Origin of the sequence: Geobacter sp., from assembly GCA_009684525.1 — a bacterium.
Lineage (GTDB): Bacteria > Desulfobacterota > Desulfuromonadia > Geobacterales > DSM-12255 > Geoanaerobacter.
This window is the reverse complement of the sequence record WKKR01000002.1, coordinates 288,040-345,710: the sequence shown is the minus strand read 5'-3', so window position 1 is coordinate 345,710 and position 57,671 is coordinate 288,040. Positions and strand designations below refer to the sequence as shown.

At 54.0% G+C, this 57,671-nt stretch carries 48 protein-coding genes (1 of these 48 running past the window's edge); 27 read left to right on the top strand and 21 right to left on the bottom strand.

Annotated elements, in window-relative coordinates; all coding sequences use genetic code 11:
* Window positions 1-210, top strand: the 3' portion of a protein-coding gene (tatA, locus tag GJT30_07850; protein ID MSM39518.1) for a twin-arginine translocase TatA/TatE family subunit. Its footprint begins 90 nt before the window's first position; the window shows 210 of its 300 coding nt (coding positions 91-300); its start codon lies beyond the left edge, outside the window; the stop codon is at window positions 208-210.
* Between the two features lie 173 nt (window positions 211-383).
* On the opposite strand, the gene GJT30_07845 is transcribed toward tatA, so the two are convergent.
* Window positions 384-1,610 carry a hypothetical protein gene (locus GJT30_07845; GenBank protein ID MSM39517.1) on the bottom strand — a complete coding sequence of 409 codons (1,227 nt, stop codon included), beginning with the start codon at window positions 1,608-1,610 and terminating at the stop codon, window positions 384-386.
* Between the two features lie 280 nt (window positions 1,611-1,890).
* Here GJT30_07845 and GJT30_07840 point away from each other — a divergent pair, with 280 nt between their 5' ends.
* The 6 genes from GJT30_07840 (at window position 1,891) to GJT30_07815 (ending at window position 9,407) form a co-directional block, all read left to right on the top strand.
* The gene (locus GJT30_07840) at window positions 1,891-2,964 is read left to right on the top strand and encodes a DGQHR domain-containing protein (GenBank protein MSM39516.1); all 1,074 of its coding nucleotides are present in this window, start codon (window positions 1,891-1,893) and stop codon (window positions 2,962-2,964) included.
* Between the two features lie 14 nt (window positions 2,965-2,978).
* Window positions 2,979-4,196, top strand: coding sequence for a hypothetical protein (locus GJT30_07835; GenBank protein MSM39515.1), 1,218 nt, complete (start codon window positions 2,979-2,981; stop codon window positions 4,194-4,196).
* 21 nt (window positions 4,197-4,217) lie between these two features.
* Entirely contained in the window at window positions 4,218-5,792 is a 1,575-nt protein-coding gene (locus GJT30_07830) for a hypothetical protein (GenBank protein ID MSM39514.1), read from the top strand.
* Window positions 5,768-7,333, top strand: a complete 1,566-nt coding sequence (locus GJT30_07825; GenBank protein MSM39513.1) for a hypothetical protein — start codon at window positions 5,768-5,770, stop codon at window positions 7,331-7,333. Before GJT30_07830 ends, GJT30_07825 begins: the two co-directional genes overlap by 25 nt.
* A gap of 6 nt (window positions 7,334-7,339) precedes the next feature.
* Complete coding sequence (locus tag GJT30_07820) at window positions 7,340-8,008, top strand: hypothetical protein (GenBank protein MSM39512.1); 669 nt, start codon at window positions 7,340-7,342, stop codon at window positions 8,006-8,008.
* 325 nt (window positions 8,009-8,333) lie between these two features.
* A complete protein-coding gene (locus GJT30_07815) occupies window positions 8,334-9,407 on the top strand; it encodes a hypothetical protein (protein MSM39511.1) in 1,074 nt (357 codons plus the stop codon).
* A gap of 129 nt (window positions 9,408-9,536) precedes the next feature.
* On the opposite strand, the gene GJT30_07810 is transcribed toward GJT30_07815, so the two are convergent.
* Window positions 9,537-10,268, bottom strand: coding sequence for a hypothetical protein (locus GJT30_07810; protein ID MSM39510.1), 732 nt, complete (start codon window positions 10,266-10,268; stop codon window positions 9,537-9,539).
* 238 nt (window positions 10,269-10,506) lie between these two features.
* Between GJT30_07810 and GJT30_07805 the strand changes: the two genes are divergently transcribed.
* Window positions 10,507-11,676, top strand: coding sequence for a hypothetical protein (locus GJT30_07805; protein MSM39509.1), 1,170 nt, complete (start codon window positions 10,507-10,509; stop codon window positions 11,674-11,676).
* Window positions 11,677-11,855: 179 nt separating this feature from the next.
* Here the strand turns inward: GJT30_07805 and GJT30_07800 are convergent, their stop codons facing one another.
* The 9 genes from GJT30_07800 to GJT30_07760 form a co-directional block, all read right to left on the bottom strand.
* Complete coding sequence (locus GJT30_07800) at window positions 11,856-12,173, bottom strand: hypothetical protein (protein ID MSM39508.1); 318 nt, start codon at window positions 12,171-12,173, stop codon at window positions 11,856-11,858.
* Between the two features lie 186 nt (window positions 12,174-12,359).
* Window positions 12,360-13,931 (bottom strand): hypothetical protein, encoded by a 1,572-nt coding sequence (locus GJT30_07795; protein ID MSM39507.1) that lies wholly within the window; start codon window positions 13,929-13,931, stop codon window positions 12,360-12,362.
* A gap of 583 nt (window positions 13,932-14,514) precedes the next feature.
* Window positions 14,515-15,342, bottom strand: a complete 828-nt coding sequence (gene ybgF / locus GJT30_07790) for a tol-pal system protein YbgF (GenBank protein ID MSM39506.1) — start codon at window positions 15,340-15,342, stop codon at window positions 14,515-14,517.
* Window positions 15,343-15,425: 83 nt separating this feature from the next.
* Window positions 15,426-16,010 carry a peptidoglycan-associated lipoprotein Pal gene (pal, locus tag GJT30_07785; GenBank protein MSM39505.1) on the bottom strand — a complete coding sequence of 195 codons (585 nt, stop codon included), beginning with the start codon at window positions 16,008-16,010 and terminating at the stop codon, window positions 15,426-15,428.
* Between the two features lie 136 nt (window positions 16,011-16,146).
* Window positions 16,147-17,439, bottom strand: a complete 1,293-nt coding sequence (gene tolB, locus GJT30_07780) for a Tol-Pal system beta propeller repeat protein TolB (protein ID MSM39504.1) — start codon at window positions 17,437-17,439, stop codon at window positions 16,147-16,149.
* Between the two features lie 75 nt (window positions 17,440-17,514).
* A complete protein-coding gene (locus GJT30_07775) occupies window positions 17,515-18,282 on the bottom strand; it encodes a TonB family protein (protein MSM39503.1) in 768 nt (255 codons plus the stop codon).
* Window positions 18,279-18,695 carry a protein TolR gene (gene tolR / locus GJT30_07770; protein MSM39502.1) on the bottom strand — a complete coding sequence of 139 codons (417 nt, stop codon included), beginning with the start codon at window positions 18,693-18,695 and terminating at the stop codon, window positions 18,279-18,281. Before tolR ends, GJT30_07775 begins: the two co-directional genes overlap by 4 nt.
* A 9-nt stretch (window positions 18,696-18,704) precedes the next feature.
* Window positions 18,705-19,379, bottom strand: coding sequence for a protein TolQ (gene tolQ, locus GJT30_07765; protein MSM39501.1), 675 nt, complete (start codon window positions 19,377-19,379; stop codon window positions 18,705-18,707).
* Window positions 19,380-19,526: 147 nt separating this feature from the next.
* The gene (locus tag GJT30_07760; protein MSM39500.1) at window positions 19,527-20,306 is read right to left on the bottom strand and encodes a carbon-nitrogen family hydrolase; all 780 of its coding nucleotides are present in this window, start codon (window positions 20,304-20,306) and stop codon (window positions 19,527-19,529) included.
* 164 nt (window positions 20,307-20,470) lie between these two features.
* Here GJT30_07760 and hemW point away from each other — a divergent pair, with 164 nt between their 5' ends.
* From hemW to GJT30_07685, 15 genes are all read left to right on the top strand, one after another.
* Entirely contained in the window at window positions 20,471-21,616 is a 1,146-nt protein-coding gene (hemW, locus tag GJT30_07755; GenBank protein ID MSM39499.1) for a radical SAM family heme chaperone HemW, read from the top strand.
* 117 nt (window positions 21,617-21,733) lie between these two features.
* Window positions 21,734-22,765, top strand: coding sequence for a heat-inducible transcription repressor HrcA (hrcA, locus tag GJT30_07750; GenBank protein ID MSM39498.1), 1,032 nt, complete (start codon window positions 21,734-21,736; stop codon window positions 22,763-22,765).
* Window positions 22,762-23,382 carry a nucleotide exchange factor GrpE gene (grpE, locus tag GJT30_07745; GenBank protein ID MSM39497.1) on the top strand — a complete coding sequence of 207 codons (621 nt, stop codon included), beginning with the start codon at window positions 22,762-22,764 and terminating at the stop codon, window positions 23,380-23,382. Before hrcA ends, grpE begins: the two co-directional genes overlap by 4 nt.
* A 115-nt stretch (window positions 23,383-23,497) precedes the next feature.
* Window positions 23,498-25,411 carry a molecular chaperone DnaK gene (gene dnaK / locus GJT30_07740; GenBank protein ID MSM39496.1) on the top strand — a complete coding sequence of 638 codons (1,914 nt, stop codon included), beginning with the start codon at window positions 23,498-23,500 and terminating at the stop codon, window positions 25,409-25,411.
* A 100-nt stretch (window positions 25,412-25,511) separates the two neighbouring features.
* Window positions 25,512-26,636: a molecular chaperone DnaJ gene (gene dnaJ, locus GJT30_07735; protein ID MSM39495.1), complete on the top strand. Its 1,125-nt coding sequence runs from the start codon at window positions 25,512-25,514 to the stop codon at window positions 26,634-26,636.
* A 59-nt stretch (window positions 26,637-26,695) separates the two neighbouring features.
* A complete protein-coding gene (locus GJT30_07730) occupies window positions 26,696-27,211 on the top strand; it encodes a phospholipase (protein ID MSM39494.1) in 516 nt (171 codons plus the stop codon).
* Between the two features lie 96 nt (window positions 27,212-27,307).
* The gene (locus GJT30_07725; GenBank protein ID MSM39493.1) at window positions 27,308-27,592 is read left to right on the top strand and encodes a DUF507 family protein; all 285 of its coding nucleotides are present in this window, start codon (window positions 27,308-27,310) and stop codon (window positions 27,590-27,592) included.
* 70 nt (window positions 27,593-27,662) lie between these two features.
* Complete coding sequence (locus tag GJT30_07720) at window positions 27,663-27,935, top strand: DUF507 family protein (GenBank protein MSM39492.1); 273 nt, start codon at window positions 27,663-27,665, stop codon at window positions 27,933-27,935.
* Entirely contained in the window at window positions 27,929-28,495 is a 567-nt protein-coding gene (locus GJT30_07715; GenBank protein ID MSM39491.1) for a hypothetical protein, read from the top strand. The genes GJT30_07720 and GJT30_07715 overlap by 7 nt, the downstream gene beginning before the upstream one ends.
* 133 nt (window positions 28,496-28,628) lie before the next feature.
* Window positions 28,629-28,916 (top strand): co-chaperone GroES, encoded by a 288-nt coding sequence (locus GJT30_07710; GenBank protein MSM39490.1) that lies wholly within the window; start codon window positions 28,629-28,631, stop codon window positions 28,914-28,916.
* A 176-nt stretch (window positions 28,917-29,092) separates the two neighbouring features.
* Window positions 29,093-30,736, top strand: a complete 1,644-nt coding sequence (groL, locus tag GJT30_07705; GenBank protein ID MSM39489.1) for a chaperonin GroEL — start codon at window positions 29,093-29,095, stop codon at window positions 30,734-30,736.
* Between the two features lie 188 nt (window positions 30,737-30,924).
* On the top strand, window positions 30,925-32,982 hold the full coding sequence (locus GJT30_07700; protein MSM39488.1) for a serine protein kinase PrkA: 2,058 nt from the start codon (window positions 30,925-30,927) through the stop codon (window positions 32,980-32,982).
* Window positions 32,983-33,023: 41 nt separating this feature from the next.
* The gene (locus tag GJT30_07695; GenBank protein ID MSM39487.1) at window positions 33,024-34,382 is read left to right on the top strand and encodes a DUF444 family protein; all 1,359 of its coding nucleotides are present in this window, start codon (window positions 33,024-33,026) and stop codon (window positions 34,380-34,382) included.
* 103 nt (window positions 34,383-34,485) lie between these two features.
* Entirely contained in the window at window positions 34,486-36,108 is a 1,623-nt protein-coding gene (locus GJT30_07690; protein MSM39486.1) for a SpoVR family protein, read from the top strand.
* Between the two features lie 13 nt (window positions 36,109-36,121).
* A complete protein-coding gene (locus GJT30_07685) occupies window positions 36,122-38,404 on the top strand; it encodes a serine protein kinase PrkA (GenBank protein ID MSM39485.1) in 2,283 nt (760 codons plus the stop codon).
* 15 nt (window positions 38,405-38,419) lie between these two features.
* Here the strand turns inward: GJT30_07685 and GJT30_07680 are convergent, their stop codons facing one another.
* Both GJT30_07680 and GJT30_07675 read right to left on the bottom strand, forming a co-directional pair.
* Window positions 38,420-40,240, bottom strand: coding sequence for a potassium transporter Kup (locus GJT30_07680; protein MSM39484.1), 1,821 nt, complete (start codon window positions 40,238-40,240; stop codon window positions 38,420-38,422).
* 35 nt (window positions 40,241-40,275) lie between these two features.
* Window positions 40,276-42,048: a potassium transporter Kup gene (locus GJT30_07675; protein MSM39483.1), complete on the bottom strand. Its 1,773-nt coding sequence runs from the start codon at window positions 42,046-42,048 to the stop codon at window positions 40,276-40,278.
* 194 nt (window positions 42,049-42,242) lie between these two features.
* Between GJT30_07675 and ileS the strand changes: the two genes are divergently transcribed.
* Together ileS and lspA are read left to right on the top strand one after the other, a co-directional pair.
* Window positions 42,243-45,017, top strand: coding sequence for an isoleucine--tRNA ligase (gene ileS / locus GJT30_07670; GenBank protein ID MSM39482.1), 2,775 nt, complete (start codon window positions 42,243-42,245; stop codon window positions 45,015-45,017).
* A gap of 1 nt (window position 45,018) precedes the next feature.
* Window positions 45,019-45,525 (top strand): signal peptidase II, encoded by a 507-nt coding sequence (gene lspA, locus GJT30_07665; GenBank protein MSM39481.1) that lies wholly within the window; start codon window positions 45,019-45,021, stop codon window positions 45,523-45,525.
* A gap of 37 nt (window positions 45,526-45,562) precedes the next feature.
* Here lspA and GJT30_07660 read toward each other — a convergent pair whose 3' ends face one another.
* The 7 genes from GJT30_07660 to GJT30_07630 form a co-directional block, all read right to left on the bottom strand.
* Complete coding sequence (locus GJT30_07660) at window positions 45,563-45,817, bottom strand: sulfurtransferase TusA family protein (GenBank protein MSM39480.1); 255 nt, start codon at window positions 45,815-45,817, stop codon at window positions 45,563-45,565.
* A 3-nt stretch (window positions 45,818-45,820) separates the two neighbouring features.
* Complete coding sequence (locus GJT30_07655; GenBank protein MSM39479.1) at window positions 45,821-46,960, bottom strand: YeeE/YedE family protein; 1,140 nt, start codon at window positions 46,958-46,960, stop codon at window positions 45,821-45,823.
* Window positions 46,947-48,935, bottom strand: coding sequence for an EAL domain-containing protein (locus GJT30_07650; protein MSM39478.1), 1,989 nt, complete (start codon window positions 48,933-48,935; stop codon window positions 46,947-46,949). Before GJT30_07650 ends, GJT30_07655 begins: the two co-directional genes overlap by 14 nt.
* A 119-nt stretch (window positions 48,936-49,054) precedes the next feature.
* Entirely contained in the window at window positions 49,055-50,062 is a 1,008-nt protein-coding gene (locus GJT30_07645; GenBank protein MSM39477.1) for a glycosyltransferase, read from the bottom strand.
* Entirely contained in the window at window positions 50,059-50,457 is a 399-nt protein-coding gene (gene ybgC, locus GJT30_07640) for a tol-pal system-associated acyl-CoA thioesterase (protein MSM39476.1), read from the bottom strand. Before ybgC ends, GJT30_07645 begins: the two co-directional genes overlap by 4 nt.
* A gap of 107 nt (window positions 50,458-50,564) precedes the next feature.
* Window positions 50,565-50,849 carry a DNA-binding protein HU gene (locus GJT30_07635; protein MSM39475.1) on the bottom strand — a complete coding sequence of 95 codons (285 nt, stop codon included), beginning with the start codon at window positions 50,847-50,849 and terminating at the stop codon, window positions 50,565-50,567.
* Window positions 50,850-51,098: 249 nt separating this feature from the next.
* Window positions 51,099-53,525 carry a PBP1A family penicillin-binding protein gene (locus tag GJT30_07630; GenBank protein ID MSM39474.1) on the bottom strand — a complete coding sequence of 809 codons (2,427 nt, stop codon included), beginning with the start codon at window positions 53,523-53,525 and terminating at the stop codon, window positions 51,099-51,101.
* 289 nt (window positions 53,526-53,814) lie between these two features.
* Here GJT30_07630 and GJT30_07625 point away from each other — a divergent pair, with 289 nt between their 5' ends.
* Window positions 53,815-54,828, top strand: a complete 1,014-nt coding sequence (locus tag GJT30_07625) for a DUF3187 family protein (protein MSM39473.1) — start codon at window positions 53,815-53,817, stop codon at window positions 54,826-54,828.
* 224 nt (window positions 54,829-55,052) lie between these two features.
* Here the strand turns inward: GJT30_07625 and GJT30_07620 are convergent, their stop codons facing one another.
* Entirely contained in the window at window positions 55,053-55,925 is an 873-nt protein-coding gene (locus GJT30_07620) for a cytochrome C (GenBank protein MSM39472.1), read from the bottom strand.
* A 259-nt stretch (window positions 55,926-56,184) separates the two neighbouring features.
* Between GJT30_07620 and GJT30_07615 the strand changes: the two genes are divergently transcribed.
* The gene (locus tag GJT30_07615; GenBank protein ID MSM39471.1) at window positions 56,185-57,645 is read left to right on the top strand and encodes a cytochrome C; all 1,461 of its coding nucleotides are present in this window, start codon (window positions 56,185-56,187) and stop codon (window positions 57,643-57,645) included.
* Window positions 57,646-57,671 lie beyond the last annotated feature (26 nt).

Here is a 57,671-nt window from a genome sequence, read left to right as displayed (position 1 = left end):
TCCCTGGGGAAAGGCCTGGCCGAATTCAAACGGGCCTCCGAGGACCTCCGCAACAGCATCCACGAAGAAGAGGTAAAGGCCACCGACGAAAAAGAGAAACTGGCCAGCGAGGTAGCCGCCCAAGAAGCCGCTGCCAAACAGGCAGAAGCGGCCTATGCAAAAAACGACGGAGAGCAGAAGCAGGCAGAACCGGAGAAAGCCAAGGTCTGATCAGGAGACAAATGCATTGCACGACAAAAGGCGGGGATATCCCCAAGCCGTTCAACAAAACTGTTGCAATAATTAGGAGTTAAAAACGAAGGGCTGTAATCTTGATAGGTTGCAGCCCTTTTCCTTTGTCTGTTCTATAGGACATTTCTCCGAGATGAAGTTGAATGGCGGTTTCAGTCGCTAGGAATTCGATAAATCGTGTTGATGTAATCCTCCATACCTGCTGCCACACTCCCCACCTTAATCCCCTTATCGCTCCTACCATCCTCAATCGAAAGCAGCCTTGCCCGGATTACATTGATTGAGTACCAGTTCTCAAATTTTGATAGCACTTCCATTAAGGGGACAACCGCTTGTTCGTATTTCCTGATGGAAGGATGCTCGAACCACCGGCAAAATTCGCCAATAGAACCATCAATGGTCCAGTTTGGAAGCGACAATAGAGGTTCATCGTTCTGGTATGCAACCTCCATATCCATCGACCAGAATTCAAATGCCTTATTCGCAGCAAATTTGCTGGTCAAATCGAAAAGGTCACAGAAGTTATTTTTAAGGGCATACGCCTTGAGCATGTCGATATGGGTAGTGCGCCACTTATCGATAATTGCATTTTGTTCTGCAGATAGTTCATGCTGCCTGAGCTTGAAAATTGCTTTATCCTGAGCAAGCAATCGCCGCTTATATCCCCAGCTTCTTTCCCGCACTAACTTCCGAATTTCTTCAAAGAATTTACTGACCAGTCCAATTAAGTGGCGACTGCCGAATATGGTTTGTGCAAGTGGCAGGCTGTCCCATACTGCCTGTCGAACATTATAGTTCATATCCATCAGTACAAACTTGATGTCGTGCCGGTTGGGTAATTGCTTCAGATAGTTCCCAACCACATCAGGGCTGTTGGATTCCAATAAATTGATAACAGTCTGTTGCCGCAGGTTACAGACAAGGTACCGAGTCTTATTGAGGATTGTGACTGGTTCAAGGGCGATAAAATCTGGGGTCTTGAACTGGGCAGCAGCTTCCATTTTAGCCAAGTGCTTTTTGAAAATACTCCGTACCAGGCACTCCGACACCCCCGTTTCGCGGGCGACACCAACAAAGGGTTTCAGGAACATCTGCTCTTCGATATACGCCGTCAGTCGCGTGGTGAGGTTACGCCCTTCCTCAACCCCGGCCAGTGGTAGCATAAAGGTCTTGCCACACCCTTTGCAGAGAAACCTCCGCCGGTTGACATAAACGAATGTCGGCCTGCCATTTTCAGGTACATCTGTAATTAATTGTTTCTTCTTTGCGCCATTAGACACAATGCGGTGTTCAGAACAATGGGGGCATTTAAGAGAACTGAGGTTCTCAGGGGTCGGCGGCAGGAATCGGTTTTCACCATCAAGATGGGGAGTTGGCATAATGACAATAAGGCATCAGATTGAAGTTTACTGGTCACGCTGGCTGTGATACACAACCAAGTGGAGCAGTGATGCGGATATTAGCCCGCATGCTACACAGCAATCAATAGATATTGTCATTACAAATAATTCAAAGAAATTAAATAGCTTAATGATATTCCAAAATTAGCTACGCCAAAGCCAGTGCAAACTATTCTAAATTGGTATATACTGCGCCGATTGCGTCCAGCAACATTAAAATGCAATCATTCCAGTCATATACCAAGGAGGGTACTTCTGCATGGGCATCCTGGCCGACGAATTCACCGGCAAGCTGGTTAAAAACAAGGAAGTCGCAAAAGACTTAAAGATAAGAGCAACGGCATTTGTTGCCAAAACAGTTGATAAGCGGGTTCTCAGTGACTACGAAGGCACTGATTGGGTCCAATATAAAGAAAACAAGAAAACCGTAGCCCTGAAGAAACCAAAACCACATGATGTGCTATTTGAAGACAGAGTGTGGACGCTTCTTGCCAAGTTAGGCTTTACCACATTGAGTAAACGCGACTTACGGCTTCCCTATACAGATGATGAAACGATTCCTGGAAAACAAATAGACGTATTTGCTGCTGACGATGAAACCATAATTATCGTTGAATGCAAGAGTGCTGAAGAGATGAAAACCAAGCACTTTTCAAAAGAGCTGAACGAATACGATAAGGTCATTTCAGGTGGGAACAAAGTTCTTAAAAAGGAATTTTCCAAAGAACACAAAATCAAATACATATTTGCAACCAACAATATAAATCTGAGCGAAAATGACAGGAAACGACTTGCTGAACTAAAGATGACTCATTTCAATCAGGATGAGATTCACTACTATGAACAACTCCAGGCAAGATTAGGCAAGTCAGCTAAATATCAATTTCTGGCAAAATTATTTAAAGGTCAGAACATTCCCTCATTGGAAAACAAGATTCCAGCAGTGCGTGGGCAAATGGGAGGATTTTACTATTACTCTTTCACGATAGAGCCGGAAAAACTTCTGAAAATTTCTTACATATTGCACAGCATAAACGTAAATGACGATGATGACGGCTACCAGCGCCTTGTCAGCAAGAAGAGATTAACCGAAATAGAGCATTTTATTGATAAAGGTGGCTATTTCCCAAACTCGATAATTCTTAATATCAATACTAATAAGGAAGAACCGCTGTACTTCGACCGTGTTTCATGCACCCATGACAGCAAAATCAGTGAACCGGTAATACTGCATTTACCAAAGCAGTATCACTCTGCTTTCGTTATTGACGGACAACATCGTTTGTATGGATATTCAAACACCAAATACAAGAAACTAACTCGATTCCGGTAGTTGCATTTGAAAATTTGCTTTCTAAAGACCAGGTTGACCTATTTATCAAGATAAACAGTAAACAGCAGCCGGTTTCCCAGAACTTACTTACAACTATAGGCGCTGATTTACTGTGGAACTCAGATAAATATGATGCGGCAATCGAAGCCCTCATGTCGAAACTGCTCACCCGGCTAGGGCAAAAAGAGGATAGCCCTCTTTTCCGCAGGATAGCAATTGGTGAAACAAAGAGAACTGCGTTAGCCTGTATCACTTTACGGACAACTATCGACCATGGTCTAAATAAATCGAACTTCTTTGCCAAGCTAAACAGGAAGAAACTTGTAGAAACAGGCCATTTATGGTGTGACCCGGTACAGGCAGACGGGACATTTGATTACAAGCAGATGCTCGACAAATGCTATCTGTTTTTCAAAACCTATTTTGACCATGTGAAAGCAAATACTGAATCTGTCTGGAATCTTGGAGGTGCCCCTGGAGGGTACGTTGCCACAACAATCGGCATTGTCTGTTTTATCAGGATTGCCAGCAACCTACTCGATTTCATCAAACAGTACGAGGGTGAAGATTATTCGAAAAAATCCGGTAAAGAAATCGCCGAATTGACGTTTCGGTATCTGGAACCGGTATTCACTTATCTGAACGGATTCGAGCCCGCCAAAATAGCCCAATTTAAAAACTATAGTTCCAACCCCAAGGGAGTTGAAATCGGAGTTCGTGAGTTTCAGCAGGAAATACACAATACATATAGTGACTTTGAGCCTGACGGTCTAAAAAAATGGATGGATGAGAATTCGGGCAAATATAAGGATGTAGCTCGCATTATCACTGATAGGTTTGAAGAAGGTATAAAGCAGAAAGTGTTCTCAGTTCTCCAGGATAAATTCGGCAGCAGTTGGTGGAAAGATGGTGTACCACCCGAAGAACGGAAAAAAGCTGCAATTGAAAAAATCAATGCGAACAGTGATGACCCTGAACAAGACTTCCTTTACTTGATTGACTATAAAAAAATCATCTCAAGGAATTGGGATGTGTTCAAAACCATCTTTGCCGACCCATCGTTCAAGAGCAACAAGGATGACCAGCTTAAATGGTTTGATACATTGAACCCCATTCGCAACCAGGCATCGCATGGCAGAAACGTAAGCCTTGAAGACCATGCGTTCCTTACTCAGCTAAATGAATGGCTCCCGGCGAAAATTGGTATAGAAAAGCTCAACACCGCCGTATAAAAATTTCCAACAAGGAACATAGTGAAAGTATTACTCGTAGAACCAGATTATCGCCATGGCTCCGCCAGTTTCAGGAAAGCAGCAACTGCACCGGATGCCAAGAAACGCGATGATGAAAGCCTGTGGTATCCCCCAATTGGCTTGCTTAAACTCAGCACCTTCCATAAGCGACGAGGTGATGAGGTTACGTTTGTCAATGGTATGGATAAATCTGTCATCAAAGAGTCAGACTTGTTTACCCATGAACTGATATGGGACCGAATCTACATTACCACGCTCTTTACGTTCGACTGGAAGAACGTCATTGAGACTATTGAGTTTTACAAGAAGGCAGTTGGTAATTCCGTCTATAAAATTTATGTTGGCGGGATTATGGCCTCCATCATCCCCAACGACATCTTCGAAGAGACAGGCATCCAGCCAATTGTCGGCACCCTGAACGAACCGGGCAAAATTGATTTGCCGGGTGACGAAGAAATCGATTCGCTTCCTCCAGATTACAGCATCCTCGACAACCGTATTTACGCCATCAATGACACGTATTATGCCCACGCCACCCGTGGCTGCAAACGCAAGTGTCCGTGGTGTGGTGTCAATGATGTGGAACCGGAATACTGCGAGTACCTGGATATCCGTCCCATGATTACTGAGATGCGAGCACTGTACGGCGACAAACCCCGACTGAAGCTGATGGATAACAACGTCCTTGCCTCACCGAATCTTGACCAAATTGTGAGCGACCTGGTTGAGCTTGGTTATGGCCGTGGCCAAAAGACCACTGAAACAATCCCCAGGACACGAGTCATCGACTTCAACCAGGGGTTGGAAGCGACACACATCAACGAAGGCAATATCGCCCTTATCGAGCAACTGCACATCAAGCCGATGCGGATAGCTTTTGACCGCCTTTCATACCGGGATACGTACATAAACGCGGTAAACATCGCCAAGCGCCACGGCTTCAAAGAATTCTCCAACTATATGCTCTACAACGAGAAGGACACTCCTCGTGACCTGTACGAACGGCTTGTCATCAACATTGATATCAACCGGTCATGGAAGGAAGAAAGCAGCAGCAAAGCTGCAGCAATCTATAGCTACCCGATGCGGTTTGCCCCAATAAAGGATAATTCACCGGAGAGACTGAATCGGAGTCGCGATTATGTCCCACCAGCGCCCCCAAGAGACATTGATTTTTTCCAGGATGCAAGGTGGACCAAGCGCTTCACCCGAAACATCGAAATTATCAAGGGCGCGTCCCATGGTGCGATATCTCCGACGCCCTCCCTGGCGTTACGGGCCATCGGTGAGACATATGAAGAGTTCATCGCCAACATGTATATGCCGGAAGAATTACTGCGAAACCGGGATAGGCATGAGAGAAGAAGATACGAGAACAAACCGAACCGGGAACCAGGTTCCGGCAAGGTCGAAGATTTCAGGGAATTTATTCTACGGCTTTTACACCAACAGGATGAAGTATTTTTCGAATTCCATGATGCCGTTTCACCTTGTTCAAAGGAAGCGATAAAGCAGGCATTCAAGACGGTCAAGAACGAAGAGGTTAAGCAATGGCTAGAGTGGTATCTGAAATAGAAAAGAAGCCGGTCATTGGTCGGCAGTTATTCGATATTGTCACGTCCGGCATGTATGACAACCCCTTGATGATTTACCGGGAATATATCCAGAATTCGGTGGACAGCATCGACCTTGCCATTCAGAGCGAATTATTAAGCCACGAAAGCGCACAAATCTCGATTTCCCTCAACGGCCACAACCGGTCCATTGTTATTGAGGACAACGGCCAAGGCCTCGATAACGACACTGCACATGGCATCTTAACCAACCTCGGCTGCAGTCCGAAGGAAGGGACTAGCCAGAGAGGTTTCCGGGGCATCGGCAGGCTTGGTGGCCTAGCCTATTGTGATGAGCTTGTTTTTGAAACTCGTTCTGCAGGCGATGAGCTTATTTCGGTTGTTCGTTGGAACCGAAAAGAGTTCGATGCGATTGCTGCAGATACGCGAAGAAACATCACCCTATCTGAAATGATTCAGGCTGTTGCTACCCTGGAATACGATGACCCGACCGAAGAGACGCCGCTGCACTTTTTCCGCGTGACCCTTCGCAATGTCCATCGGTTCCATTCCGACATGCTGATGAACCTGAAGTCGGTGACCGATTACCTGGCCCATAGCGCACCGGTTCCATACAATCATCAAACGTTCTTTTATGCCGAAGAGATTGAGCAATATCTTTCTGATGTCAGCGATTACCGCTGTTACCAGATACAGGTGAATGGCCGTCAAGTGTTCCGCCCCTATGCTGATGAGGTCAAACTGTCTACCAACAGTTCCGACAAGATTCAGGGAATCGAGTATTACCAGTTCAAGACTGTTGACGGCGAAACAATTGCCCTCGGCTGGTACGCGAAGACTCAATTCCTTGCTACGTTGCCAAATGCTCTGAATGTGAAGGGAATCCGTATCCGTCAGGGAAACATTGAAGTTGGTGGTGAACACTGCCTGGATGACAAATTTTCAGAGCCACGCTTCTCTGGCTGGCAAATTGGTGAAATCCATGTGGTCAATAACAGCCTGAAGCCAAACGCCCGGCGCGATGGATTCGAGCACACTCCCAACTTCGAGCGTTTCCTAGAGCAGGCCCATGCGCTTGGTCGCCACCTGAGCAGCGTTTGCCGAAAGTCATCGAATACCAGGATTGCCAGTGTCAGGGTGCAGAGTTCTCTTGAGCAGTTGGAAAAACTGTTTAATGACCCGCTCACCTATATCGACGAAGAGCATTACCAGCAGGCGGTTGAGAATTCCCAGACCACTTTGGCAAGCCTTGAGAAGCTTGCTAACAATGGGATTCCAGATGACCTGAAGGCGCGTTTTGATGCTGTCAGGGAGAAAATGGAATCTGCCAGTCACAAGCCAGTCTTACTTGAACATGTTCTGGATGGCAGGAAGTTGAAGCATACCGACCCCAAAGACTTGTTAAAGCATGTAGCCAGAACCATCATCGAAAACTACAGCACAAGCAAATCTCCCGAGGATATTCTCCAGCAAATTTTTGCCAATTATACGAACTCGAATTTTGCCAGCCATATGGTTAATGCCGCATATTCGGGGAAGTAGGTTTCCATGGTCATACAGGGGTGCTTGGATACATTCCGTAGCGAAGTGGAAACGGCTCTGAGGATTTTCTACGCCTATGAGGGAATCAAAAAGTTGCTGGCCGACCAGATGTATGTCGACCTGATAAACAAGAACATCTCTTTTTGGAGAATCTACATTTCGTCAGTCCAGACCAAACTGTTTATCGCGCTTGGGCGGCTGTACGATGATTCCAGGGACTCATTTTCATTCAAGACATTTTCCAGAACCTGCAGAGATAATTTTCAGGAATTCGATAAAGCTGGTCTTGAAGCCAGGAAACGCGACGGAGCAGCAATCAAGCCAGACTGGCTTGATGATTATCTGGACAAAGCATACTACCCCACCATCGAAGACATCAATACGCTCTTCCGTTTGACCCGTCCACACAACGATAAGTTCAAGGGGCTTTATCGGAGTATCCGCGATAAGGTCTTTGCCCACGCCGTCCACACTGATTCAGAAGCAATTGCCAATATGTTTCAGGGTACTGACTTCGAGGAAATAGAAGCAGCATTGACCGTGCTCTGGTCGATATACAGTCAAATCTGGCAGCTCTACAATAATGGACGCCAACCATCCTTCAGTATTGAATCCTACCCTTACAAAGATGAAGTAGTTGACGGGTTAAAGACCGTTTTATTGACTACGGCATAAAGTTTTATCGCCACTAACTATTATATATTTGAGAGTATACCAGCCATACAAATTACCATTTTTAATGGTAATAAACTACATACAATCTGTTTTGAATAATATTTTTCAGACTATAATTCAAGTTAATATATAATCAACAACAATATAAAATTACTTGCAACAAATGTTATAATTAAATGCCACATATAAAATATCTTGATTTATTAATAATATATGCAAATATATAGCAATACATTTTAATGTACTGCTATTTCTTGTTAATTTTGACCATTATTTAGTTAAGCACGAGAAACTATTCAAAATAAAATATAATTGGACGGCACATATGAAATTTAAATTTATAATATTATTTGCTACTGCATTTTTAATATCATCATCTATATGCTATGCTATCTCGAATAAGATACCAGTTAAAATAAAAGAATATGACAAGCTAAACTGGAAAATTACATTAGATGATACAAAATTGTTTTATCAAAATTTAAAGTGCTCAAACCAGGATTTACTTGGTTTCAAAACATGCATTATAAATGATATTGAATTATCTGAAATTGAAGCAAACAATAAAATGGAGCGCAATTATACTTCAACTGCGAGCCTACTCTATTTTAACAACGAACTAAATAGCATTGATATTAAATATAAATATCAAAACAAAGATTTAGCGCTAAAAGCCGTCAATGGATTGAGTAGTAAATTGAATAGTTTAATGGAAAAATCACAATTAAAGACAGTGCTACCTGATGGTTCAGAAACAATTGAATATGATACACTAAATACTAAAGTTAGCATTGAAAGGCGTTGCAATAATGTAAATATATATATCAACAATGTTTATAATTCATTATTAAGACATGACCCAAAATATAGAGAGCACACCACTGATGCATTGAAGGGATTAGATGAGCAAGTTAAGGAGCTAAATAGATTAAAAAACATACCGAAGCTGCCTAAAATATCGTGTAGCAGACCATCTAAATTCGATAAGGATAAAAAATTGAGATGTGGAATGTCTTTAAATGCACTTACCGAATATAAAGACAAAGAAGCATTTAATTTAATAAGTGAAAACAACAAATATTTTTTATCAGCGCATATATATACTTTCAATTCGTCTGTAATTTCTTTAGATTTAATAATAGACGATGGTGATGTTGTTACTCTTAAACCAGAAAATTATGATAAGCTTAATGAATTTCGTATACCTAATGACTTACTTGAAAAAATGCTTAAATCTAAGTCAATTGATTACAAAGTGGGATATAGAACATTTGTAAGCGAAAAATTTAAAGAAAGCTGGTTCACTAGTCCAGAATACAGAGAGGGTAAGTTTAACGAAATGCAGATAAATTGGATGAAACAGTTTTATGATGATACTAGAGTATCTGCTTGCGATTAAATTTGATGTAATTAGCGCTTGCCTGGCTAAATTATTTGCTGATTTGACGCATAGGATGATAATCACATAGCCATGAACCATCAACTGACACCGTATAAAGATGAAGTAGTCAAAAGCGTTAAACAAGCCCTATTGGGCGGGACTTGATGTTTTCCAAAACCCTTTGACTGCCTCATCCAGTTTTTCGTCAAACTCCTCCATCACGAATCCCGCATTTCGTACAATTGCATTCAACAGTTCGACCATTTTATCAACATCTCTGATGCTCTCTCCAAGGTCACCCCAGGTCAATCCCAATGTGGCGATATCTATCGGGCGATAAACACCATCCTCGCCACGGCGCAGCTCCAGGTGGGCTGTCAGCCTGTCACGGATAATCCTGAATGCTTTTGTGCTTGGCTTAGCCTTGAAAGCCTCCCAAGCCGTATTTAACTCATTGCACATGGCATCAAACTTCTGGCGGCGTTTCTCTTTTTCGCGTTCGTGTAGCTGCTCAAGCGCAGCCTTTATCTCTTCATCACCAGAATCATTTACCGGTACCCCATACCCCCACTCCGAGTACATTATGCGCAGCTCCCTGAGCAAGTGTGGATTTGCCTGCAGCGAGGCAATTATCCCTGCAATGCTCGGGGTCCGCTCAGTAGTATCTAATGTCATTCTAGCTAGGTCTTGAGCGCAGCCATAGAACAATGAGTACTTGATAGATTCAAACCCTCGGAAGCGGTCACCATTCCCATACTGTTGGACGGTCTCTTCATCAAACAGCATAGGGCGGAGAAATGCGAATTTCTCTTTCAAGCCAAGCAGACAACTCAAGAGGTGGTCGGTGTGTGATTGTAATTTTAGTATTTGTTTGTTCATTATTGGCTCCTGAATATGACAATGATAAAAAGGTGCGATTATATGATTAAAAAATACCACTTATTATTGTATGGATAGATAATTAACAATTTTGTAGAAATATTAATTTGCAAAACAGCAATAATAAATTTAATTGATTTTTGTATTCGCGTATTTGTGTTTACAAATAATGCTTTACATATTTGTTTTGACTTGTATTATGTCTAAAATTTATTATCTAACAATAGAAGAGGATAGTATGGACATAAAAATGGTTATAATTGGCACCTGTCTAGTGTCTTTAAGTTTTACACAAACAAACGTTTATGCAGCAAGAAAAACAAGCCCAAAACCAAAACAGCCGATTGTAAAACAAGAAGAAAAACCAAAACAGCCGACTGTAAAACAAGAAGAAAAACCATTAGAAACCATAATTGCACCAAAATACACAAGTAACAGTTTTGAATTGGTTGGAAATTTTGTTGATAAAGATTTTATTGGCCATGATTTAAGAGAAGTTTACAAATCACTAGAAGCAAGAAAAAATAGAGAAAAAAGCGAATTTGAAACCACTTATGAATACAATTTACGCATAGAGAAAGAGGACAAGACTCCATTATCTGGGAATACATATATATATGATAATATATCACTGTTAGTTGATGTAGAATCTATTTATGATGCCGACACCCAAATATTACAAATATTATTACCACTTGAAAATTCATGGGTAACTAAATTCACGCTTGGTATACCTAGTAGAGAATCAAAAGTCTATAAAGACGAATATATAGGCACCAATGCATATGGTGTAAATGTTAACGTAAAAAAATATACTACTGAAAAAATAGTGTTGGTTGTAAATAATTCAGAACCATACGAAATAGATAACAGCTTATTTAAGAAAAAAATAAAAATAACAATTAAAGATGTTTCAGTGGAGACAGCTAAACACAATAAGAATAGCATAGCAGCAATATGTGTTTTTAAGATAAAATCCCCATTTGTAGGCAAAGACGGTTATCATGATAAGGCCACTATCAGTAACCCAGTAGAGATGACAATACTAAACAAGCTTTTATATGGTGATATTTCTGAAATAATAGTATACAATAAAAAATCAGGCCAAATTTTACATAGACTAAGTAATAGCTTTATGAGTTTAGATGATATCCCTAGTTTGCCATCTATGAAATTTAGTAGTAATACAGATAATAAAGAGTCAGTGGCAAAAGAAAGACCATCTGCTTGGATAAAGTATACCGACAAAATATATCTCAAAAATGGGGAAGTTGTTCAGTGTAATTCAGTTGTTAAAGATGGAGAAACTGTTACAGTCATGAAAGATAGAGAGCAAAATGCAGTATATAACATAAAAGATATCGACGAAAAAAAGTCTTTTGACCATTTATTTAATAATTGGTGGTAGTTGTTATGGAATACTATTTGTTCAACACTTCCGCTCCGCAATTGACTTTACATCAATCCGCAGCAACCAACAATCTCCAAACACCCACTCAACCGCCCAGCAAAATACCACCCACACCGCCACCATTACTAGGATAACCAGAAAATACCGCGCCACCCTCCGCATTATATTCCTGGCCTTCATGGCAGCACCTGCCGCTCCCCAATCTGCACATCAACAGAGCCGAGTTCATCGATTATCTCTGTATAAATTGGGAGGAAATATAGCCCGGCACCAACCCGTCGTGCGTTATACAATATCGTGCTGAGGGCATGCATGACTTCCTGGTTGATATATACCGGCAACAGCTTGACACCTGAGATGATGAACACGTATCTAAATTTGACCAGCTTTGCATACACCACTTCCAGTGTTTCATTACTGTTGACCACTGCATCAACTGGTACCTGCTTGACGCGCAATCTCTTGGGCTTTGGGGTTCGCAAGCTGCAGTACATGACCATGCTCCTTTGGCAAAAGAACTCTTCTCCCCATCAGGGGTTGGCGGTCGCACCTGATTTAAGCCTGAAGAGTCACTGCCGGTTGCCCGGAGATGACGGTACTACATCAACACGATTATACGAATTATTGCAGATAAACTATTCGGCTCCCCCCAAGTAGATTTATCAGAGGGCGTATGTCTCTTACGCCTTGTAGTAGAGGATGTCTTCTATCTTAATCGGCCCCCGTGCCAACCCGAGACGCATGGCAGGCGTTTGCCTATCCTCGCCCACCTCAACATAGTTATAAAAGACCCTGAAGACGTTCAGCAGCTTATGGACATAAACCGGATTATAGGGGCTATACCCGAACCAGGTCCGCCTGGCTCTGGAGCTGGTTAGTATCGGTCGCTCAAACAGGGACATCCGCCTTCTGACTTGCATGAAGAACCGGTCTACCCCATGAAGCGTCGCCTTGTCATACAAGCGGGCCTTGTGGTTTTCATCGTAGTCACCAAGGTCCGTCAGGTAGCAGACCATTTTTTCAGGTTCGCTCTTGCTTGGTATAGGGTGAATAAGCCACTTATCGTTCTGATTACCGATGGTGACCATGCTCCTCATTCTGTCTTTTATCAGCTCCAGCTTTAGGTCGATGCCCTCATATGGGTATAGCTCGCTCAACCGGTTAAGCTCACGATGTGCGTCGGCGAGTGCGCGTTGCTTCTGATGGATGGTCATCTCCTTATTCACTGAAACAAAGAACGCATCACATCGTCGTTCGAGGATTTCATCCCAGAACGCTGTCAGGCAGGCATTACGCATACCGGAATCCTGGTCGAGGAAAAACCTGACCTTCTCGGCGTGCTGTAATAGCTTTTTCAAGAAGAGAAAGTTGCCGTACAACGTATACTCCGCATGAACCTGCATGCCCGTCTTTGGTGTTTGTGTATCAGCAGACATCGCATCGGAACATTCAGGGTTATCTCTGCTACTCTCGACTTGATATGCATCGCGTACGCTGTCGCACAGGTATCCACGAGGTCTGCGGCCAGCATTTGCACTCCTTGACGCCTCACGAGCATAATCGCGGCTCAGCCAAAACCGCGAATATCGCCTGAATGGTGGGGAAGCATTATAATCGCCGCACCGATATGCTCGATTTTCTATATCCCGTGGGCTACTCTCGGGGTCATAGTTCAGATTCATTCCAAATACATAACTGGTCACGTTGTCAGCGCTACCGACTGATGACAGAATCACGTTGCGCTTGTCATTGGTGTTCGACCAGTTGACGGTGTATTCCTGCCGGTCAACTGAGATATAGAGCTTCCCCGGCCTAATGGTGCCGTTCAATAATTTTTGTTCGCGGTGAGCAACAAACTTCATGCACTGCTGGTAGATGAACTCAATCTTCGCGTAAAGGGTGCCAGGGCCAATGTCTGCAACCTCGCAGATACGCCGGAGGGGCGACTTGTTCATAAGGAGCTTGAACACAAGGATGTTAACATGTGGTTTCCTTTGTCGGAGCGTGGACTTCCCTACGGAAAATGTTTTATTGCATGCCTTGCAAAGATATCTGGTAGACCCTGACTCGGTGGTACCGAATTTCCGGTAAAATCTTTTTCCGGCTTTCACATCAATGCCATGGTTAGCGCATGCTTCATCAGGGCAAGAGGTAACTCTTTCCTGAAGGTATGACACTAGGCGCATATACTCTTCGTAAATGCCAAGGTTGCTCTTAATAGGGAAACCGCGCCGACAACGCTGACAAAGAATATATGGACTGCCGCTACCGGCACTACGAGGCGTATAACCGGTTTGGCGGTCGGCAACCTCTGGCAAGGCTCTGCTGGCGATGTTTTCAACTTGTGAGTCCGTAAGGAGAGGTGGAAGCACTACCGGCTGGTCTTCAACTGGTTGGAGGTTGGCAGGTTCAGTTCTTTCACGAGCAGTGGACGCACTTGGCCGACCAAGACGACTAGGCGCAGGTGAAGCTGGTCTACCATAGTTGAGGCAATTGGGGTTCTTACAGAAATTGACGTTGACACCCTGAAAGGGCTCTGGGGTGAGGGAAAATTGAACGCTGTAGGTCTGGTTAGGCATTACGCCACCTCAAAGAAGGAAATATATCCTAACCAGATTTCTACTTATTCAATTGTGCCTTAATAATATACCAACTGGTATATTAAGTCAACGGCCTCCCGATGTCCGGCATCAACACGACTTAACGAATTTAATTCGGAATGCAGAAAAAAAGACCCGCAACCTGGGGGTCACGGGTCTTTCGACTAAATAACAACATCTTTGTTGAACGGCTTAGGATATCCCCCGCCTTTTTTATTGCGACTGACCGGAAAGCCTATTTCAGGGCCTTCAACTTCTCCTTGGCCATTTTCACCTCATCTGCCAGCGGATAGTTCTCGATCAGCTTTTTGTAGACAAAACGGGCGCTTTTGGTGTCGCCCAGCTCATTGAAGGCCATTCCCTGCTTGAGCAGGGCTGCGGGAACCTTCCCCTTGGTGGGGAAATTCTTGATGACCTTTTCGAACTCCAGAATGGCCTGATCATAGACCTTGTCCGAGTAGTAGGTCTCACCCAGCCAGTAATGGGCATTTGCCGTCAGGTCGTGGTTGGGAAACAGTTCTATGAAACGCATGAACTGTTCGCGCGCCTTGGCAAGATCGTTTGCCTTGTACGCATCGATGCCACGCTGGTATATGGCGTCAGGGGTCTTTTCCGCTTCGCGGGTGCGCTGCTCAGCAAGCTGTTTCTGCAGCTCCTCCATCCCCTTCTCCAGCTTTTCCAGCCGCGCTTCAACGGCTGACTGACGACGATCCGTATCCTCCTTGAGCAGGGCGATCTCGTCGGCCGGTTTCCGGGATTGCTGGGACAGATCGTCAACCTTTCCCCCCAGCACCTGCATATCCACCTTGGCGTTGTCCAGGTTTGCCTGCAGATCGGCTGCAGACCTGCGCAGGTTATCGATCTCCCCCTGGACCCCTTTCAGGTTCTTTTCCAGCCCTTCGCGGGTCTCGCTCCGCACCCCCCCCAGATCCCTCTCCATCCGCAGGGTCCTGCCCTTCATCTCGTCCAGATCCTGACGAACAACGGCAAGATCGTTTCTGGTCGCACATCCGGCAAGGAACAACACCGCTAGGCCGGCAACTACAATTCGTAACATCTGCATCGGAGCACCTCCATCCATGCCAGTTTGGGGCAGAATGAAAAAAGGAGCCGTTACCGGCTCCCTTGGAATGGTCGTAAGATCGATTATTTCACAATAAGGAACTCATCGCGCCGGTTTTTAGCCCAGGCTGCCTCGTCATGACCAGGATCAGCCGGTTTTTCCTCACCGTAGCTGATGGTGGAAATCCGTGAGGCAGGAATCCCCAGGTTTACCAGGTAGTGCATTGCAGCCTTGGCGCGACGCTCACCCAAAGCCAGGTTGTACTCTGCAGAACCACGCTCGTCGCAATTCCCCTCAATTTGCACCTTCATGTCAGCTTGTTGCTTCAGCACGTCGGCGTTTTTGGAAAGCGCATCCCGAGATTTCTGGCTGAGTGCCGAAGAGTCGAAATCGAAGTAGACCTTTTCAAAAAGTGACTCGGAAGCGGCGACCGTAGATGCCTGAGGAGCCTGCTCCTCACTGGCCGTCACCGGTGCCTCCTTGATCGGCTGGGCAGCTACGGGCTCTTCCTGCACCACCGGCTTTGCCGGCTCCGGCTGGACTGCCGAAGGAGGTACTGCAGCAGCTACCGGCTCGTCCTTCTTGACAACTTCCTGCTTGGCACAGCCGCCGAGCACCAGCATTGCACTGAACAGCACCACTATACTCCCGAACACTACCTTGCGCATCTCATCCTCCTTCACGTTAATCTTGATGTCATGAGGCTTGTATACCGCGCTCTGTCCGCACGAGCGAACTCGTGACAATTATACATAAGCGGGGTTCATTTTCAATCACCTTGTCGACCCTTTGAAAAAAAACAGCTTACCAGCGCGGCGACCAGACAGGCTGGGAATCGCTGGCCGTCCCGCGCGACACCTTGACTTGGCCGCTGCCATCGGCCCGCATGACATAGATCGCCTCCCGGCCACCCCGCTTTGAGCTGAAGGTGAGGAAACGGCCATCGGGCGACCAGCGCGGGTGCTCGTTGCTCCCGTCGCTAGTGAGCTGGGTATCGTCGCTACCGTCCGGGTTGATAGAGAAGATCTGGAATCCTCCTCCCATCTGCCGGCAGTAGGCAATCCGATCCCCTCGCGGCGACCAGCGCGGGTTCACGTTGTAACTCCCGGCAGTGGTCAGCCGCCGGACGTTCTTCCCGTCCGCATCCATGATGAAGACCTGCGGCTTGCCCAGGCGGTCCGAGACAAAGGCGATCTTGGTCCCGTCCGGAGACCAGGCCGGCGTGACCTCGATGGCGTCGGTATGGGTGAGGCGGGCCAACTGCTTCCCATCCTTGCTCAGGATATAGATCTCCGCATTGCCGTCCTTGCTCATGGAAAGGGCGATGCGGTTGCCGTCGGGCGCATAGGTGCCGGAGATGTTCGTGCCACGGTAATTGGTTACCCTGGCTTCCGTGCCGCTGAAGAGCTCTCGGCGATACAGGTCGGGATTGCGCTTCTTGTAAGAGGTAAAGATCAGTTCCCGGCCGTTGGGTGAAAAGTCGGGATAGAGATTGATGGAGCCATTCCGGGTCAATCTCAGGACATTATGGCCGTCATAGTCCATGAGACTGATCTCCTTGTTGCCGCTCTTTGTGGTGACAAAAGCGATCTTGCTGGTAAACGGCCCCCTGATGCCGGTCACTGCCGCCATTACGTCGTCCGAAAAGGTATGGGCCATCCGGCGCAGGTCTTGTCTCCCCCCGCTGTACCGTTTTGCAGCCAGCTCCTTCTGCGTCAAGACATCATAGAGCCGGCATTCGATGGTGACCGTCTGTCCCGACACGGTGTAACCGCTCTTGATCAGCATATCGGCACCTGCTGCGCGCCAGACCGCGAAATCGAACTCCCCGGAGCGGATGCCACTACGGGCTTCCGCAACAGGGGACTGGAGAACGGCAAAGGGGCCGGCTAGCGCCATGTCGAACTGAAAGACGTCCCGCATCTCGTTGGCAACATCAGCCTGGGCCGCCCCTCCGAGAGCGACGGGAGCGGCAATGCTGAGCTGGAGCTGGCGGTTGCCGGGTGCGGTCACCTCCAGGTATTTCTCCTGGGCCGGCAGCAATGACGGCAGCAACAGGGTGCTCAAAAAGAAAATGGCTAAGAGAAATCTGTACATGGCTATCAATCCTATTGTCCCGCGACTGCTGTGTAGCGTCGGGGGTTACCGGCGCGGCAAAGGGCGAACCGGGCCTTACTGCTTGCCAACCCCCTGAGGGCTGAAGATGAATCCGTACTCGAAGACCCCGCCACCCGGCGGCGGCCTGAATTCCTTTTCCGCTTTGGCAATTGCCCGTTTCACTGACTCCTCGAACAGGCGGTCTCCGCTTGAACGATCAACACGGCTCTTTGCGATCCGCCCGGATCGATCGATGGTCAGAGTCATGATCACCCGCGGGTCCTTACTCTGATAGGCAATGGTGGTCTTGAAGGCATCCACCAGCCGTGAACGGATATAACTGGCATAATCGCTCCCCGCCTCTTTCCCCGTACCGCCCGGCATGCCGACCGGCTTGGTGCCGCTGGCTGCCCTGTTGCGCAGTGCAGCCAAGGCTGCCGCCTCATGGCGCGCTTCGTTGGCTCTCTCAATGCGGGCAAGCCGCTCTTCGAACTCACGGGCGGCCTGTTCGTTCTCCTTGGCTCCTGCAACGGAAGGTTTTGCGACAGGTTGCGAACGAGTGGCTGCACGCGGCGCAGGAAGTTTCATTTCCGGGGATTTCGGTGGAGGTTTCGGGGGGGACGCTTCCTGGGCGGATGGAGCAGGAGGACCGGGCGTGCCTGCCTGGGGGGAGGCCACCGGCAGACTCACCACATCCACATAATAAACCGGGGCATCCGGAAGATGGATCGTCGGAAAGAAGTGCAGCCACCAGAAAAACGCGTAGAGGGCGATATGAAAGAAGAGTGAGACGGGGATCAGCGTGCCGAGCCCCCGTTCACGTCTCATGACAGTGAGAGTCATTTCCGTTGAGCCGGCTCAGTCACCATGCCGAGGCGTTCCACCCCGGCTCCTTTGATCTCCGCCATTACCTTTACCACCTCGCCGTAGGGGACATCGCGATCCGCCTTGAGGAAAACCTCTTTCTTGGCTCGGTTGACGAAAATGGCCGAAAGCTTCGCCTTCAGCTCGTCAGGGGAAATCTCAGCCTTGTCGATGAAGAACCGGCCGTTTTTCTCAATAGAAACGACCACCGCTTCCTCTGGAGACTTGAGTGCCTTGGTTTCGGCCTTGGGCAGATTGACCTGCACCCCCTGCTGCATCATCGGGGCGGTCACCATGAATATTACCAGCAGCACCAGCATGACGTCGACCAACGGCGTGACGTTGATCTGTGACATGGTGCCGCGATCGCTGTTTCTGTTCCCTAGTTCCATGGGTTCACCTTATTTTTTTGCGAACGTCCGCTGGACGATATTCAGAAACTCGGTGGAAAAGTTATCCATCTCGCCGATCAACACCCGGATCTTGTGTTGAAAATGGTTGTACCCCATGACTGCCGGAATAGCGGCAACCAGGCCGATAGCGGTGGCGATCAGCGCTTCGGCGATACCAGGGGCAACGACGGCGAGAGAGGCGGAACCGGTCTCGCCGATCCCCTTGAACGCGGTCATGATCCCCCAGACCGTCCCGAACAGGCCGATAAACGGCGCAGTAGAGCCGGTGGTGGCGAGAAATGTGGTGTACTTCTCCAGGCGGGTGATTTCCGACGTGGTTGCGCGCCGCAAGGCACGGGCAATATTCTCTATCCCACCCAGATCGGTGCTGACCCCTTCGCTTGCATCCCGCGCTTCCCCATGCTCCATCAGCTTCTTCAATTCGGCATACCCTTCGCTGAAGAGGACCGTGAGCGGCGAATTGGCAAAACGGTCGAGCTGGGAATGAATCATGTCGAATTTCTTGGTCTTCCAGAAGAAGTCCATGAAACGAACCGATTCGTTGTTGGCACGATGAACCTGCAGAATTTTGTAAAAGATTATAGCCCAGGAAACTACCGAGAAGTAGAGCAGGATAAACAGAACCAGTTTGACGACAAGGCCGGTGCCGGCGAAAAATGCCACGGATTTTACCCCCTGAATGGATGAGAGCTGCGACAACGGATGGAAAATAATCCTTACTGCATGGTTAGTCAATACGATTTTGCGCGGTGCGCAGCCACCAGCTCATGGCTGGCGGTTATCCCATTTCCCCCCGCCAGCGGCCCCAGGTTAATAGCATTCCGGCTTGCGATCCCTGAAACAGGTAATCTGCTCGCGCCACTTCTCCATCCCGGCGAAGTCCAGGTCAGTCACCAGCTCGGCCGGCTCGTACCCCCCCTCGGCCAAGAGCTCCCCCTTGGGACCGACGATCAGGCTCGAACCGAAAAAGTCCAGCTTCCCGGTCACCCCGCAGCAGTTTGCCGCCACCAGGAAGAGCTGGTTCTCAATGGCGCGGGCCCGCAGCAGGGTCCGCCAGTGCTCCTCCCTCGGTTTCGGCCATTCGCCGGGTACCACCAGGATCTCGGCCCCCTCAACCGCCAACCGGCGCGCCAGCTCGGGAAAACGGAGGTCATAACAGATAAAAACACCGATCCGGCCGGCACTGGTGTCCGCCACCACCCAGTGGTCGCCGCCGGTAAAGGAGCGATCCTCGTTCATCAGGGAAAAGAGGTGAATCTTGCGATACTTCCCGGCCAGGTTCCCCTGATCGAGGATGTATGCGGTATTGCAAACCTTGTCGCCATCCGGCTCGGGCAGACTCCCCACCAGCACCATCCCGTACTCGGCCGACAACCGCCCCATCTCCTCCACCAGCTCGGGGGTCCGGCGCGCCAGCTCGTTCAGCTCCCGGTAGGCAAAGCCGCTGCTCCAGACCTCGGGTAGCACTGCCAACTGGCAGCCCTGCGCAGCAACCCTGGCCACAGCCTCCCGAACGGTCGCCACATTGGCATCGATATCGCCGAGCCTGATATTGAACTGGATGGCTGCCGCCCTGACAGATCGGGACATTGACATCTCCTTTCACATTCCGCATGTTGAGCCTCTTCCGGCAGCCCAGTGTAACTGCAAGAAGCACTCTTTTCAATATGAGTTTAATAGTTTCCATCCGGAGTTCCCGGATGGAAACAAATTACGTTTGGACTTTTTCGCAATAAATCCCCTATCATTGGAGAATGCGGCTCTCCCTCTACGTTCACATCCCCTTCTGCACCAGGAAATGCCGGTACTGCGACTTTGCCTCCCTGGCCGGGTCGTCCATACCCCCCGAAGAATACGTTGCAGCCATGCTGCGGGAAATGACGTTGCGTCGTCAATCCTTTCCCCGACAGCCGGAAACGTCAACACTCTATATCGGCGGCGGGACCCCGTCGCTCCTGGCTCCACACCTGATCGGGTCGCTGATCGACGCAGCGGCAGAGCACTACGCCCTTTCCGCCACGGCGGAGATCACCCTGGAGGCAAACCCCGGGACGGTTACCCTGGAGAGCCTTGCCGGTTACCGTTCGGCAGGGGTCAATCGGCTGTCACTGGGGGTACAGTCCCTGGATGATGGTCTGCTGGAGATGCTGGGGCGTATCCATTCGGCAGCCGAAGCCAGGCAGGCAGTGGCCATGGCCCGTGCGGCAGGGTTCGACAACCTGGGGATCGACCTGATCCACTCGCTCCCCGGCCAGAGCCTGACCGCCTGGGAACAGACGCTGGCAGAGGCAGTTGCACTCGGCCCGGAGCATATCTCGGCCTATGGTCTGAGCATCGAGGAGGGAACGCCGTTTCACGCCATGATGGAGCAGGGGGAGCTGGAGCTCCCTGACGATGAGATCGCAGCCCGGATGCTGGAAACGACCATGGAACTGCTGCCCGCAGAAGGGTATGCACAGTACGAAATCTCCAATTTTTCCCGGCCCGGCCGCCGGTCCCGGCACAACCAGGTCTACTGGCAGCGGGGCAACTACCTCGGCTTCGGCGCTGCCGCCCACTCGTTCCTGCGCGAACCCCTCTTCGGGCGGCGTTGGAACAATCCCACGGCACCGCTCGATTACCTGCATGTGCTCGACACCGGTACCCTTCCGGATGAGCAGGCCATGCGGCTCTCCCGCCGGGATGCCATGGGCGAGGCCGTCTTTCTGGGGCTCAGGCTGCTGGAGGGGATCGATCCGGCGGCCTTTGCAGCAGAATTCGGCGAGTCGCTGGAGACGGCCTACCCCGGCGCCCTGAAACGACATTTCACGGACGGCCTGCTGCAGGAAAAGGGCGGCCGCATCAACCTCACCAAAAAGGGGCTACTCCTGGCCAACCGGGTCTTCGCATCCTTTGTCTGAACCTTGTTTGTCCCGTCTTTTTTTCTTGAAATGCCTTGACAAAGAAGGCATTGGTCATTACCTTATCACCAGGTTTAGCACTCTGCACCAAGGAGTGCTAATTTTTTTCGGTGACCCATGCTGGACGATCTAAACGAGCGCAGCAAGCAGATCCTCGAAGCAATCATCGAGGACTATATCATAACGGCGGAACCGGTGGGGAGCAGGACCATCACCCGGCGGCATCCCTTTGCCCTGTCGCCGGCCACGGTCCGCAATGTCATGTCCGACCTGGAGGAGATGGGTTTTCTTGCATCGCCCCATACCTCTGCCGGCCGCGTTCCGACGGACAAGGCCTACCGCTTCTACGTGGATTCACTGCTGGCAGTCCGTCAGGTGAGCAGGAGCGAACGGGATGAAATCCGCCGCCGCTGCCGCATCAACGGCCGCGATATCGGTTCCGTCCTGCGCGATACCAGCAAGATGCTCTCCTACATCTCCCACTACATGGGGGTCGTCGTGGCGCCCCGCTTCACGGCTGCGGTACTGCGCCAGATCGAATTCGTCCAGCTCTCCGGCCGGCGGATTCTGGTCATCCTGGTAGCACAATCCGGTACGGTGCAGAACAAGATCATCGAATCCGACGAGGATATCTCGGCCGATGACCTGAACCGGATGACCAACTACCTCAACGGCCTGCTCCAGGGGCTGACCATCGCCCAGATCAAGAGCCGCATCGTCGAGGAGATGGAGAACGAAAAAACCCGCTACGACCGCCTCATGGCCAAGGCGTTGGAGCTTTCCCAGCAGACCGTGGGGGATGCGGATTCGGAGATCTTCCTTGAAGGCCGGGTCAACATCATGGATGTCCCCGAGTTCGCCGATATCGGGCGGATGAAGGAGATATTCCGGGCCTTTGAGGAAAAGAACCAGCTGGTCAATCTGCTCAATCGCTGTATGGATGCCGACGGCATCAATATTTTCATCGGTTCCGAGTCACGAGTGAGCCAGATGAGCGACATCAGCCTGATCACCTCGACATACCGGACCGGTCGCAATTCCATCGGTGTGCTGGGAGTTATCGGGCCTACCCGCATGGGGTACGCCAAGGTCATCCCGATTGTCGACTATACGGCCCGACTGGTCAGCCGCCTTCTCGAAAGCGAATGATCCGGCAGGGGCCGCGCGTAACGATTAAAGGAGAAAGCAGCGTGGAAAAGAAAAAACAGGGTTCCTCCCCGAAGGAACAGCACGATATGGCTGAAGAACAAACGGAAGTTACAGGACAGGAGGCGACTCCGGCAGGGACGGATCGCGTCAAAGAACTGGAAGAGGCCCTTGCCGCAAAGGAGATCGAAGCGGCCGCCAACTGGGACAGATATCTGCGTGAACGGGCCGACCTGGAGAACTACCGCAAGCGTGTCCAGAAGGAAAAGGAAGAACTCCTCAAATACGGCACCGAAAGCCTCCTCCTGGAGATATTGCCAGCCATTGACAACATGGAGCGGGCACTCGATCATGTTGCCGACGACAACAAAGACCCGGTCATAGTCGGCGTCCGGATGACCCTCGAAATGCTGCAGGCGTCGTTGAAAAAATTCGGCGTCACGGCAGTGGCCGCCGAGAAAGGCAGCCCCTTCGATCCGGCACTGCACCAGGCAATGAGCCAGGTGGATTGTCCCGACCAGCCTGCCAACACCATCGTCGACATTTACCAGAAAGGGTATCTGCTCAACGAGCGGCTGCTCAGGCCGGCCATGGTCACCGTTGCCTGCGGTGCAAAATAGCGGCGCTACGGCCAATCGCGTAAGGTAAAGATATTTTTGTATCCCCCCTTGTTTTTTCCAGCGGGGATACCTAGCTTTTCATCAATGAACCAAAGAAATCCAGAGGAGACAACACATGAGCAAAGTGATCGGAATCGACCTCGGCACCACCAACTCCTGCGTAGCCATCATGGAAGGGGGTGAGCCGGTTGTCATAGCCAACTCTGAGGGAAGTCGCACCACGCCTTCAATGGTGGCCTTCACCGAGAGCGGTGAGCGCCCGGTTGGCCAGCAGGCCAAACGCCAGGCTGTCACCAACCCGGAAAACACCCTGTTCGCCATCAAGCGCCTGATCGGACGCAAGTTCGACACCGAGGCGGTCCGCAGGGACATCGCCATCTCGCCGTTCAAGATCGTCAAGGCGGACAACGGCGATGCCTGGGTCGAGGTACGGGACAAGAAGTATTCACCCCCGGAAATTTCCGCCATGGTGCTGCAGAAGATGAAGAAGACCGCAGAGGATTACCTGGGCGAGACGGTTACCGACGCGGTCATCACCGTGCCGGCATACTTCGACGACTCCCAGCGCCAGGCCACCAAGGATGCCGGCAAGATCGCCGGCCTCAACGTCCTGCGCATTATCAACGAGCCGACCGCCGCAGCCCTGGCCTATGGCCTGGACAAGAAGAAGGACGAAAAGATCGCCGTTTTCGACCTGGGGGGCGGCACCTTTGATATCTCCATCCTGGAGCTGGGTGACGGCGTCTTCGAGGTCAAGGCGACCAACGGCGATACCTTCCTGGGTGGCGAGGACTTCGACCAGAAGGTGATCGACTGGATCGCCGACGAGTTCAAGAAGGACCAGGGGATTGACCTGCGCAGTGACAAGATGGCGCTCCAGCGTCTCAAGGAAGCAGCGGAAAAAGCCAAGTGCGAGCTCTCCTCCTCCATGGAGACCGACATCAACCTGCCGTTCATCACGGCAGACGCCAGCGGCCCCAAGCACCTGAACCTGAAACTGACCCGCGCCAAGCTGGAACTGCTCTGCGCCGAACTGCTGGACAAGCTGGAAGGCCCCTGCCGCACCGCCCTCAAGGATGCCGGGCTTTCTCCATCCGAGGTTGACGAGGTGATCCTGGTCGGCGGTATGACCAGAATGCCTTCGGTTCAGAAGCGGGTTCAGGACATCTTCGGCAAAGTGCCCAACAAAGGCGTCAACCCCGACGAGGTCGTGGCCATCGGCGCGGCCATCCAGGGGGGTGTGCTCAAGGGAGACGTCAAGGACGTCCTGCTCCTTGACGTTACCCCGCTGTCGCTGGGAATCGAGACCCTGGGCAACGTGATGACCAGGCTGATTGAAAAAAACACCACCATCCCCTGCCGCAAATCCCAGGTATTTTCCACTGCCGCCGACAACCAGCCGGCAGTCACGATCCACGTCCTGCAGGGCGAGCGTGAAATGGCCGCGGACAACAAGACCCTGGGGAATTTCGAACTGACCGGCATCCCGCCGGCACCGCGCGGCGTACCCCAGATCGAGGTCACCTTCGATATCGATGCCAACGGTATTGTCCATGTGTCGGCAAAAGACCTGGGTACCGGCAAGGAGCAGTCGATCCGGATCACCGCATCCAGCGGTCTCTCAAAGGACGAGATCGACAAGATGGTCAAGGAAGCGGAGGCCCACGCCTCCGAGGACAAGAAGAAGCGCGAACTGATCGAGGCCCGCAACCAGGCCGACAGCCTCGCCTACTCCACGGAAAAATCCCTCAAGGAGTTCGGCGACAAGATCGATGCCGAAGAAAAGGCAAAGATCGAGGCTGCCGTGGCCAACCTCAAGAAGGTAATGGACGGGAACGATCTCGACACCATCAAAAAGGCCAGCGACGAACTGATGCAGGCATCCCACAAACTGGCCGAAGCGGTCTATGCAAAGACCCAGGCCGGCGCTGGCGAACAACCGGGACATGCCGAGGAAGCCGACAGCACCGCCAAGGGCGAAAAGGTGGTGGATGCCGACTTCGAGGAAGTGAAGGACGACAAGAAGTAACCAACATTTTGCTTGAGGTCCGGGGCTGAAGGAATAGGGGAGGTTCACTCACTCCCCTATCCCTTTGGCCTTTTGCCTTTTGCCCGACAAGGAAACGATCTTGGCCAACGGAGATAAACGCGATTACTACGAGGTGCTCGAAGTCCACCGCAATGCATCGGACATCGAGATCAAGAAGGCCTACCGCAAACTGGCGATCCAGTTCCATCCGGACAAAAACCCGGGAGACAAGGCGGCAGAGGACAAATTCAAAGAGCTCTCCGAGGCTTATGAAGTCCTCTCTGATGCCCAGAAGCGGGCTCAGTACGACCAGTTCGGCCATGCCGGGGTCAATGCGGGCGGTTTCTCGGGAGGCGGTTTCGGTTTCGGCGCAGGTACCCCCTTCAGTGACATCTTTTCCGACATCTTCGGCGATATCTTCGGCGGAGACGGTCGTCAGCGGAGCCGCGGCAGACGTGGCGACGACCTGCAGTACACCCTGGACATCAAGTTCGAGGACGCCGCCAACGGGCTGGAAACAAAGATCGATGTCCCCTATGCCAAACGTTGCGCCACCTGCGGCGGTTCCGGCGCCAAACCGGGCACCGAGCCCAAGACCTGCCCCACCTGTCGCGGTGCCGGGCAAGTCAGATTCCAGCAGGGCTTTTTCAGCGTAAGCAGGACCTGCAACCACTGCAACGGGGAAGGCCGGGTCGTTGACAGCCCCTGCGCCACCTGCCGCGGAACCGGCAGCGTCAAGGATTCCAAGACCCTTTCCGTCAAGGTTCCTCCCGGTGTGGAGACGGGCAACCGGCTCAAGCTGTCCGGCGAGGGGGGCCAGGGAACCAAGGGAGGCCCCAACGGCGATCTCTATGTCCTGATCAACGTCAAGGAGCATCCGCTCTTTACCCGCGAGGGGAACGACGTCCTCTGCGAAATCCCTATCAGCTTCACCCAGGCAGCCCTGGGCTGTGAGATCGAGATACCGACTCTGGAAGGGCAAGTCTCCCTGAAGATCCCCGAAGGGACGCAATCGGGAAGGATCTTCCGTCTCCGCAGCAAGGGGATTCCGGTCCTGCAGGGTTATGGCCGTGGCGACCAGCTGGTGATCATGCGGGTTGAGACCCCGACCAACCTCAACCGGCAGCAGCGCGACCTCCTGGAGGAATTCGCCCGCATCAGCGGTGAGGATGTGCACCCCATGCGGAAGGGCTTCTTCGACAAGGTCATGGATATCCTGAAGTGATCTCCATTGCCGGATCAACGGGCGCAGGCCGCCTGCAACCGGTTATTCGCCGGGCGGTCATGCTACTGCTCGCCTGCGCACTGACCTGCGATATTGCCGTTGCAGGAACCTTTGCCACCCGCACAACCCTGCTCCGGAACCGGGAATTTTCCGAAGCCCTTCTCCAGGGTGTCCGTTCGGCACGCACCAGCATCGTCTTTTCCTATTTCCTTTTCAAGACAACCGATGCCCGTAGCAACCTGCCCCTGCGTATTGCCGAGGAGCTGACCCGTGCGAAAAAACGCGGAGTAGATGTGACCGTGCTGCTGGAACGGGAATCCGGCGACAACCGGAGCTCTCTCAACGAAAGCAATCACCGTACCGCAGCCATCCTGAGTCGCGCAGGCATCAAGGTCTTTTTCGATTCACCGCGGACAACCACCCACACCAAGGTAGCCATCATCGACAGCCGTTACGTCTATCTTGGCAGCCACAACCTCACCCAGAGCGCCCTGCTGCACAACAACGAGCTCTCCGTGCTGCTTGATTCGCCCGAACTCGCAGCAGAAGCCAAGGCGTACCTCGACCGCCTCTAGTCCACGGACAAAGAGGCTGCAGCAGACGCGTTGCAATTGGCAACGGAATCTGTACAATAACACCGGAACGTCATCCCCTGCGGGAAAAGGATCATCATGCATCTCAAGGACGAACAAGTAGCGCGGATCGCCGAGAAGGTCATGAACGACCTTTCCCAGAGCGGACTGGTGCAGCTCAAAGCTGAGCGCGGCAGCATCCTGACCGCTATCCGGGCAGCCATTACTGCCGACCTGAAGGCTGAGGACTCCCTGGAAAAGGACGCCGAGGCGCTTCTGGAAAAGACCCTTCGCGCTACCGGGGGTGGCGGAGAGATCGACCGCCACAAGATGCTCAGGATGATCAAGGAAAAACTGGCAAAAGAACGCAAGATCGTCCTTTGACCGGTACCGGGGCACGCCTTGCAGCAGCCCTGCCATACGCAGAACGCCACGAACACCCACGGGGAACCATATGAAAATAAGCGAAGACCGGATATCCCACCTGGCCCACAAGATCATGGACAAGATCTGGGGGGACGACCTGGCCGATTTCCCCGACGAAGCCCGGGCACTGGCCTTGATCAAGCAGTCGCTGACCGGCTATTTCTCTGTTAATGAGGAAGTGGATGGCGTGGTCAGGAAAAAACTCGCGTCCTATGCGCAGGCAAAGGTCCCGGGCAGCCGCGATTGGGAAGTGCTGTACCAGAAATTCTTCCAGGAAGAGATGGCAAAGAGGAAATGGTAAAAAGTCGCTGTACCATGCTGCTCAGGATATGCCCGTTGCTCGTCATTGCCATGCTCCTCCTGCTGCTGGGCGGCTGCGGCCCCCGTCCCCGCGTCGAGGTCAAACCTGACTTCAAGCCGCCGGCAGAGCTCGAAACGGTCTATGTCATCCCCTTCAGCAGCACGCTCGTGCCTGCCGACCTTCAGGAGACCGTCTTCAACGAACTGGTGGATGTTCTCAACGAAAAGAGGGACCAAGCCGGCATCCATCTCTTCGAAATCATCAAGGGCGATCTCGGCGACGTCGACAAGGAATGGCTGGCCAAGCAGACCTACCTGAGCGGCGAACTCTGGAGTTATGTCGAAAACTCCGGATGCTGCCAGACCGAACTCCGCATCCGTTCAAGAATATCCCTCACCGAACCGGGCAAGACTGCCCCCACTTTTGAGGTCTTTCTCCCACTGGACGGTTTCTTCGACCATGATCAGTCGACCCTGGAAAAGGAAAAACTGAAACTGGCTCGAAGACTGGCCCGCGAACTCGCCAGCAAGGTCATCACCGCCCTCGCCAACCGAAAATAATTTTTTCGACAAGGCCCTTGATTTTTTAGAGAGGGGTGGTTATATTGGCTCTCGTATTAGCACTCACCATCCATGAGTGCTAATTTTTTTCCACCAAACAATTTATTCACTCAATGAAAGGAGATGTACACGCATGAAACTGAGACCATTGCAGGACCGCATCATCGTCAAGAGGCTTGAAGAGGAGAGCAAGACCGCAGGCGGAATCTTCATCCCCGAAACCGCCAAGGAGAAGCCGCAAAAGGGTGAAGTCGTAGCAGTTGGCAACGGCAAAAAGACCGAAGACGGCAAGATCATCCCCATCGACGTGAAAGCCGGCGACAAGGTGCTGTTCGGCAAATATGCCGGCACCGAAATCAAGGTTGAGGGAGAGGAATTCCTCATCATGCGGGAAGACGACATCCTGGGCATCATGGAATAAGGCGACTTCGCCAAATGACCATCTGCGGCGTTGCGCTACGGGCCGAACCACTCAATGTACCTTCCAGGTACGCCTCGCGATTCAACCCTTGCGCTGCCTTGCAGCTGGTACATTTTGCTGTGTCGCGTTTCAGCTTCTGCCAGAATTAAATTATCGAACCAAGGAGGATACATTTCATGGGAGCAAAGATTATCAAGTTTGACCAGGAAGGTCGCAATGCCATACTCAAAGGGGTCAACACCCTTGCCAATACGGTGAAGGTTACCCTCGGTCCCAAGGGACGCAACGTCATCATCGACAAGTCGTTCGGCTCGCCGCTGATCACCAAGGACGGCGTCACGGTTGCAAAGGAGATCGAACTCGAAGACAAGTTCGAGAACATGGGCGCCCAGCTGGTGAAAGAGGTTGCCTCCAAGACTTCCGATGTTGCCGGTGACGGCACCACCACCGCGACGGTCCTGGCCCAGGCCATCTACCAGCAGGGTTCCAAGCTGGTTGCAGCAGGTCACAACCCGATGGAAATCAAGCGCGGCATCGACAAGGCGGTAGAAACCCTCGTCGCCGAACTGCAGAAGCTCTCCAAGCCGATCAAGGACCACAAGGAAATCGCCCAGGTCGGCACCATCTCTGCCAACAACGACAAGACCATCGGAGACATCATTGCCCAGGCCATGGAAAAGGTCGGCAAGGAAGGGGTCATCACCGTCGAAGAAGCCAAGGCCATGGAAACCAGCCTGGAAACCGTTGAAGGGATGCAGTTCGACCGCGGCTACCTTTCTCCTTACTTTGTCACCGATCCGGAGCGGATGGAAGTCAATCTGGAAAACGCCAATATCCTGATCCACGACAAGAAGATCAGCAACATGAAGGACCTGCTCCCGGTTCTGGAGCAAACTGCCAAGTCCGGTCGTCCGCTCTTGATCATCGCCGAGGACATCGAAGGCGAGGCGCTTGCCACGCTCGTCGTCAACAAGCTGCGCGGCGTTCTCAATATCTGCGCCGTCAAGGCCCCCGGCTTCGGCGACCGCCGCAAGGCCATGCTGGAAGACATCGCCATCCTGACCGGCGGTACCGTGATCTCTGAGGAACTCGGCTTCAAGCTTGAGCAGACCACCTTTGACCAGCTCGGCACTGCCAAGCGGATCACCATCGACAAGGACAACACCACCATCATCGACGGCGACGGTAAGGAAGCAGACATCCAGGGCCGCGTCAAGCAGCTTCGCGCCCAGGTTGAAGAAACCACCAGCGACTATGATCGCGAAAAGCTCCAGGAGCGCCTGGCGAAACTTGTTGGCGGCGTTGCCGTGATCAAGGTCGGTGCTGCAACCGAGACCGAAATGAAGGAAAAGAAGGCACGCGTCGAGGACGCACTCCACGCAACCCGCGCTGCAGTCGACGAAGGGATCGTCCCCGGAGGCGGCGTCGCTTATATCCGCGCCCTGTCGGTCCTCAACGGGCTCAGCCTCCCGACCGAGCAGCAGTTCGGCGTCAACGTCATCAAGCGCTCCCTGGAAGAGCCGATCCGCCAGATCGCACAGAACGCCGGCGTGGACGGCTCGATCGTCGTCGACAAGGTCAGGAACGGCACCGATGCGTTCGGCTACAACGCTGCCGATGACGAGTACACCGACATGCTCAAGGCCGGGATCATCGATCCGACCAAGGTCTCCCGCTGCGCCCTGCAGAATGCAGCGTCGGTTGCCGGCCTCATGCTCACCACTGAGGCGATGGTTGCCGAGAAGCCGAGAGATGAATCCGCAATGCCCGCAATGCCGGGTGGCATGGGCGGCATGGGTGGTATGGGCGGCATGATGTAACCGGAACAAACCCCGGTTAAACAACACGTTGCTTTAGCGCACACGCAAAGGGAGCGGATCCGAGGATCCGCTCCCTTTTGTTTTTTCCCAATAATTCTGGCTGCCAGGGCTTGCAAAAAGGAGATGAAGGTGAATAATTTCTAAACAAGTTGCGAACTCATCCCAGGAACTGCACGACGGAGGGACGTATGCCAGCTCAGCATACCCTTGAGCATCACCTGAAAGAGGTCAAGGCAGGAAAGCGGAAATTTGAGAACACCTTTCAGGGCGTAGCCCGGATGATTCTTGAACATGAGATCGAAAAGGTCGTGGTAAACGGCAGAACCACCTACGACTTCAAGATCTTCCGCACCGGCAGGAAGCACCCCATCGGCATGTTCGACGAAATAAACAGCTTCGTCTCCTTTGTGAAAGATGCCGCCGAAGGAGGCTCCAGCAAAGAAATGGCCTTTGTCCTCGTCGGCGAGCCCGGCAACGGCAAGACCTTTTTCGTCGAGTTTCTCTGCTCCCGCTATCGCGAATTCCTCAGCGAGGAATTGAACCGCAAGTACACCTTCCGTTTCATCAATATGGACAAACTGGGGAGTTACGGCCGGATCGCCACCATCGAATCCCAGACCTATGAGGACCCCTTGATCCTGGCCATGAATCTATTCCCCGACCAGGCGCAGACCAGGGCCTACCTCGCCAAAACCTTTGGTTTCACCGACAAGACGCTGGATACCTTTTATGAGAACTACCGGCCTCTGGGCGCATGCAGCGATTACATCTGGAACGACATCCGCATCCATGCCGACGGCAATATCAAGGATATGCTGACAAACCATATCGATATCGTGGCAGTGCCGCTCTCCGAAAGCCTCGGCACCATAACCGGCAAGTACCCGGCCAAGGACAAGATCACCTCGTCAGCCGTCGACCTTTTGGGAGAGGAATCGATCCAGCGGCTCCTGCACATCACCGATACCAACAACCCCTACCGCTTCGATCTGCGGCGCGGCGCCCTGGCCAGGGTCGGCGGTGGCGGCATCCACTTTGCCGACGAGATCTACAAGAACAAGAAGGACCTGGTGCAGGTCTACCTGGGGGTCATCCAGAACCGGGTAATCGAAATGGACGGCTACAAGTGGCCCATCGATACCCTGATCATCGCCACCAGCAACAACTCGGAATTCAACCGCTTCCTTGCCGAAAAGGAAGAGGCCCCCATCATCGACCGATGCCGTATCTGTTACGTTTCCCACAACACCAATTACCGGATGCAGGAGCAGCTGACCAGTTATGCCATCGGCAGCGAAACCAAGACCACCATCACCCGCGAAGAACTGCACCAGGACCCGAACCTGAACTATGCCGGATCGGTCTCCGTGGTCCTCTCACGGCTCCCCCGCTCGGAAAAGCTCACCCCGGTGGAGACCATGAAGCTGGCTGCCGGCGAAATCGCCGGCGAAAAGAGCATGAAGACCCTTGCCGAGGTGATCGACACCCTCAACCAGGAACCGGACATCACCAAGCGGTTCGGACAGAAGGGTCTCGGCCAGCGGAACCTGGGACGGGCCATCCAGCTCATGGCCGAAAGCTCGGAGACCAACGAAGGCAGGTGCATGGTCGCCCTGGACACCTTCAAGGCCCTGGAGCGGGTCATCCTCGACTACGTGGTCGAGGCGAGCGACCGGGCCAAATACCTGGACGACCTGAAGATCGCCAAAGGGCTCTACCGCGAACGGATCATGACCGAAATGTTCAATGCCTACATGGACGAGCCCTTTGCCATCCGCAAGGATGTCATGAACTATGTCAACATGGTCATCGGCATCGATGCTGAAAACCTGGGCCCGGACAAGATCTGGAAATACAAGGACCCCCAGACCGGCAAGCTGAAGGCGCTCAAGATCGACGAGCGCTTCGTGCGGAACATCGAGGAACGTCTCGGCCTCAAGACCGAGGAGCAGCGCGAAACCTTCCGCACCGCCATCCGCAAGATCTATGGCCAGAAAATCTCCGTGGAGCCCTCCTACGACTTCATGGATAACCTGGAGCTGGTCAAGGCGGTTACCGATGTGCGGCTGAAGAGCGACATTGCCGGCGCAGGAAGCCTCATCGGGGCGCTGGCCAACCGGACCAACGAGGAGAATCAGAAACTCTACGACCGGATCATCGAAACCATGCTGAACAAGTTGCACTATTGCCGGACCTGTGCTGAAAAAACCATCGAGTACTTCTGCACCCAGGAAGATGAAAACTAGAAAGAAACTCCTTACGCCCTGAATGGGCGACGACGGTCACTATGAATGATGCCCTGCAGACATACTTCGATCAGCTCAAGCAACGGGGCCTTTCCCCGGAACGGGAAGCCCTGCTACGCGCGGAACTGGCGGACAATGGCCATCACAAATCGCGGGAGCTGCTCGCAGAGCCGCTACCAGACGGCTTCCATGGTCTGAACGATTTCTGCTGCCTGCAGGAGGCATCTGAACCACAGGCGTCATACACCACCCGTATCGGCTCGCTTGAAGAGCTCCTGGAGCGGGATCGCCGCCGGGAACAGGATGGATTCCCGCGCAAAATCCGTGTCGGCCGTTTGATCAAGCCGGGACGTGGCGACAAGGCGAAAATCGTGGTGGTCCCCACCACGGTGGAGGAAAAGTTCATCCATGACCGCATCCGCCCCACAGGAGAAGAAGGGGCATCAGGAGGAAGTGGCGACGGCGAAGAAGGCGAGGTGATCGGCGAACAGCCGGTCCGCCCCGAAGGAGACCAGGGTGGCGGCGGAGCCGGACATGGCGGTGGAGAATCCCATGAACTGGAGTCCAGCGCATATGATATTGGCAAGATCCTGACCGAGAAGTTCGAGCTTCCCAATCTCAAGGACAAGGGGAAGAAGAGCGCTCTTACCCGCTACACCTATGAACTGACCGACAAGAACCGTGGGTTCGGCCAGATTCTGGACAAGAAGGCCACGCTCAGGCGGATTCTCGAAACCAACATCGCCCTGGGAAATGCCCCGGACCTGTACGATATCGACACCACCCGCTTCCTCATCTCTCCACGTGACAAGGTCTACCGCATCCTCTCCCGGGAACTGGATTACGAATCCCAGGCCATGATCTTTTTCCTCCGGGATTACTCGGGCTCCATGGCGGGCAAAGCCACGGAACTGGTAGCCTCCCAGCATGTCCTCATCTACAGCTGGCTCACCTACCAGTACGAGCGCCAGGTTGAAACACGTTTCATCCTCCACGACGACCAGGCCAGGGAGGTCCCCGATTTCCATACCTACTACAACCTGCAGGTGGCCGGCGGCACCAGGGTGGCGGCTGCCTATCGGCTGGTGAATGAAATCGTGGAAAAGGAAAACCTGGCACGGGACTACAATATCTACGTCTTCCACGGCACGGACGGGGACGATTGGGATACCGACGGCAGCGAGGCGCTTCCTGAGCTGAAGAAGATCCTCACCTATGCCAGCAGGGTAGGGATCACCATTGCCGAGCACCCCTACAATCCCGGCCGCACAGAGGTGGAAAAGTACCTGTTTGCCTCGGGGCTGCTCAACGAAAAACCGGAGATCATCCGACTTGATGTCATGAAAGACGATGCCGACGAGGCACGGCTGATCGAGGGAATCCGGAAGCTCATTTCATGAGCTTCCGGCTAAGGTTTTCGTTCGCTACGCTCACAGGTTAAGGTTAGGAAGGACGAATCCACTTTCTCTAAATCTTAACCTTAACCTCAACCTGGGTCTTATCATGCAACTCATCGATCAACATACCAAGCAGATCATGGAAGGATGCAAGGAGCGGGCTCGCGCTGCCGGACTCCGCTTCCAGGACGAGTCGCTGGAATATATCGTCACCAACCGCGATCTCTTGGAACTCTCCCCCAAGATGATGATCCCGACCCTCTACGACTACTGGGTCAACGACGTTGAGGTCCTCAAGGAAAAAGGCAAATACGAACTCTACCCCGGCAATCCCTACGAGACCGTCATCAATACCCGTCCGGCCATCTCCTTCTACAACGACAACAATCCGGACTGGCTCAACGTGATGATCTTCTATCACGTGCTGGCCCATATCGACTTTTTCCAGAACAACCTCTACTTCCGCCACACCTGGGATTTCGACCTGGCGGGCGAGGCCCTGACCGACAAGCGCCTCATCGCGCGCCTGCGGGCCGAACATGGTCGATGGGTCGACTATGTCATCGAGTTTGCCCGCGGCATCGACAACCAGGTCGGCTACTTCCAGGAACTCTCCCAGTTGCACCGACAGCCTGCCGACACCATGTCCCGTCGGCTCAACTACTATTTCGACGTCTTCATCCAATCGGTGAAGCAGGTGAAGATCTCCGACTTCATCAAAGAGGTAGACCGGTTCAACGAATGCATGCAGAACTTCGGCAAGCTCGGAGAAAATACCTTCTTTGCCGAGGTCACCAGGAAATACCCCGAATTCGATGCCGTCTTCGCCAAAAGCCAGAGTTCGGGTCAGCAGGGCCGGCTTGACCTTTTGCAGTACCTCATGGAACATTCACCGTTTTTGAACCGGGATGAAAACAAGTGGATGAAGTCGGTGGTCGAGGTCGTACGCAAGACCTCGATCTACTTCCAGCCGCAGATCCGCACCAAGATCATGAATGAGGGATGGGCGAGCTACTGGCACGAAACCCTGTTCCTGAAAGACGAACGGATCAGAGGGCACGAGGTCGAATTCGCCCGTGTCCATGCCGGGGTAACATCGATGCCTCGCGTGGGGCTCAACCCTTACGCACTGGGGATGCGGCTGTTCCAGTTCATCGAAGAACAAGCCGACAAGGGGAAGCTCACCTACGACTACCAGCGAATTCTGGATGCCGAGACGCGCAAGCGCTTTGACGCAGGCACCGCCACCGGCCGGGACTTCATCTTTTCGGTGCGGGAAAACTGCGCCGACTTCCTGTTTCTCACCAATTATGTGGACCAGGAATTCGTTGACCGCCACCGCCTGTTCGTCGCCGGCAAGCGCCTCAACAAGGCAAAAATGACCTGGGAGTACTATGTAAAGAGCCGTAGCGCCCAACAGTATCGCCAGATGTTGCTGGATACGCTCTATCACCCCCCCTGCATCACGGTTGACGAGACAAAAAAGAACGAAGGGCTCTTCCTCGACCACCATCACGAAGGGCAGCCGCTGGTACAGGAATTCATCGCCAACACCATGATGGGACTGGAATTCCTCTGGGGGGGGCCTGTCAAGCTCCGGACCAACGAGGTCGTAACTGCTCCCCAGCTTGCCGAAGATGTCTGGGCCGGCATGGAAGAGCCGGAAGCAACCTGGCACACGGTCATCTATACCATGAAGGACCGCCAGCTCACCAAAACCGTTCTCTAGACAGGCAGACGTCATGAACAGCATCGAAAAGGCCATCAGCAATCTCAATCAGAACATCGACGACTGGAAGCAGTACACCCCAATCCCGTTTGATGAGTTTCTCAATCTGCTGGCTGCCAATCCCACCCGCATGATCCGCAACGTCTTCCAGGTTTTCCACGATATGGTCAAGGGGTATATCGAGGAAGGGATTGACGAATATCCCGACGACCCCGAGTCGATCCACTATGTCTATTACGATTGCCGGCGGCTCTTCATCGAAGGGACCGATCACCCGTTTTTCGCCGACCGCCTCTTTGCCAACCGCCTGGTGAACCTGGTCGATGCCTGGAAGCGGGGAGCCCAGCAGAACAAGATCTATATCTTCGAAGGCCCTCCGGGCAGCGGCAAAAGCACGTTTCTCAACAACCTGCTGATGAAGTTCGAGCAGTTCGCCAATACCGAGGAAGGGATGCGGTACGAAGTGGTCTGGCGGCTCGACCGGCGGATCCTCTCCTCCCATAGGAAGCAGGAGGCCAGCCAGTTCCTCGACAAGCTCTCCACGCTCCTGGATGCGTATGAGCTGTCCCATGAAGAGATCATGGGCGCAAAGAACACCCTGATCGAAGGGGGGGATTACATCGACATCCCCTGCCCGTCGCACGACAATCCCCTCTTGATCATCCCCAAGGACCACCGCCGCTCCTTCCTGGACGACCTCTTTCGCAATGACGAGATAAAATGGCGACTCTTTACGGAAAAGGAATTCGAGTGGGTATTCCGCACCAATCCGTGCACCATCTGCAGCTCCCTCTACCAGGCCCTGTTGCACCGCCTCAAGAGCCCCGCAGAGGTCTTCCGAATGGTCTATGCACGCCCCTACTACTGCAACCGCCGCATGGGCGAAGGGGTCAGCGTCTTCAACCCCGGCGACCGCCCCCTCAAACAGAACATCCTGACCAACGAGCTGCTCCAGGAGCGGACCAACGCCCTGCTCCGGGACAGCAATGCCGTGAAATACCTCTTTTCCACCTATGCCAAAACCAACAACGGGATCTATGCCCTGATGGACATCAAGGGGCACAACACGGAGCGGCTCATCGAACTGCACAACATCGTCAGCGAGGGGGTTCACAAGGTCGAGGACCTGGAGGAGAACGTCAATTCGCTCTTCCTTGCCCTCATGAATCCGGAAGACAAGAAAAACATCGAGAACATCCAGTCGTTTTCCGACCGGCTCGAATACATCAAGATCCCCTATGTCCTCGATCTTAATACGGAAGTGGAGATCTATCGCAACATCTTCGGCAAGCAGATCGACCTGAACCTGCTCCCTAGGGTCCTGCACAATTTCGCCCGCGTCATCATCTCCTCACGGCTCAACATCCGCTCAGAAGCAATGCTGGAATGGATCGAAGATCCCCAGAAATACAGTCTCTATTGCGACGAAAACCTGCAGCTGTTGAAGATGGAGATCTACACGGGGCACATCCCCCCCTGGCTGCTCGAAGAAGATCGAAAACGCCTGACAGCCAAGCGCCGCCGCCGGATCATCGCCGAATCCGAAGCCGAAGGGGGGCAGGGCTTTTCCGGTCGGGATGCCATCAAGATCTTCAATGACTTCTATTCCACCTATGCCCGCAAGGACCGGATGATCACCATGGCGATCCTCGACAATTTCTTCACCAAGGTGCATCCGGAACTCAACGTTCAGATCCCTGCCGGGTTCCTCGACTCGCTGCTCCGCATGTACAACTACACGATCCTCCAGGAGGTCAAGGAATCGCTCTACTATTACAACGAGGAGAAGATATCCAGGGATATCCAGAACTATCTCTTTGCCGTCAACTTCGAGATGGATACCGTGCAGAACTGCACCTATACCGGAGATAAGCTGGAGATCAACGAGGGGTTCTTCGAGGGGATCGAGCACTGGCTGCTCGGCGAACAAGTAGAGCGAGACAGGGTCCTTGCCTTCCGCAAGGCGACCCAGAAGGAGTATACCGCTTCAACCCTGACCCAGGAGATCATGTTCGGCAAACCGATCAACGAAACCAAGCTCTACCTGGCCCTGCATGACCGCTACGTGCATAACCTGAAGGGCAAGGCCCTCGACCCGTTCCTGGCCAACGAAAACTTCCGGCGAGCCATCAAGGATTATGATCGGGAGGAATTCAAGACCTACGACAAGAAGATCAGAAACGACGTCAGCTTCCTGATCAAGAACCTCTGCAGCAAGTTCCGCTACACCAAGCATGGTGCCAGGGAGGTCTGCATCTACGTCATCGACAACGATCTGGCCCGCCAGTTCACCTGACCCCTGAGCGCCGTCTCACATCTCAACCCGCGTCACTACCCCCTGCAGCTTGCTCGCGGGCAAATGGTTAAATTGGACAAAATTCGGAGTAACCTTCTTTATGAACGAAAAGATGCGCCAGACCGGGTTTCGCGTGGCAATATCTTCGACGCCATAAAAGATGACCTTCTCCTTGATGCAGTTCTGTTTAAGCAGACGTTCAATCTCGACGATCTCCATGTAGCCCGCCTTGATCTCAAAACCATCGAGTCCGGTGCCGACATCCGTCAGCAATGACGATTTGACGCCAAATGGCTCATCAGTGCGCACGATGGAAATGAAAATGTTCCGTTCATAGATGATGTTGCTACGGATGATGCAGTGGACCACGTAGGGGGGAACCACATCGAGGTCCTTGGTAAAAAAGAGGGCAGTCCCGGGGATATTCTTGCCCTTGGCAAATATCTGCTCGTAGCTGAGCAGAAACGTCTCCATATCCAGGGGTTTGATCGCCCGATAAAGGGAGCGTTGGCCACGAGTCCATATTATGATAATAACAAAAGGAATGGACGAAAGAATAATCGACCAGTATGCCCCATGAGGAATCTTCGAGAACGTCGACAGGAGATACAGGAAGTTTATCACCGCTATGACCGCAACGATGGGCGCCTTCCACTTCTTGGTGGTATGGGAAAAGACCATGATCATCATGATTGCCGTTATGGTCATGGAGCCGGTCACTGCCATGCCATAGGCAGCCGCCAGGTTCGAGGATTTGCGGAAGATCAGCATCATCAGGATAACGGCACACATAAGCCCCCAGTTGACGGCAGATATATATATCTGCGACTGGAGATGGGTAGACGTATACTTTACCTTCATGAGCGGCATGAGCCGGGTCGTGATCCCCTGGTAGACAATGGAGAAAACGCCGCTGATGATGGCTTGGGAGGCAATGATGGTTGCCATGATGGTGAGGATCAAAAACGGTATATAGAGGAATGGCGCTTGTTCCTTGACCATACCGAAAAGAAGATTTGCTGCCCCTCGATGGGTCATGACAAAAACACCTTGCCCCAGGTAATTTATGAAGAGAGCAACAAAAACGAAATACCAGGCGCGGATGATCGGTTTCTTGCCCAAGTGCCCCATATCGGCATACAGCGCCTCACCGCCGGTTGAACAGAGGATCACTTCCGAGAGAACGAAAAATCCGGGAACCCCGTTGAGCTGAAAAAACCTGACGGCATGCCAGGGATTGATAGCCCCGACGATCTCAGGCATCTGGGAAATAGATGCAATTCCCGACACAAACAGGACCGAGAAATACACGACCATGATCGGACCGAAGATCCGGGCAACCTTGTCGGTACCATGGGACTGGAACACGAACAGGGTGATGGCAATGATCGCAGCTATCATGACGAGAACCCCCTGACGAAGATTCTCCATGCCGGGAATCAGCACCATCCCTTCGACCGCGGACATGATGCTGATGGCCGGGGTAATGACGCCATCGCCGAGCAGAAGCGATACGCCGAGGAAAGAAAGGAAACCGGCGAATGCCAGCAGGCGGCCGGATTTCAACAGCTTGACCAGGATCTCCCGCAGGACAATCTCGCCACCCTGCCCCTTTTTCCCCAAACTCATGGCCAGCCAGGCATACTCACCCGTCACCAGGATGGTCATGGTCCAGAAAACCAGTGAAAGAATACCGAAGACATTTTCCCGGGTCGGCTCGGTCAGGGCAAAGATGACCGTAAGCGTATAGATGGGACTGGTGCCGATATCGCCAAAGACCAGCCCAAGCGCCTTGACGATCCCCCCCCAGAAAGAATCTTTCTGCGTATCAGCCATAGAACCCACGACCTTTCGCGAAACTGCCTGCAGAACTACATCTCTACACGGGTTACGACGCCTTGCAGCTTACTCGCCGGCAGTTTGTTGAACTGGACAAAATTGGGAGTCTGACGCTTGATGGTGGCGAACATGCGCCAAAACGGATTTCCCGTGGCAATGTCCTCGATACCGTAGAAGATGACTTTCTCCTGAATGTCATTCTGCTTCAGGAGGGTTTCGATATCGATAACCTCCATGTAGCCCGACTGGACCTCGAAGGCATCGAGTCCGGAACCTACTCCTTTGGTAAGTTTTGTCTTTACCCCAAACGGCTCCTCGGTCCTGATCAACGAAACAAAGACGTTGCGTTCATAGATGATGTTGCTGCGAATGATGCAGTGGATGACATACGGCGGCACCACCGGGGTCTCACGGGTGAAAAAGAGTCCGGTGCCGGGAATATTCTTGCCTTTGGCGTAGATCTGCTCGTAGCTGAGCAGAAAGGTATCCAGATCGAGCGGTTTCAAGGCACGATACAGTGCTCGCTGGCCTTTTGTCCAGATCAACATGACAGTCAACGGCAGGGAAGCAAGGATGAGCGACCAGTATCCGCCATGAGGGAGCTTATACAGGTTGGAAAAGAGATAGATGAAGTCAACCACTGTGACGGCAAGGGCTACCGGGACCTTCCATTTCTTGGTGGTCCGGGCAAATATCATGGTCATCATTATGCCGGTTATGAACATGGTGCCGGTAACCGCCAAGCCATAGGCGGCAGCCAGATTCTCCGATTTCTGGAAGAGGAGCATGATGAAGATGACCAGAATCATCAGGGACCAGTTGACCGAGCCGATGTAGATCTGCGACTTAAGATGGCTTGAGGTGTAGTCTACTTTCATCAGCGGCAGGATACGGGTGGTTATCCCTTGGTACACAATGGAAAAAACTCCACTGATCAAGGCCTGGGAGGCAATGACCGTAGCCATGATGGTCAGGATGAGGAAGGGGATATAGAGTGCCGGGGCTTCCCAGCGGATCATGCCGAACAGGATGTTCTTAGCGTCCGGGTGGGCCAGGATGAACGCTCCCTGGCCGAGATAGTTGATGACCAGCGCTGCAAAGACGAAATACCAGGCACGGATGATCGGCTTGCGCCCCAGATGCCCCATATCCGCATACAGCGCCTCGCCACCGGTGGCACAGAGGATTACTTCGGAAAGGACAAAGAACCCGGCCATACCGTTTTCATGGAGAAAAAAGAGGGCGTAATGAGGACTGATAGCTTGCAGCACGCCGGGGGAGGTCGATATCGCAATAATTCCGGAAAGCGTGAGCGCCGAAAACCAGACCACCATGATCGGTCCGAATGCAGTTGCCACCTTGTCGGTGCCCTTGAACTGGAAGACGAAGAGCACAACGGCAATTACCGCGGCAATAAAGATCATGACCCCTTGGGACAATCCTTCGAGACCCGGAATGAGTTGCATCCCCTCAACGGCAGAAAGGATACTGATGGCCGGGGTGATGACCCCGTCGCCCAGGAGCAGCGACACGCCAATAAAAGAAAGAAAGCCGACAAAAGCAACCTGACGACCCGACTTGAGCAGGCGGATCAGGATCTCCTTGAGAACAATGGTCCCACCTTCTCCCTTTCTGCCCAGGCTCATGGCCAACCAGGAGTATTCCATTGTCACGAGAATAATAAGGGTCCAGACTATGAGGGAAAGGATGCCCAGCACATGCTCGGAGGTCGGCTTGGTGAGCGTCATGATAACGGTCAGGGTATAGATCGGACTCGTCCCGATATCTCCGAAAACCAGCCCCATGGACTTGACGATGCCACCCCAGAACGAATCCTGCTCCCCGTGCTTCACGCGGTGCCTCCTCAGTCTAACGCCGGCTTATAGCATTTCGCCGGGCATTACTCAAGCGCTATTTCCCTTTCCCCTTGACTTTTCAATGGGTTCCTAGTAATTAGAGGTGTTTTCCCCCGAACCGAAACACCCCCCATGGAGATCCTATGGACTACAAAGATACCCTGAACCTGCCGGTCACCGATTTCCCGATGAAGGCCAACCTCAACCAACGTGAACCCGAACTGCTGAAAAAGTGGGAGGAAAATGGGCTCTATGGAAAGATTGAGGAAGCCGGGGAAACAAAACCGCTCTATATCCTTCACGACGGCCCCCCCTACGCCAACGGCCATATCCATATCGGCCATGCGCTGAACAAGATCCTCAAGGATTTCATCCTGAAGAGCAAGCGGATGGAGGGGTTCCACGCCCCGTACGTGCCGGGGTGGGACTGCCACGGTCTGCCCATCGAACTGCAGGTGGAAAAGAACCTCGGCTCCAAGAAGCATGAGATGTCCAAGCTGGAGATGCGGCGCGAATGCCGGAAATATGCCGCGAAATTCATCGATATCCAGCGCGAGGAGTTCAAGCGGCTGGGTGTCCTCGGCGACTGGGAGCAACCCTACCTCACCATGAACTATGAGTACGAAGGGCTCACCGCCGCGGAACTGGCCCGCTTCGCACACAACGGCGGGCTCTACCGGGGAAAGAAGCCGGTCCACTGGTGCTCTTCCTGCGTCACGGCCCTTGCCGAGGCCGAGGTGGAATACGCCGATCACACCTCGCCGTCGATCTACGTCAAGTTCCAGCTCAAGGACGATATCTCCGCCGCCGTGTCTGCCCTGGCCGGGAAACCGGTCTTCGTGGTGATCTGGACCACCACTCCCTGGACCCTGCCGGCCAACCTGGCCGTGGCACTGCACCCGGAATTCACCTATGTCGCCCTGGAGGTGCAGGGAGAGGTACTGATCGTTGCCGAAGGGCTGAAGGATGCCTTCCTGGCGGCAAACAAACTGGACGGGACCGTGCTGGCATCTTTTCCCGCCACGACCCTGGAGCGCAAGCGCTGCAAGCACCCCTTCTACGACCGTGATTCCATCGTCCTCCTGGGCGATCACGTGACCCTGGAGGCCGGTACCGGCTGCGTGCACACCGCCCCCGGTCATGGCCAGGAAGACTATGAGCTTGCCCTCAAGGAAGGGCTGGAGATCTACAACCCGGTGGACAACCACGGCAAGTTCATCCAGAACCTGGAATTTTTTGGCGGACAAAACGTCTTCGCCGCCAACCCCCTGGTTATCGACAAGCTGACCGAGGTCGGCGCGTTGATCGGCGTGAGCAACATCAGCCACTCTTACCCCCACTGCTGGCGGTGCAAGAAACCGATCATCTTCCGCGCCACCGAGCAGTGGTTCATCTCCATGAAGGCCAATGATCTGCGCGCCAAGTCCCTGGAAGAGATAGACAAGGTACAATGGATACCCAAATGGGGCCGCGAGCGGATCCATGGCATGATCGAAAACCGCCCCGACTGGTGCATCTCCCGCCAGCGTTCCTGGGGTGTCCCCATCACCGCCTTTTCCTGCGTCGCATGCGGCGAATACATGGCCGACGGCAAGCTGATGGACCATGTGGCCGAGATCTTCAAAAAAGAGAGCGCCGATGTCTGGTTCGACTGGGAGGCTGCCAGGCTCCTGCCGGAAGGGACCAGGTGCCCGAAGTGCGGTTCAGCCGAATTCACCAAGGAGATGGACATCCTCGACGTCTGGTTCGACTCCGGTGTTTCCCACGCCGCCGTCCTGGAACCCAACGCCAAACTCGCCTCCCCCGCAGACATGTATCTGGAGGGGAGCGACCAGCATCGCGGCTGGTTCCATTCGTCGCTTCTGGAAAGCGTCGGCACCCGCGGCCGCGCCCCCTATAAAAACGTCCTGACCCACGGCTTCGTGGTCGATGGCTCAGGCCGCAAGATGAGCAAATCAGTGGGAAACGTGGTGGCCCCGGAAGAGGTCATCAAGAAATACGGCGCCGAGATCCTGCGGCTCTGGGTAGCAGCACAGGACTACCGTGACGACATCAGGATATCCCAGGAGATCCTGACCCGGCTCTCCGAGGCCTATCGGCGTATCCGCAACACCTGCCGCTATATCCTGGGGAATATCAGCGATTTCGATCCGGCAACGGACTGCATCGACCATGGACAGATGCCTGAGCTGGACCGCTGGGCTCTGCACCAGCTTGAGCTGCTCAAGGAAAAGGTGCTGAAATCCTACACCGACTACGAGTTCCATGTCCTGTATCATGCGGTAAACGCCTTCTGCACCGTAGAAATGAGCGCCTTCTACCTGGATATCCTCAAGGACCGGGTCTACACGAGCAGGAAGGATTCCGTGGCGCGCCGCAGCGCCCAGACGGTCATGTACCGGATTCTCGACACCCTGGTCAGGCTGATCGCGCCGGTGCTCTCCTTTACGGCCGACGAGGTCTGGAGCTATATGCCCGGCACGCGCGAGTCCAGCGTTCATCTCGCCGCATTCCCGGACATGCACCCGGAGTGGAAGGACGACAGCCTGGTGGAACGATGGGACCGGATCATGAAGGTTCGCGGCGAGGTATCGAAGGCTCTGGAGCAGGCACGGACGGCAAAGATCATCGGCCACTCGCTGGATGCGGCCGTGCAGATCGCCGCACCCGTTGAATGGCGAGAGTTCCTTCAGGGCTATGCAGGGGAGTTGCCGGGCATCTTCATTGTTTCCAAGGTGGAACTACCGGAACGGTTCGACGGAGAGTACTACCGTGCGGAGGGGCTTGATGGTGTGCAGATCAGGGTCGTCTCTGCGCCTGGCGAAAAGTGCGATCGGTGCTGGTGCTACAGCGAAGAACTCGGTATCGACAGCGATCACCCGGCAATCTGTCCCAAATGCCTGGTGGCGGTGAAATAACGTGTCCGGCAAACCCAACTACCTCATACTGCTGGTCTGCACCACCCTCATCCTGGCCATCGACCAGTTGAGCAAGGTCTTCATCGACCGGGCCATGGATCTCCACCAATCGATCCCAGTGATTCCGAACTGCTTCAGTATTACCTATATCCGGAACAAGGGGGCTGCATTCGGCTTTCTGGCCAACACCAGTTTCCGGCTCCCTTTCTTCATCTTCATCTCCATAGTGGCCGTGATCGTCATCATTATCGCCTACAGCAAGCTGCGCAAAGATCAAAAACTTGCCATGCTCTCCCTCTCCATGATCCTTGCCGGCGCCGTGGGAAACCTTATCGACCGCATCCGCCTCGGCGAGGTTATCGATTTCCTCGACGTCTACTGGGGCAACTATCACTGGCCCGCCTTCAATATTGCCGACTCAGCCATCTGCGTCGGCGTCTTCTTCCTTGCACTGGATATGCTGCGCGAAGAACGGCGCCTGAAAGCACAGCCCCACGAGCCGTCATAGTCAAGCGTCGCCGCGCAGCTGCATTCTCCCCCCGTCCTCAGGGATGATTGCCTATCTCGACCTCGTAGTGATGTCCCACCTTGCGCACCTCTGCCCGATACCCCATGTTCTCGGCTGCCTCGGGTATGGTGACGGTGGAATCCCGATTGTCGGTGATGAAGAGCAGCGCCATCGAGCCATCCCGTAGCGCAGCCCTATGGCGGTTGATCTCGCGTAACGCCACCAGCAGCGTTGAAGGACAGATCTGTCCGCGGATGTCAAACATGCGGAGGTCAGTCTTCTCTTCGTCCATCGCTCACTCCTTTCCCGCCTGAGAAGATCGGTCCGGCCTCAACACCAGCCCGAGAAGAAGCCTGGTTCCCAGCCATGCCCCCGAAAAAAGCCCCACGACAAAGAGAATACTCTGCAGAGACAGGATCGGGAGACCACCGGCAATATGCCATATGTTGCACCCCGGTGCTATCCTGCTGGCAAAACCCATGACTGTGCCGCCGACAAGAGCGGATACGACCTGTCGCTGCGGTGCCCGCAGATAGAAGCGGAACTCACCGAGACGCCATGCCGAAACCGATCCTCCCGCAACGATCCCTACCATGAGGGGAAACTGGACAAGGGCAATGCCGTCCAGACGGGGGCCTGCCCCGCCGACAATGGCCAGACCTGACAGAGCATGGGTAAAATTGAGTGGTTCCCTCTGGAAAAAGGGGATCGCAGCCAGATGCGGGGAAGAGACAGCCTGCAGGAGGTAGCCCCCCATCTTGGTGTAGGTCGTGGTAACACCAGGAGGTAATCCCGCGGCCAGCGTCGAGAGGAATATCAGCCCCGCCAGGAGCAGTGCCGCCAGCCAGGGTTGGATATATCCTTCGGGGCCGTGCGCCACGCTCATACTCCCGTTTCGACCCCATGCGACAAGCAGTGGCGCCAGAAGCAGTATGGCACCCCCGGCCACGACCCAAGGCGCAACCGGTAGGAGTTGGGCAAGCGTAATCGCCCCGACGTCGAGTTTCAGGGCAACGACAGCCTTTGCCCACCAGCGGTCCACTTCGGCATAGATGAGACTCCCGCCGACCAGACCGGCAACGGTCACCATGGCAAGAAAACTACCAGCCCCGAGACGGTAGAGCGTGCCAACGACACAGCCGCCGGCCAGAACCATCCCAACGCCGAACATGATACCGCCGAGCAGATTGGCAAGCGATGGCGGGCCAAAGAGGGGAAACGGATAGGCAAAGAGCCCCAATAGATAACCGAAAGCCTGCAATCCAGTCAGGGCGACAACGAGGAGCAGCAGAGCACGGATCATGGTCCGCCGCTGGAGGAGAAACAGGTCCCGGAAAGTGCCGGCAAAACAGAAATCCGCGCGATGCATGACAAAACCGATGCCACCACCGATCAGAAGCTGCGCAAACGCAATTGCCGTCTCAGCTCCCCTCATTCGTACCCCAGCCCTCACCTGGACGGATCTTAAAGAGTTCTCCGCCTCCCTTTTCAGCCAGTTCCTTGAGCAGCTGGCCAAACTCCTCGGCTGGAAGCGGCCGGCAGAAGTAGTACCCCTGCATCTCGTCGCAGTTATGGGAATTGAGAAAATCCAGTTGATCCTGGCGTTCCACCCCTTCGGCAACGACCCGCATGTTCAAGGTACGGGCCATGACGATGATGGCCTCTGCAATGGCGGCATCATCTGAATCCGTCGTGATGTCTCGGACAAAGGTATGGGCTATCTTGAGCCGATCGATGGGGAAGAGCTTGAGGTAGCTCAGCGACGAGTAGCCGGTCCCGAAATCATCGATACTCAGGTGAACACCCAAGCTGCGCAGCTCGTTCAGCACCAGCTTGGCCTTTTCCGGGTTGTGCATAATGGTGGTTTCGGTCAGTTCCAGCTCCAGCGATGAAGGATCGGTTCCCGTTTCCCTCAGCACCCGTGAGATCGTTTCGAGAAGATTTTCCTGGCGGAACTGGCAGGCGCTGATATTGACGGCTATCCGCTGTAAGATAAATCCTTCTTCACGCCAACGGCTGAATTGCCGGCAGGCCTCCCTCAGCACCCACTCGCCAATGGGGATGATCAGGCCGGTCTCTTCGGCCAACGGGATGAAGCGATCCGGCCCGATCAACCCCAGATCGGGATGCCGCCAACGAATCAACGCCTCGCAGCTGATGACATTGCCGCTGCGCAGATCCAGTAACGGATGGTAGCAGAGGTAAAATTCGCCCCGCTCCAAAGCCTTGCGCAGACTGGTTTCCAGGAGCAACCGTTCCACCGACTTGGTGTTCATCTCGCGGGAAAAGAACCGATAGGTGCTTCTCCCTTCCTCTTTGGACTGGTACATGGCCGTATCGGCATGCTTGAGGAGCGTTTCCGAATTTTCACCGTCCATGGGGTAAAAGGCGATCCCGATACTGGTCGAACAGTAGATTTCATGGGGAGGGATGACGAAATGGGCGGTCATTGCTTCCAGGATTTTTTTCGCCACAAGTACCGCATCCTCCTCGTGAACTACCGACGAGAGGAGAACCACGAATTCATCGCCGCCGATACGGGAGACCGTATCGGTCTTGCGCACACACCCCACGATCCGCTGGGCAACTTCCGAGAGCAGGGCATCCCCTACCGCATGCCCCAGGGTATCGTTTATCCCCTTGAAGCGGTCAAGGTCGAGGAACATGACCGCCACCATCCGATGGTCCCGTGCCGCCTGGGCAAGGAGCTGGTGAAGCCGGTCCTTGAGCAACACCCTGTTGGGCAGGCCGGTGAGGGTATCGTAATAGGCGAGCTGCTGGATCTCCAGCTCGGCACGCTTGCGGTCGGTAATGTCGGTGAAAACCAGGATCACCTGGCTCACCTCTCCGCTCTCATTATTGATAGGTGCTCCGGCCACCGAAAAATGCCGATTGCCGAATTTCCGGTCGGTTTCGTGGATCGGTTCACCGGTCGTGATGATCCGGGTGGCAGTACATTCGGCAGAGGGGCAGTCGGGACATTTGATGATAGATTTACAGGCTCGGGCATGCAGAAAGGTATCGTCGAGGGAGAAAAAGTCGCGGAACCGGTTGTTACAGGCCATGACCCGCAATTCGTTGTCCAGAACCAGGATGCCCGCGCCTGCCGAATCGAAGATGGCCTGGATTTCATCGTGGGCGATGCGTAGTTCGCGGTTGGTCCGGCGCAGGTGATCCAGAACCTGACCAAAGGAGTTAGCGACGATACCGATGGGATCTATGGAGATGAGATTATCGTCATCCAGCTCCTCAGGGCGAAGCGGCTGGGTCCCCATGAGTTCGAGGAGCTGGTTAACCTTTTCCCGGATATAGGTTGTAGCATGCTGTTCCCTGCACCGAGAAAGCGCCAGCTCTTCCTTAAGCTTCTCGCCTGCACTGGAACTCGTCACCGTCGGCGCACGTTTTGTCATTACTCACCACTCAGGCCTCTGGTGCCCGGTTTGAAGGTGGAACCCGCAAGACATATATAAATATGCATCGGTATTTTTGTTAAAAAGCTTTAGCTTGCACCTCTAGACATTGCACCGGTTCACGTAACGCAAACATAGTCCGTTCCTTCGCTAAGCCCCCGTCCTGCGGCCCATTGGCGAACTTTGGTGCGCGCACCCCTGGTACCGATGGTTACGAGATACGGCCCTTCTCCGGCATGCACGGTATGTTCCGCCACAACCGGCGCGTCATGCAGGGACCGGCCAACCTTGCGAGGGTCGAGATCCACCCACCGTCTCACCGCTATTCCCTGTTCGAGCAGGACCTTGCGCCAGGCCCTCCCTTCGATGCCGGCCCCGACCAGGGTGACATCCCGCGTGTCGCGGAGAAACCCCTGGGCGAGATAGTATGCCTTGCACCGCCTGAACGCCTCAACCGAATATGCTGCCATGGTGCGGGTCGAACGCTCCGGCCGGTCGCGCCAGAAGAACAGCCGTTCCGGCAGCGAAGCAAACCTGACCCCCGCAGCTGCCAGTCTCAGCCAAAGGTCGTAGTCCTCAGCCCAGCCCCGATCCATGTATCCACCAACCTCTTCCAACAGTTTCCTGCGGACCATGACACTGGGGTGTACAAAGGGAGATTCGACAAAGAGGTCGCGCATGATCTGGTCGTGGGTGCAGAGGCCGTTCTGCCATTCTTCATAGGCAAGCATGCCGACCTTCAGGTGCTGACGGGGAAAATGCCGGGCCGTACAGGCAAGCAGCCCGATTTCGCGATGTACCCTCAGGAAAGAGACCTGTCGCTCCAACCGCTCCGGGTGGGAGATGTCGTCCCCATCCATGCGGGCCACCAGCGCACCCCGGCAGGCTGCCAGTCCGTGGTTGAGCACCGCGACCAGCCCCTGCTGCCCCGGACTCAGTACTCGCATGCGGGGGTCTTGTGCCGCAAACGCGGCAAGAATTTCCGGCGTCGCGTCCGTGGAACCGTCGTCCACTACCACCAGCTCCCAATCAGCAAATGTTTGCCGCAAGAGCGAGCCAAGGGCCGCGGCCAAGAACCGGGCTTCGTTGCGCACCGGCATCAGAATCGAAACGGTCGGAGCCTTCACGATCCCTGCTGCTCAGCTTGCAGCGCCTGAACCAGTGCCGACGGCAGGCGCTTCGCCCTCATGGCAGCACTGGCACAGACCAGCGTTACCAAGGCCTCGACCAGCAGTTGCCCGTCACATCCCCGTACCACCCTCTGCCTCACGGTGAAGGAAGTCTTGCCCAGCGTGACCAGTTCGGTCGTGACTCGCAACAGGTCATCCAGAACCGCCGGGGAGCGGTAATCGATCTCCATCCTGACTACCGGGAAGATAGCCCCCTGGTCGGCCAGCTCTTTCACCGACACCCCCCGCCCGCGCAGGAACTCCGTCCTGCTCCGTTCCAGGAAGCCGAGATAGTTCGCATGATAGACCACTCCGCCGGCATCGGTATCTTCGTAATAGACACGAATCTCTATTCCCATCGTGTAACTCCCGCAGCCATCAGGACAGACCCGGCTAAAAAAAAACCCCGCCTATGCGGGGTATATTCTTAACTGTTGAACAAAACCACTTACAGCAGAAATTACTTCTTCTTGGAGGCAACAGCATCCTTGAGGGCCTTACCCGGACGGAACTTGGGAACCTTGGCAGCAGCGATCTTGATCTCTTTGCCGGTCTGAGGGTTACGGCCGGTACGTGCCTTACGTGTTGCCACCTCGAAGCTGCCGAAGCCGACCAGGGTAACGCGGTCACCCTTCTTCAGCGCGGAGCTCACGGAGCCGATGAATGCCCCTACAGCCTTCTCTGCTGCAGCCTTGGTCAAACCAGCTGATTTTGCGACTGCTTCGACGAGTTCTGCTTTGGTCATGATGCAACCTCCTTGAAAAGATTGATGTTGGCATTACTATAGACGCATTTTTTCCGATTGCAAGGGGGATTGAATAAAATTTTTTCTTTTTTTTCTTGCCCCATGCGGGTTGCCAGCCGATCTCCTCCGTACATCGCTTTACCATGGGAGATCACCCTGCACACCCCCCCGCCATCCTCCGATATAGCGGAGTGAGGAGGGTCTGCCCGCTTAACGCCCGCACATGAAACGGACTGCAGGCAGCGCCGGTCAGTCGCCATCGTAGGTTGTCGGCTCGGTTCCGGTGACAAAGCACTCCATGACCGCGCCCTCGCTCCCTTCACGGGCCAGTTTCCCACTCCGGGGGTTGATCAGGGCAAAGGTGATGTTTGCCGGCGCCTTGAAATCCTCGACTCGCATGGACGACAAGGAGCGCTGCATGAACTCGGTCCAGATCGGAGCGGCTGCCTGACCACCGGAGCCACCTGCACCCAGGGACTTTTCCTGGTCGTAACCAACCCAGACCCCTGCAACCAACTGCGGGACAAAACCGACAAACCAGGCATCCTTCATGTCATTGGTGGTCCCGGTCTTGCCGGCTACCGGTCTCCCCACGGCACGGGCACGCTGACCGGTTCCGCTGTTGACGACACTCTCCATCAGGTTGGTCATGATATACGCCGTTTCCGGGGACATGACGGGCACCGGGGCGAGCGGGTTTACCGGTGGGGTTGTGGAAGTCATGCCGGACGGCATAATCAGGTTTACCGCCGTCGTTGCAGAGCCAAAGACCGGAATTTGCGGCGTGGGAGTCTCTTCCAGCACCTTGCCCTCGCCATCCACCACCTTGGTGATGAAGTACGGGGTGGGGCGATATCCCCCCGACGCAAAAACCGCGTAGGCTGTCGTCAGTTCCAGCGGGGTGAGGCTCGACGAGCCGAGAGCAAGCGTCAGGTTGGCAGCGAGAGGAGAGGTAATCCCGAGTTTTTTGGCATACTCGATGGCAGTGTTGACACCGATCTGCTCCAGGATCTTGACGCTCACCACGTTGATGGAGTTGGTCAGGGCCTCCCGCATGGTGACGTTGCCCCGATAGATGTTGTCATAGTTCTTCGGTTTCCACGCCTTGTCCTTGCCACTTTCGTACTCGACCGGCGAGTCTTCGAAGATGGTTGCGGGGGTCATCCCCTTGTCGATTGCCGCAGCATAGATGATCGGCTTGAAAGCGGAGCCGGGGTTTCGCTTGGCCTGCATGGCGCGGTTGAACTGACTCTTCTTGAAATCGTAGCCGCCGACCAGGGCCTTGACGCCACCGCTGCGCGGATCGAGGGCGACCAGCGCAGCCTGTGCTTCCGGAGTCTGGTCAAGGGCAAAGACCGCGCCGGTCCGGTTCGCATCGGGCGTTACCACACTGACCTCGATGACTGCCCCGAGGGCGAGGGCTTTACCCTTTACTTCCGGCTTGCCATAGCTGTCCGCCAGATGCATCTTGCCAGCCCAGCCCATGTTGCGGCGAGGAAGGCTCCCGGTCCTGTCGCCAACCCTGACGGTCAGGTCACCGCGGACTGTATCGATCTTTGTCACCACCCCCTGGTAGGTGGCACCGGCCCTGAGCGTCGGACCGTCGATCCCCTCCTCGATCTGCTTGCAGAAGCCTTCCACCTCACCCTCGGCGAGGTATTTGAGCGCCCCGCGGAATCCCTGGCGCTTGTCCACCTCCTTGAGCCCGCGGGTGACCGCCTCAAACGCCGCCTTCTGCATCTCGGCATTCATGGTGGTGTAAATCTTGATCCCTTCCTTGTAGAGTCGGTCCTCGCCGTATTTCTCCTCAAGCTGTATCCTGATCTGTTCGAGGAAATAGGCTGACTGCTCGCTGTTGACCTTTTTCATCGGCTTGATGACAATGGGGGTATTCTTTGCGTGTTCGGCCTCGGCTGGAGTGATGTACCCCTCCTTGACCATCCGCTCCAGGACATAGGACTGCCGTTCCCTGGCACGGTCCATGTGCTTGATGGGCGAATAGGCATTGGGTGCCTTGGGGAGCCCCGCCAGCATGGTTATCTCGGCAAGGTTCAGGTTTTCCACGTCCTTGCCGAAATAGGTCTCGGCGGCAAGTTGAACTCCATAGGCCCCGGCCCCGAGATAGATCTGATTCAGGTAGATGTAGAGTATCTCGTCCTTGGACAGCTTCTTCTCCATCCTAGTTGCAAGGATCGCCTCCTTGATCTTGCGAGAGAATTTTTTCTCCGGCGTCAGGAGCATGGATTTGGCGACCTGCTGGGTGATGGTCGAAGCGCCTTCCTTCTTGCGCATGGAGATGAGATTCTTTATGGCTGCCCTGACAATCCCGAAATAGTCGATCCCCTTGTGCTGGAAGAAATTGGAATCCTCTGCGGCCACAAAAGCCTGTATCAACTTACGGGGGATCTTGTTCACCGGCACGACGGTGCGACGTTCCAGATAGAATTCACCGACCAGACTGCCATCGTCGCCAATGACCTGGGAAACGATGGGAGGTTTGTAGTCAGCCAGCCGGTCAACCTTGGGCAGCTTGGCCAACATGAAAAAGAACCAGCCAGAAAGCCCGATGAAGGCTATAATGACGACAGCGGCAACGAACACCGCAGCAGTTTTGGCCGCTCCCCAGCCCTGGCGCCGGGAAACCCTCCGGGAGCTCTGCTGTTTGCCCTGATACATCTGCATCGCAGTACCCACCTTGCCTACAGTAAATGGTGATGTGTGTGGCGGCTCATTATCGCAGATTGTCCGGTGATTTCAAGCAGAATAACTTCCCCGATTGCCCGCATAACCCCCGTTCATCCGCTGCCGACATGCAAAATTACTTGCTTCTGACCGGGCAAACATACTACCGTTGGCCGTATCTTCCGAAACGGCACGGACAAGGGACTCCCCCTGCAATGCGTGTCCGGCCCGCTTATTTCGCAACTCCCCTTACGGGGGAATAGCCTCGCCAGAGTGGTGACCCATGAAGCAGACCCTTATTGTATGCATGCTGGCCCTAAGTCTTCTCTTGTCCGCCAAATCAGCTTCTGCAGCCGAACCACTGGTCATCACGCCGTTCCAGACATCAAACCAGAGCCCGCTGATTCAGGCATACGGGGTCCCGGCACCGGGCAGCGCCGATGTAATGGCTCCGCAGAAGAGCGAGGCGAGGCTGTCGCTGGACATCGCCAACAACTTCGCTACGGGCGCCAATTCCCGGGAGTCCCTCACCCTTGACGGCGAAAGCTACCGGCTCTCTCTGGCGTTCCGTTACGGATTCGGCCGGGACATGGAAGCGGGCATCGAAATCCCGTTCGTTGGCCAGGGGGGTGGCGTCTTTGACCGCTTCATCGAAGGATGGCACGATTTCTTCGGGCTTCCTGACGGCGGCCGTCCCGATGCCCCCCGCAACCGCCTTCTCTACCAGTATGAACGTGATGGCGCTGAGAAAATCAGGGTCGGCGATTCGGGATTCGGCCTTGGCGATATCCGCTTCACCGGTGGGTATCAGCTCTACGACGACGGGAAACCACACCCGCGTCTCGCGGCACTGCGTGCCAGCCTGAAGCTCCCGACGGGCCGGAGCAGTGAGCTCCATGGCAGCGGCAGCACCGATGCCGCACTCTGGCTCACTGCCAGCGACGACTATGGCCTCTCCATCGGCCACCTGACCCTGTTCGGCAGTGTCGGCGGCATGGCCATGACACATGGAGACGTCCTCCCGGACCAGCAGCGCTCTGTTGCCGGCTTCGGCACCCTGGGCGTCGGCTGGGCACCCAGCAATTGGATCGCTTTCCTTATGCAACTCTCCGGTCATACCCCCCTATACCAGGGGAGCGACCTGAAGGAACTGACCGCAAATACCCTGCAGCTCCACAGCGGCGGGACTATCCGCCTTCCCGGCGCCCTGCTCCTGGATATAGCGGTTTCCGAGGATATTGCCGTCGATACCGCCCCCGACGTGGCGCTGCACCTTTCACTACGCAGGCAGTTCTAGGCCACGGGGCGAGACGCAACCCGCAACACAATCATACCCCAGGCTCTGGCCTGCCTGCGACCATCCTGCAACCAGCTCACAGACGATGCACCGCTATCCATGTTTAGCCGAATCACTTCCTGATCCGGAAGGACTAAGATTCCCCTTCCATGCGGGCTGACAACGAAAAAAGGGCCGCGGCATCAACGCCGCGGCCCTTTTCGCACTGCTATGGTCTGTCAGGGTTACTTCTTGGCAGGCTTCTTTGCACCGGCAGCAGGCGACCCAGCAGGGGCAGGCTGCGACTTGAAGATGTTCAAATCGTGAGCGATGCTGTGGCAGTAACCGCATTTGGGGAACTTGGACAGCATGCCGGCAGGGTGCGGAGTACCGTGGCAGCTCTGACACTGGGGAATCATCTTGTGCTTGGCCTGATGGCAGGCAACGCAGCTCAGGTTCTTGTGCTTGAAGGCGCTCTTCTGCAGCAGATCGAAGGCAGCCTTGTGGCAAGCGGCGCAGTCTTTCGACGGGGTCTGGTTGCTATAGGTAACGACCGTCGGCATGTGGGCCTGGTGGCACTTCTTGCAGTCAGCCTGGGTCATGTCCTTGGAGTGAGGCTTGTGGCACTGCACGCACTCGGGGATCTTGCCATGGGTATCGTGGCAGAAGGAACAGGCAAGGGCCGTGTGCTTGCTTTTGTGCTCGCGCAGCTTGGCGATCTGCTGCGTGTGGCAGGTCAGGCAGGGGTCCGTGATATTGCGGCCCATCTTGATGATGAGCGGCGTATGGGGATTGCTGTGGCAACCGTTACAGCCGGCAAGCTTGTAGTGCGGCTTCCCATCGTGGCACTGGCTGCAGAGCGGGATGATCTTCTTCACTGTGGGAGGATGGCCGTTGTGGCAGTCCTGACAACCGACGGCAGTCTTGTGCTTGGCACCGTTGGCGGCTATGTCTGCCGGGGCCTTGGCATGGCACTTGGCGCAGTCATCGTTGGTCAGTTTCGGACCCTGTGTCGTAGCCTTGGGCGCAGGTGCCGCAGGGGCACCGGCCGCCATGGACAGCCCCTGGAGTGCGATCAGGGCGAGTCCGGCTATCGCCGCTATCCATGCTCTGCTCATCTTGTTCCTCATGCTCTTCCTCCTAATGATTATGATGAGATACCACGTTGCTCGGCATAATGTGCGCGCAGATTCTGTCACGATTTATAGAGATAGTCAATGAGAATCTGGACAGATAGCTCATTGGGGATGCCGACTTCCAGATATGCGGACATATCATCATTTCGACGTTACGGGATTACATCTTGACAGCATTGGGCCTAACTGCTACTAAATCATTACATTTTTTACATTACATTTCCGTAAGGAGGGACCGCCTATGCGCCATTTCATGAGACACTTTCCTTTCATGGTAGCCGTCCTGCTCATCGCCACTGCCGCTTGTGCCGCACCAACCTCTGCGGTATTCGATCTGGATCGGGAATTTTACCCCTACTACCCCTCGCTGATAAAATGGAACAAATCGAAAGCCCCCTTCACCCCACCGGAAACCTGCCGCGACTGCCACCCCAAGCAATACAAGGAGTGGGCCGGGTCAATGCACAGCCTTGCCTTCAAGGACCCTGTCTATCAAGGCGAACTGTATAAAGCGGTCAAGGCCGTCGGCCACGAGATATCACGGCAGTGCGAAGGCTGCCATTCACCGGCAGGCGTGGTCACGGGAGAAATCAAGGGGCCCGGCATCTCCGGTCTTTCCCCCATGGCGATCAGTGGCGTCTCCTGCGACATCTGCCACTCCGTAAGCGGGGTCACCCACTGGCAGACTCCCTCCCATGAACCGGAGAACGGCTCCTTCATCCTCACCCCCGGTGTGGACGGAAAAGACGGTCCGACCCTGATCAAACGCGGTCCGTTCAAGCTCGGCGACGGCTGCGGCGGCGGCTTCCACGAGTGCGCCGAATCGTCGCTGCACCTACGCGCCGATCTCTGCGCTTCGTGCCACCAGGTCTACCACTACGATGCCCATTTCCCGCTGGAAGCGAGCTACCGGGAATGGAAATCGGGCCCCTACGCCCAGAAGGAGATTCTCTGCCAGGACTGCCACATGGTTGACCTCGAGACCTTTAAACGGGTATCAGAGACGTTCTACAAACCAGGTCGTAGCGACTATCAGCACGTCTTCAACGGCGCCAACTACCTCCTCTATTTCCTGGCAGCCGGCGCCGAAACCAAGGCCGGCAATAAAGAAGAAGCGGCAAATCTGATGAAGAAATACGAAATGGCGGTTGAGCGGCTGAAGCTTGCCGCAGACCTGGAAATCTCCCCCCTCTACCAGAATAAACGGCTGGCAGAGATCAAGGTCCGGGTCAAAAATGTGCGCGCCGGGCACAACCTCCCCACCTCCCTCACCAACGTCAGGCAGATGTGGCTGGAGATTACGGCCCGTGACGAAAAAGGGTCCATCATCCTCCAGAGCGGCACGGTCGGCAGCGACGGCAGTCTCCCGGAAAATACCCGCCTCTTCAACTCCGACGGCATGGGCAACGATTTCCATTTCTCCGTCGATCCCTGGGTGATAACCTCCTTCTCGCGTCACGACACCATCCCGCCGCGGGGCTATCACGACGTCTACTACGGCCTCCCCACCCAAGCCGCACAACGGATCACCCTTGAGGTGAAACTCCGCTATCGGCAAGCGGATCAAAAGGTTGCCGAGGCCCTTCTTGCCGCGGTGCCCAAGGATATCGACCTGAAGGAAATCTATGGCCTGACCGCCGTACCCCAGCTGCCGGTTGTCGACATGGTCGTGAAAAAGGTGGATCTGCCGACCGGGATGTAAGCCCCTTCCCGGCAGCACATTCTCTC

Excerpts from the sequence above, each read along its gene's own strand:
- GJT30_07845 (MSM39517.1), bottom strand. The coding sequence starts at position 1,610 with ATGCCAACTCCCCATCTTGATGGTGAAAACCGATTCCTGCCGCCGACC.
- GJT30_07840 (MSM39516.1), top strand. The coding sequence starts at position 1,891 with ATGGGCATCCTGGCCGACGAATTCACCGGCAAGCTGGTTAAAAACAAG.
- GJT30_07825 (MSM39513.1), top strand. The coding sequence starts at position 5,768 with ATGGCTAGAGTGGTATCTGAAATAGAAAAGAAGCCGGTCATTGGTCGG.
- GJT30_07820 (MSM39512.1), top strand. The coding sequence starts at position 7,340 with ATGGTCATACAGGGGTGCTTGGATACATTCCGTAGCGAAGTGGAAACG.
- GJT30_07815 (MSM39511.1), top strand. The coding sequence starts at position 8,334 with ATGAAATTTAAATTTATAATATTATTTGCTACTGCATTTTTAATATCA.
- GJT30_07810 (MSM39510.1), bottom strand. The coding sequence starts at position 10,268 with ATGAACAAACAAATACTAAAATTACAATCACACACCGACCACCTCTTG.
- GJT30_07805 (MSM39509.1), top strand. The coding sequence starts at position 10,507 with ATGGACATAAAAATGGTTATAATTGGCACCTGTCTAGTGTCTTTAAGT.
- GJT30_07800 (MSM39508.1), bottom strand. The coding sequence starts at position 12,173 with ATGTACTGCAGCTTGCGAACCCCAAAGCCCAAGAGATTGCGCGTCAAG.
- ybgF (MSM39506.1), bottom strand. The coding sequence starts at position 15,342 with ATGCAGATGTTACGAATTGTAGTTGCCGGCCTAGCGGTGTTGTTCCTT.
- pal (MSM39505.1), bottom strand. The coding sequence starts at position 16,010 with ATGCGCAAGGTAGTGTTCGGGAGTATAGTGGTGCTGTTCAGTGCAATG.
- tolB (MSM39504.1), bottom strand. The coding sequence starts at position 17,439 with ATGTACAGATTTCTCTTAGCCATTTTCTTTTTGAGCACCCTGTTGCTG.
- GJT30_07775 (MSM39503.1), bottom strand. The coding sequence starts at position 18,282 with ATGACTCTCACTGTCATGAGACGTGAACGGGGGCTCGGCACGCTGATC.
- tolR (MSM39502.1), bottom strand. The coding sequence starts at position 18,695 with ATGGAACTAGGGAACAGAAACAGCGATCGCGGCACCATGTCACAGATC.
- GJT30_07760 (MSM39500.1), bottom strand. The coding sequence starts at position 20,306 with ATGTCCCGATCTGTCAGGGCGGCAGCCATCCAGTTCAATATCAGGCTC.
- hemW (MSM39499.1), top strand. The coding sequence starts at position 20,471 with ATGCGGCTCTCCCTCTACGTTCACATCCCCTTCTGCACCAGGAAATGC.
- hrcA (MSM39498.1), top strand. The coding sequence starts at position 21,734 with ATGCTGGACGATCTAAACGAGCGCAGCAAGCAGATCCTCGAAGCAATC.
- grpE (MSM39497.1), top strand. The coding sequence starts at position 22,762 with ATGATCCGGCAGGGGCCGCGCGTAACGATTAAAGGAGAAAGCAGCGTG.
- dnaK (MSM39496.1), top strand. The coding sequence starts at position 23,498 with ATGAGCAAAGTGATCGGAATCGACCTCGGCACCACCAACTCCTGCGTA.
- GJT30_07730 (MSM39494.1), top strand. The coding sequence starts at position 26,696 with ATGCTACTGCTCGCCTGCGCACTGACCTGCGATATTGCCGTTGCAGGA.
- GJT30_07725 (MSM39493.1), top strand. The coding sequence starts at position 27,308 with ATGCATCTCAAGGACGAACAAGTAGCGCGGATCGCCGAGAAGGTCATG.
- GJT30_07720 (MSM39492.1), top strand. The coding sequence starts at position 27,663 with ATGAAAATAAGCGAAGACCGGATATCCCACCTGGCCCACAAGATCATG.
- GJT30_07715 (MSM39491.1), top strand. The coding sequence starts at position 27,929 with ATGGTAAAAAGTCGCTGTACCATGCTGCTCAGGATATGCCCGTTGCTC.
- GJT30_07710 (MSM39490.1), top strand. The coding sequence starts at position 28,629 with ATGAAACTGAGACCATTGCAGGACCGCATCATCGTCAAGAGGCTTGAA.
- groL (MSM39489.1), top strand. The coding sequence starts at position 29,093 with ATGGGAGCAAAGATTATCAAGTTTGACCAGGAAGGTCGCAATGCCATA.
- GJT30_07700 (MSM39488.1), top strand. The coding sequence starts at position 30,925 with ATGCCAGCTCAGCATACCCTTGAGCATCACCTGAAAGAGGTCAAGGCA.
- GJT30_07695 (MSM39487.1), top strand. The coding sequence starts at position 33,024 with ATGAATGATGCCCTGCAGACATACTTCGATCAGCTCAAGCAACGGGGC.
- GJT30_07690 (MSM39486.1), top strand. The coding sequence starts at position 34,486 with ATGCAACTCATCGATCAACATACCAAGCAGATCATGGAAGGATGCAAG.
- GJT30_07685 (MSM39485.1), top strand. The coding sequence starts at position 36,122 with ATGAACAGCATCGAAAAGGCCATCAGCAATCTCAATCAGAACATCGAC.
- GJT30_07680 (MSM39484.1), bottom strand. The coding sequence starts at position 40,240 with ATGGCTGATACGCAGAAAGATTCTTTCTGGGGGGGGATCGTCAAGGCG.
- GJT30_07675 (MSM39483.1), bottom strand. The coding sequence starts at position 42,048 with ATGGGGCTGGTTTTCGGAGATATCGGGACGAGTCCGATCTATACCCTG.
- ileS (MSM39482.1), top strand. The coding sequence starts at position 42,243 with ATGGACTACAAAGATACCCTGAACCTGCCGGTCACCGATTTCCCGATG.
- GJT30_07660 (MSM39480.1), bottom strand. The coding sequence starts at position 45,817 with ATGGACGAAGAGAAGACTGACCTCCGCATGTTTGACATCCGCGGACAG.
- GJT30_07655 (MSM39479.1), bottom strand. The coding sequence starts at position 46,960 with ATGAGGGGAGCTGAGACGGCAATTGCGTTTGCGCAGCTTCTGATCGGT.
- GJT30_07650 (MSM39478.1), bottom strand. The coding sequence starts at position 48,935 with ATGACAAAACGTGCGCCGACGGTGACGAGTTCCAGTGCAGGCGAGAAG.
- GJT30_07635 (MSM39475.1), bottom strand. The coding sequence starts at position 50,849 with ATGACCAAAGCAGAACTCGTCGAAGCAGTCGCAAAATCAGCTGGTTTG.
- GJT30_07630 (MSM39474.1), bottom strand. The coding sequence starts at position 53,525 with ATGTATCAGGGCAAACAGCAGAGCTCCCGGAGGGTTTCCCGGCGCCAG.
- GJT30_07625 (MSM39473.1), top strand. The coding sequence starts at position 53,815 with ATGAAGCAGACCCTTATTGTATGCATGCTGGCCCTAAGTCTTCTCTTG.
- GJT30_07620 (MSM39472.1), bottom strand. The coding sequence starts at position 55,925 with ATGAGCAGAGCATGGATAGCGGCGATAGCCGGACTCGCCCTGATCGCA.
- GJT30_07615 (MSM39471.1), top strand. The coding sequence starts at position 56,185 with ATGCGCCATTTCATGAGACACTTTCCTTTCATGGTAGCCGTCCTGCTC.